A 56,666-nucleotide genomic window follows, 5' to 3' on the forward strand; every position below is an offset into this window, starting at 1 on the left:
TTCGATCGCTGTATTGCCGCTCGGATCGCGTGCGTGGTCGTGGCGCTGCCATGGAGTATCTGGCCCATAGGTCCTCCCGGAATGAAGGACCAGTTTGGCTGATTCCCCCACACTCCGGGACCAGACACCTAGGCCGTGACGCGAATTTCACGAGAGCCCGCCCGCATCTGGCGGCGCGCGAAACTGCTCTCCATCGCCAGGCCAGTTGCCGGCCGCGAGCCAAGACGTATCCACAGGCGCTGCGATGCTGGTTCCGGCTTGATCGGGTAAGCTTGCCCGCCGCCACATGACAAGGCCCCAACCCGATTCGATATGACCGTTCAATCGCCCCTCGCTGAGATCGCCGCCATGCTGGAACAGTCGCCCGACTTCCGGGTGCTGCGACGGCTGGTTCCACGCACCGAATTCACGCCGCACGGACAGCCAGAGAAGACCGCGATCCTGCTCGACGTCGAAACCACCGGCCTCGATACCGCCAAAGACGAGATCATCGAGCTCGGGATGGTCAAGTTCAGCTATCTTGCCGACGGCAGGATCGGTCGGGTCATCGACATCCTTAGCGGTTTCAACCAACCGTCGGTCGCAATTCCCGCCGAGATCACCGCGCTGACCGGCATCACCGATGAGATGGTTGCTGGTCACAGTCTCGATGAGGACCGCATCAACGCGTTCGCTTCCGAGGCGGTCATCGTCATCGCACACAATGCCGGTTTCGATCGCAAGTTCATGGAGCGTTACGCGTCTTTGTTCGCGCACAAGGCCTGGGCCTGCTCGGTCAGCGAGGTCGAATGGCGCAGCCACGGCTTTGAGGGATCGCGCCTGTCCTATCTTTTAATGAAAGCCGGGCTGTTTCATGAGGCGCACCGGGCGGTCGACGACTGCCAGGCGCTGCTCGAGATCCTGGCGATGGCCCTGCCCGAGCTTAATCGCACCGTGCTCTCGGTGCTGCTCGAGCGCGCCCGCCGCAAGACGGTCCGGGTCTGGGCCGAGCAGTCGCCCTTCGAACTCAAGGACGAGCTCAAGCGGCGCGGCTACCGCTGGAGCGATGGTGCCGATGGCCGACCGCGGTCCTGGTACATCGATGTCGATGATGGCAATCAAGCCGCCGAAATCGAATATCTCCAGGAGGCGATCTATCAACGAGACGCCGAAATCCGGATACAGATGCTGACCGCGTTCGACCGCTTCTCCGCGAGGATCTGACCCTCTACCCCGCTCAAGCGATCGCATGCCTATCGCGATGCGGCTGAGTCCAGCAACAGGGGATCCACGACGTCCCTAAGACTTTAGTCACATCGGCATTGATCTTGCCCTCTGGTTGCGCTTAGTGTCCCGATCGCTGGGGGAAATCAAGAATGAGACTTTTGAGTATCGCCGCCGCCTGCGCAGTGCTCGCTGGCTGCGCCAGCATCCAAGCAGGAAGTCATAGCAAGGCTCGGTGATCAATACATCGGCCAGAACATCGATAGACTTGTGGTGCAGTTCGGGCCGCCAACCAGCACATTCAGAATGAACAGCGGCCAATCATCCTATGTCTGGCAGCTCTCAGCCGTGACCGATATTGCAACGGATCGAGGCTGGGGCACCGCGAGCACGCGCTATTGCAAGGTAAGCGTGATCGCCTCGTCGACCGGGATTGTCGAACAACTCAACACCGAAGATTCGAATGCCGGATATGGCCTCGGTGGAGTCGTCGGCATGTATGGCAGCATTTGCGGCCAACGCCTGGGAATGAAGCCCCAGGGCTAGCAGTCCATCAGCCGGCGATTCCGAAAGCAGTTGCCCCGTCTTACCCGACAATAAGCTTCGGAGCATTACGATTCGGTCGAGTGTTGGCACCCGCTTCCGTTCGCTCGCATTTCACCCTAATTCCTCGGCACCTTAGAGAGGAAATCTCCACCTTTTGAGCCCTACCTTACCGCTACCCTTGAAGGTCACTGACATGCGGGAAGCGCCCGACTGGAGAAAGGCCACGCCGAATGGATCGCGCGCACGAAGTATGTCCGGATGTCGACGGACGAGTAGCACTACTCAACGCTTGTGATGACGCTGCCCCTCTTGGCCTTGCGCGCCTCCGGTGACGAAGTAGCAGCTGAGCCTGACCTCAGCGTCTAATGTCTATGATCCCGCGGTCCGCGCATTGGGCCGACGCCACTGTAGTCACGACGCGATGCCGTCGAGATCAACCATGTCACCGATCGGGGCCCAGTTGGCACCGTCAAAACGGGTGACTTGAAGGTTGTGGACGGCGCGATAGTCAGTCGCCGAACTGCCGACCTTGATGCCATCAAGAAACAGCGGCGGTTGCTCGTCCTTCAGCGAGGTCGCGTGCCGGAGCAAATTCTCTCGCGTGAGCTCATTGCCACATCGCCTGAGGACCTGCTCGATCATATAGGCATTGTTGTAGCCAGGCGTTGCCGTGTTGTCGTCGATGCTGACTGACGGCATGTACTTCTTCATAAACTCCACATAGGCCTTGACGCGAGGCTTGTCCTGCTGGCGTGGGTCAGTGGCTATGACTTCCCACCACGCCGAGACTAGCCCCTTCGCATTGTCGAGCCCTGCTGGCGCCAACGTTCCTCCGATCGAGCTGCAGTTCGAATTGATGATGTGCAACGGCTTCCACCCAAGCGCGGCCACCTTGCGAATGCCCTGCGCCGCAAATTTTGAGTAAGTCAACTGCACAAAGACGTCGGCACCTGCTCCCTTGCAATCGGCGACCTGGTTGTCGATGGTCGGCTCGGTGATCTCGTGACTGATTTCCTTGATGACGGCGCCGGCCTTGCTACCAAGACCTTTTTTCAAGCCGCGGAGAAAGTCCTTGCCAAGATCGTCGTTCACGTACTGGACCGCAATCTTTGCATCGGGCTTCTCGCTCACGATATGTGCGCCCAGCGCGGCTCCCTGCGCGACATAGATCGGATAGAACGGCACAATCCAGGGGTGTTCCTTGGGATCGTTGAAGCGTTCGGCCCCGGAGGTCAGGAACAAGTTCGGCACCTTCTTGGCGTTGAGATATTTCATGACGGCCGCATTTGCCGCCGTTCCCAGGAAGCCAGCGATCGCAAACACCTCCTCCGATTCCACGAGCTTTCGGGTCTGCTCGACGGCCTTCGGCGGCGAGAACGCATTGTCGAGCGAGATCAGGTTGACTTTTCTCCCGTTGATACCGCCATTGTCGTTGATCATCTGAAAATAGGCCGTCTGCGCCTGCCCGTAGACGCCGTATCCGGACGCGGGGCCGCTGTAAGGTGCAGTGGTCCCGAGCTTGATTTCGGTATCCGTAACGCCGGGTCCATAGTTTCCGCTGCGCGCCCTTGACGTACTTCCAATTGCAAGCGCGCTCGCTCCCAACCCCGCAATGGCGGATCTTCGCGAAATCAACGTCATGTTCAATCCTCCCGATTATCGTTTGTTGGTGATTTGAAGCTCTTGAAGTGGCTCTTGCTGGCCTCCTGATCCCCGGCGACTATGTGAAGGTCACGCAAACTGGGCCGAAGCCGGAGATCTTCGCTTCGTAAACTTCGCCGGCCGACACCGGTGATACCGGACCAAGCGCGCCCGTCAGCACGACATCGCCACCTCGCAGGGGCTGGCCAGCGCGTGCCATCGCCCGGGCTAGCCAGAGCCCGGCACGCAAGGGATGACCGAGGCAGGCCGCGCCGCAGCCGAGGGATGCGATCACACCGTCCCGTGTCATCGTCATGCCGCAGCCCTCGAGATCCAGGTCGGTCAATCGGCGCGGCGATGCGCCGAGCACGTACCGCGCGCTCGAGCCGTTGTCGGCAACGGTATCAAGAATACTGATTCTCCAATCCCGTACCCGGCTGTCGACCACTTCGAGCGCAGCAACGGCGTAGGCCGTCGATCGCATCAATTCGCCGAGCGTGACGTCCTCGCCGGAAAGGTCGCGCTCCAGGACGAGTGCGATCTCCGCCTCGATGCGGGGCTGGATGAGCCGCGTAGTGTCGATCGCCTCGCCGGTCGGAACTTCCATGTCGGCGAACAGAGCGCCATAATCGGGTTGATCGACGCCGAGCTGCTGCTGCACCGCCTTCGAGGTGAGGCCGATCTTTCGGCCGACCAGCCGTCTGCCGGCAGACAGGCCACGGCGGGTCACCTCGGACTGCACGGCATAGGCAATCTCGATATTGCCAGCGCCGATCTCGGCCGCGATCGGGTCGATCGCACGCCGCGCCGATTCCGCTTCCTGCAGGCGCGTTGCTAGCTTATCAACGATCGCGTTCATGGCCGATCCAGGAAGTCGGCGACCAGCGCGTTGAACTCATCGGCCTTTTCCCACTGCGCCCAGTGACCGCATTTGGGATAAACGTGGAGCTCGGCGTTCGGCATTGTCTTGAGCAGGATGAAGGCAGAGTCGAGCGGAACCACGCGATCGTCCCGTCCCCAAACGATCAGCGTCCGATGCTTCAGCCCGGCGAGATTTTCGCGCCAGATATCGAGCGGTGGACGCTTGAAAATGTCGATAACGTCCTTGCGCATCGCGGCCTTCAACCGCTCCTCTAGCAGCGCATCGGTGATCGATTTCGAATCGAACACCAGAAGCTCGATCACGCCTTTCAGCTTCTGCATTGATGGTCCATCGCCACTATGGAACATTGCCATTCGGCGCAGCCCCTCGGTCGGCATCGGCGTAAAGATCGCCTGGCTGCCTCCGGTGCCCATCAGGACAAGGCGGTTGACCCGCTCCGGAGCCTCAAGCGCGACCATCAGCGAGGTCGCGCCGCCGAGCGAATTGCCGACGAAACTTGCCTTCTGAACGCCAATCGCATCCATGAAGTTGCGGACGAACTCACCCATGGCCGCGAAGATCGGCCCGTCCTGCAGCTTGCCTTCGGTCTCGCCAAAGCCGGGGAGATCGACGACAATGACCCGGCGGCTTGCGGCCAGCGGCTCGACATTCTTACGATAATTGCTGAGACCCGACGCACCCGGTCCACCACCATGAATCAGTATCGTCGGCTCACCCTGCCCGACGTCATGATAGCGCGTGCGGGTCCCTCCGACGTCGATGAACTTGTCACTCAGATCCACGCTTCATCTCCTGTAATTGGCAATAGGTACTCAGACCGGCCGAACGCCGGTTTGAAGATAGTGGTCGCGCAGTTTCCGCTTGAAGATCTTGCCGCTCGCCTCCCGCGGCAGGGCATCGTGGAAGACAAACCGCTTGGGAACCTTGAAGCGTGCGAGGCGCTGCTCCAGGAAAGCCGTGACATCATCCGGTGCGGGCCAGCCGTCCGGCTCGGCTTCGATCGCCGCGATCAGGCTTTCGCCGAATTCAGCGTCGGGCACGCCAAACACTGCGCAGTCCCGCACTCCGGGGCAATTGACCAGCACGTTCTCGATCTCGGCCGGGTAGATGTTGACTCCGCCCGAAATCACCATGTCGCGCTTGCGATCGCAGATGTAGAGGAAGCCCTCGGCGTCGAGATAGCCGATATCCCCGCACGTCACGAGCCCTGCTCGATCGACCTGTGTGCGCTGCTCTGGGCGGCCGTGATAGGTGAAATCCGAATAGGCTTCAGTCCGCAGATAGATCTCGCCGACACCGCCCGCAGCAACCTCGCCGCCCTCCTCGTCGTAGATTCTGAGCTGGGTCCCCGTCATAGGCCGGCCGACCGTGCCTGGATGGGCGAGCCATTCAGCCGTATTGCAGCCGACCGCGGCGCCGGTCTCCGTCGCGCCATAGGTCTCGTGAATCACCGGTCCCCACCATTCGATCATCCCGCGCTTCACGTCGGGCGGACAGGCGGCACCGGTGTGCGTCACCCAGCGGATCGACGAGAGGTCGTAGGTGCTGCGAACGCCGTCGCTAAGCCGTAGAAGGCGGACGAACATGGTGGGCACCATTGTCAGATGCGTAATCCGATGTTCGGCAATGACGCGCAGCAGATCTTCGGGATCGAAGCTCTGTTGCAATACCGTGAGGTCGGCGTGCTGGAACGCCTGTCGCGCGAACGCACCGGGCGACGCGTGGTAGAGAGGACCACAGACGAAAGCCCGCATGCCGGCTTCGATGCCGTAAATCTCACGAAGCAGCGTTGCGTTTTTCTTGATCTGCTCCGGTGTCATCGGCGCCCGCCGAACACCTTTCGGATGTCCCGTCGTGCCAGACGTATAGATCATCGTGCCCCGCGGCGCGCGAGCCGGCTGCACCCAAGGCGCAGCCTCATCGCGAAATGTGTCCCAATCCTGATTGTTTGAAGCCGATAGCGCCGACGGCGCGGCGGAAGCGGCGGGATCGTCGATGACAAAGGTCGGCAATGCCGCAGGAACGACTTGCGCGACCGCCGCGATCAGATCGCGGTGTCCGATCAGGGCCCGTGGCGTGCAGTCCGCCAGGATGTAGGCTATTTCGTCGGCCTTGCTATGCCAGTTCAAGGGGACGACATAGGCGCCGAGCAGCGCGGCAGCGTGCAGGATCTCAAAATAGCAGGGATCGTTGCGGATCAGGAGCGCGATCGCATCGCCTTCGCGGACGCCGACTGCCTCAAGCGCGGTGGCGGCATGGCTGCCGCGGTCGAGCAGATCCTGGCGGGCAACATAGCGATTTCCGATCAGGATCGTCTTGTCGGCCATCGTACTCACTCCAGACACACTGTCACCTCGGCACGCGCTGGCGGTAGCAAGACGCTGTCGAGCAGGGCGAACTCATCCTCCGTGAGCTCAAGCGGAACTGAAAAAGTCAACGCATCCATGTGGCCGCTGAGAATCGTCGGATAGTGCCATTCCGCTCTCGCGATCGTCCGACCGCGACCTCGGAATTCGAACACCATCGGTTCGTATGTGCTTGCGCCACGTCCAGCTTGATAGCCGTCTCCGATGGCGTAGACTTCGCACGCGAAGCTTCCTGGTCCACGGCGCTGCACTGCGACCTCGATGTCGAGCAGGCCGAATGCCGGGTCGGCCGCCGCGCCAGTCTGATAGAAGTAGACGAAGGGGATGCGGCCGTATTTGCTTGCGCCCCGCGCCGCGTCGGATGGCACCTGGGCATCGCTACGGCCCGGAGTTCTCGGCGGAATTGGACCAAGCAGGCACATCTGCGGCAGTGAACGACAGTCAGCCATGGGCTGGCCCCGCCTCGCTCGTCCCTGGCGCTTCCGTGGCTCGGAGCACTGCCACGTCATAATACCGGCCGAGGAAACCGAAGGAATTCTCGGCAAGCACGGCATCGTTGCCGAGCGCCCGCCTGGCGAACGCGCCGGGCTGTTTCTGCCGTATCGTATAGGGATAGTCGGATCCCACGACGATCCGACTCTCGCCTACCGCATTGCCGAGAAACGACAGCGACGCCGGATCGTAGAGAAGCGTGTCATACCAGAATTGCCTGGCCAGTTCGGAAGGTGTCCGCGTCATCTTGCCTTTCGCACCCAGCAACCAGCCAAAATCCATTCGCGGCAAGATCCATGTCAGCGCGCCACCGCCATGGCTGAGCAGGATCCGGAGCCGTGGAAACCTTTCCGGAACGCCGGCGGCCAGCAGTGAGACCGACGCAAGCGCCGTCTCGAGCGGAAACACGGCTGTGGCAGCGAATTCCGGACTGCTGCCGACGCGCTCCATGCCGCTCGGGTGCAGCGGATGCACGAAAATGCCGAGATCGAGCGACTGGGCAGCCTCGTAGACCGGAAACAGGCTTTCGCTACCGAGTGCTACGCCGTTGATGTGCGTTCCGATCTCGATCCCCGCGAAGCCGAGCGCCTTGATTTTCTCCAGCTGCTGGACGGCGCGCGGCACATCCTGCATGCACACCATGCCTATGCCCGCAAAATTGCGCCGCGCCTGCGCAATCATGCCCGCGATCTGATCGTTCATCGCTGCCGCAAGATACTCGGCGTCGTCAGGCGGTAGCCAATGCGACAGCAGCTCCGGCATCGGCGAGAGCACCTGCATGTCGGTGCCATCTTCGATCATGTCAGCAAGCCGCCGCTGCACATCCCACGACCTGGCATCGATCTTTCGAAAGACTTTCCCGGCGATCATCACCGACGCCTGGTCGCCGGTAGAATGCTCGATGCTCGGCCAGCGCGGATCCCGTTTTGGGTCCGCGGCGAGCCGCGCAGGCACAACATGCGTGTGAATATCGATCACGGTGCCCAACACGCTCTCCCTGTTGCCCGCTTGCGAGCTTGTTGTCGCGATCCCTGCCCGCGCCATCCGGCGCGTGACAGAATTCACTTTACAAACAGGAATGATTGTTTTTATCTTAACTGTCAAGACGCCTTCGCGTCAAAGCGGCGGCAGCGAAAATGCCGCAAGCCGAGAAGCGGCTAAGGGAGCGAACAACGTTGGATTCGCAGCAAGCGCGCATCGTGATCGTGGGAGCCGGACAGGCCGGTGCCCGGGCCGCCGAGGCATTGCGTGCAGCCGGACATCGCGGCCCGATCAGCCTGATCGGCGAAGAAGAGCATCTTCCCTACGAGCGCCCGCAATTGTCGAAGGCCATGCTGATCGACCGCGAAGCCGTTCCGGCCCTGATCCGGCAGGCTCGGGAGTGGCGTGACCTCGACATAGCCCTGCTCACCTCGTCGCGCGTGGTGGCCGCCGATGCACAGCGGCGCGCTGTCGTCCTTGCAAACGGGCAAGAGCTTTCGTTCGACCGATTGCTGCTCACGACCGGGACGAGGGTGCGGCGACTGCCCGAACTCGACAATGGCCCCCTTCCCGTCCGCTATCTCCGTGGCATCGGCGATGCGCTCGCGCTGCGCCGGGAATTGCAGCCGGGACGGCGAGTGGCGCTTGTCGGCGGCGGGGTCGTCGGCCTCGAGGTCGCCTCCGCCGCAACTGGGCGGGGTTGCCAGGTCACTATCATCGAGAAAGCCGAGGGCCTGTTGCCTCAGATTGGCTCCCCCTCGCTCGGCCGATTTCTTCGCCACCTCCATTCGTCGAAGGGTGCGGAGATTATCTGCGGCGCCGTGGTAGTGCGAACCACGTCTTATGGACTGGAGCTCGGCGACGGCCGAACCGTTCCCGTCGATATCGCCCTGGTGGGAGTCGGCGTCGAACCGGTCACCGAGCTTGCGGCCCAATTGGGCCTCGAGTTCCAGCACGGGATTCGCGTCACGCCGACCGGCGCCACCGCCGCCGATGGAATCTTTGCCGCAGGCGACGTCGCTGAGCAGTGGAGCCGAAGCCATGAACGCTGGATGCGCGTCGAGAACTGGGCAAACGCCCAGAACCAGGCGATCGCCACCGCCAGGTGCATGGCTGGAATAGAGACCGCCTATGACGCACCGCCCTGGTTCTGGTCCGACCAATACGACGCCAACATCCAGGTTGTCGGCAATCCAGCCGGCGGACACGAGATAGTCAGGGGCGACGTTGACGCCGGGCGCTTCACGACGATCAGCGTCCGCGATGACGAGATCATCGGCGGCACCACCGTCAATGCCGCGCGAGACATGGCGGTACTGCGCCGTCTCGTCGCCGCACGAAAGCCGGTTCGAAAAAGCGAACTTGAGAATCCCGCCTTTCAGCTGAAGCGCTTACTCGCCGCCTAGGGAAGAGGACACCGCAATGAACGCAGAACACCCGCAGCCCGCGTTGCTCGTCGATCCGGTCCAGCGCATTTTCAAGGTGGCGCGACGTAACTTCGTCGATCCCGAGATCTTCAGGGCCGAGAAGGAAAAGATATTCGACCGCTCGTGGCTATACCTCGGGCACTCGTCCGAGCTTCCCAAGCCCGGCGACTTCGTTACCCGCAAGGTGGCCGGCCGGGGCATCCTGTTCACCCGGGACAGCAAGGGAGAGCTGCGTGCATTGCTCAACACCTGCCCGCATCGCGGCGCTCAGGTTTGCCGCGAGCGCAAGGGCAACGCCAAGTCATTCCAGTGCTTCTATCACGGCTGGGTGTTCGGCGCGGACGGCAAGCTCCGTAGCCAGCCGGGCGAGGCCTCCTACCCCGAGGGTTTCAAGGGCCGCGACACCTCGAACATGCAACCGGTGCCGCGGTTCGAGACCTACCGCGGCTTCAACTTCGTCTCATTCGATAGCGACATTATTCCGCTCGTCGACTACCTCGCCGGCGCGAAGGAATACCTCGACGTGATATGCGATCAGACCGACGCCGGAATGTCGATTGTCGCGGGCAGCCAAGAATATTCGATCCGGGCCAACTGGAAGCTGCTCACCGAAAACAGCATCGACGGCTATCATGCCGCGACAACCCACGCGACGTACTTCGATATCCTTATGAGCTCGACCGATAATCTTGCCACCGGAATGGGCGGCGGCGGCTATGGCTACGATCTCGGCAATGGCCACGCGGTGCTTGAATATGGTGCGCCGTGGGGACGGCCGGTCGCACAGTGGATTCCCGGCTGGGGAGAAGCCGGCAAGTCCGAGATCGATCGGATCTACGCCGATCTCGTCCAGCGTCACGGCGAGGCGCGCGCCGAGCGGATCGCGCGCAAGAACCGCAACCTTTTTATTTTCCCAAATCTCGTCGTGAATGACATCATGGCATTGACCGTGCGCACCTATTACCCAATGGCCCCCGACTACATGGTCATCAATGCATGGGCGTTAGCGCCAAACGACGAATCCGCGTGGGCGCGAAAGTATCGGCTCAATAACTTTCTCGAGTTCCTTGGCCCCGGCGGCTTTGCCACGCCCGACGACGCTGAAGCGCTCGAGCATTGCCAACGTGGCTTCGAGAATTCCAAGGAAGCTCTTTGGAACGACATCTCGAAGGGAATGGGCAAGGACAAGGCTCATCACGACGACGAGCTACAGATGCGCGCGTTCTGGACGCAGTGGAACAAGCAGATGTTCCCCGCACCGGCATCCGGCATCAAGAGTGTCGCGGCCTGAGGAGAACGAAATGCAATCCGTAAGCCGCACCGAAGTAGAAGATTTTCTGTTCAACGAAGCCGAGCTGCTCGATCAATGGCGATTGCCGGAATGGCTGACACTCTTCACCGAGGACGCCAGGTACGAAGTGCCCTGCACCGACCTGCCGGCGGATGCATCGCCGGACAGCAGTCTGTTCTACATCGCCGACGACCGCATGCGGCTTGGCGAGCGGGTCAAACGGCTGATGAAGCGTACCGCGCATGCGGAGTTTCCGCATTCGAAGACCAGCCGGATCGTCGGCAACGTCCGCATTCAGTCGCGACATGAGGATGAGCTCGACGTCAGCGCCGTGTTCCAGACGCTACGGACCAAGGACGGCGTCACCGATCTCTACTTCGGGACGAACAAATATCGCCTTGCGCTGCAAGGGGAAGGCTTTCGCATCCGGGAAAAGCGCTGCCTGCTCGGCGGCGAAGGCCTGCGGCCGAGCGGCCGCATCAGTATCGTTCTTTGACAGGTCAGATTAGATGAATTCTCGCTTCAAAGGACAGACGGTCGTGATCACCGGTGCTGCCAGCGGCATCGGCGTCGTCATCGCTCGCCATTTTGCCGATGCCGGCGCCAACCTCGTGCTCTCGGATATTGACGAGAAGCGCCTTGGGACAGTCGCCGACGACATCTCCAGGAGCGATGTCCAGCGGCCGGTCGTAAGAGCCGGCGACCTTTCGCGGGAGGACGTCGCAGCCGGCGTCATCAAGGCTGCCGTCGAGACATTTGGAACTCTCGACATACTCGTGAACAATGCCGGCGGGGGGATTATCAAGCCGTTCCTGGACCACACGCCGGCCACGTTGCGGACCACGATCGATCGTAATCTCTGGACAACGCTGTGGTGCACCTGGCACGCCGTCCCGATCATGAAGGCCAAGGGCTACGGCCGCATCGTCAACATCGGAGCGGACTCGGTCCGCAACGGGCTTTGGGATCACGCCGCCTACAATGCCGCGAAGGGTGGCGTGCACGCGATGGCGACCGGCCTCGCGCGTGAATTTGCCAAGGACGGCATCACTGTGAATGTCGTGGCCCCCTGCATCGTCGACACCCCCCAGGTGCGGCAAGTTACACTCAAGGCGCCAAAGGCACTGCAACGCTTCATCGACGTGGTGCCGATGGGGCGCGCGGCCGAGATGGACGAAGTGGCATCGATGGTATGCTATCTGGCTTCAAAGGAGGCATCGTTCGTGACTGGACAGGTTATCAGCGTCAATGGCGGAAGTACGATGCTATGACGATCACGACCAGCGGCATTCTCATCGGCAGGGTTGAGGACTTTCCTGAGGGGGAGATTCGTCCCGCGGCGATGCCGGACGGGACTAATCTGGCCATCTACAACGTCGGCGGTGCGATCTACGCCACGGCGGACCTGTGCACCCATGGCGAGGCCTCGCTATCCGACGAAGGCATCCTGACGGGAAACATCGTCGAATGTCCCTGGCATTTTGGTACATTCGATGTCACCAGCGGTGAGCCGACCGGCATGCCGTGTACGGTTCCTTTGAAGACCTTCACGGTCAAGGTGATTGAAGACGGCGTCTATGTCCAACTCTGAAGACCCCAAGCTGACCTCTCGCCGGGGCCCCCAGGCATCCCGGGCACCGGCACCCCGGCAAAAGCTGAGATCGCGCCGGGACAGCACGGCCGAGCCGAAATACTCGCCTCGGCGAACCCAGGCAGAGCGCAGCGAGACTACGCGTAAGCAACTGATGGAAGCCGCCGTCAAGCTTATTCGCCGGAACGGGCTCGGCGGCCTGCGTACTATCGAAGTTGCCGACCTCGCCGGCGTCTCGCGCGGCGCACTAATGCATCACTTTCCCAGCAAGCACGAACTCGTGGTGGCTGTGTTGGCCTATGTCAACGAGGTCACGTTCACCCAGAGCATGCGCCGTGCACAATCGGCGCGGCACGACGGCGGCGATCCGATCGACGGCATCATCAAGGACGCCCAGGACTTCTTCTTCGGCGACTATTTCTTCATCGAGCTCGCTGTCGCAATGAGCGATGACAGTACCCGGCAGCTGAGGCGCGAGACGCACCAGTTTGCCCGGCAGACGCGCTTCTCGATCGAGGCAACCTGGCTCGATACGCTGATATCGTCGGGAATTCCGGAGCAGCTCGCGAAGGATGTACTTGCCTTGACCCTGAGCGTGGTTCGCGGCTTCTCGGTCAGGATGCTGATCGAGAAGGATCCGGATCGCTTCTCGCGCCTTCTTGGTGTCTGGCGCACGATCGTCCGGCAGTACATCGAGGATGCGATGCCCACGCAGTCGAGAAAGCGGACATGACGGGACGGGTTTCGGCAGAAGGAACGCCGCACGATTCACTGATCGGGCTCTGCTACGTCAGATTGGCCGTCCGCGAGCCGCAGCCGGCGGCAGCATTCGCCGCCGACATCCTGGGGCTGCAGCCGGTGCCCGACAAACAGGCCCTGCTGTTCCGATCGGACGACCGCTATCACACGTTGTCGCTTGTGCCGGCGACGGCATCATCCTCGGTCGGCATCGAGGTTTCCGGTCAGGCTGCTCTCGATCGCGTGGAGCAAGCACTTCAGAAGAGCGGCTTCACGGCGCGCCGGGCAGACCCCGATGAGTGCAAGCAGCGCTTCGTGCGCGATGCACTCATCGTGCGGGATGCCAGCGGCAACGAGATCGACCTGGTGCTACGGCCGGCGCAAAGCGGCCGCCGCTATTTTCCCAGCCGAGACGCCGGCATTACCGGACTGCAGGGCGTCGGACTGCGCAGTCTCACGTTGAAGGACGACCAGCAATTCTGGAGCTCCATCCTTGGCGCCCGGATCAGCGATTGGGCCGGCGACGTGACCTACCTCAGGCTCGACCGGAAGCACCACCGCCTTGCCCTCTACCCGTCTGATCGAGCCGGCATTCTTTATGTCAGCTATGGCGTCGAAAGCCTGGATGCGATCATGCAGGGCCACTATTTCGTGCAGGAACGCCAGATCAAGATCCTGCACGGTCCCGGACGCGAGCCCGCATCCGGACAGATCTTTCTGAGATTTGAGGGGCCAGAGGGGTATGTGTTTTCCTACACCCACGGCCTCAAGGACGTCGATCCCGATCACCACCCACGGCAGTTCTCCGCGCACCCCTCCTCGCTTTGCGAATGGGGCAGTCCATGCCAGGGCATCCCCGAAATACAGCTGGCTAGCGATTGACGTACGCTGAGATATGGAGGCGCAACATGATTGAATTGCGGGATCTCGCTTATGTACGGCTGGGCGCTTCCAACCTCGAGGACGCGCAAAGTTTCGCAACCAGGAGCCTCGGCCTGCAGGTTGGCGAGCAGGCGAAGGCAGCGCTCTATCTGCGGTCCGACGACCGCGCCCACACGCTCTGCTATTTCGAGGGCGATCCGCAGGACCAGACGGTGGCTTTCGAAGTCACCGATGAAGACAAGCTCAACGCTGCCGGCGCGGTCCTCGATTCGTTGGGACATGCCGTCCACGCCGGTACGCCGGATGAGTGCGCGCTCCGCAAGGTCAGGGCCTTCATCGGTTTCAAGGATCCGACGGGAAATCAGATCGAGCTGGTGGTGCGCCCCGAGCGCAGCGGCAAGCGATATTTCGCCACCCGCGATGCGGGAATTACCGGGTTCAGTCATGTAGGACTATTTACGACTGATCCCGTGCGGGACGAACTGTTCTGGACCCAAGTGTGTAACGCGCGGGTCAGCGACCGCATCGGCGACATCGCGCTGATGCGGGTTAACGCGATCCATCACACTGTGGCGCTCGCCCCTGGTCGGGGGCCGGGTGTCCACCACATCAACCATCAGGTCGAAAGCAACGACGATGTGCTGAGGTCATATTATCATCTGTCTGGCCAGCGCGTTCCGATCGTCTTTGGTCCGGGCCGCCACCCGACCTCGGGCGCGCGGTTTCTGTATTTCCAGGGCCCGGACGGGATGGTATTCGAATATTCAGTCGGCGTAGATGAGATCGAGGACGAAACGACGCACCGTCCTCGACAGTTCGGTTTCGAACCCTCTAGCCTCTGTATGTGGGGCGCAAAATCGGGTCGCGCGCGCTAACAATTCCTTGCTCGCGTTGCTGCGCGTTCAGCCCGGCAGTCCCGCTATAATGCTCGCGCGAAATTGGCGAAGAACTCATTCGCGAGCTTCTTGCGGCCCCGTTGATAAGTCGTTGCTCCAACTGCGGTCGATCTTCGCGCCAACGTGGTAGCAAGAGCGAGCCTTCCTCGCGCTCGACGGGATCAACCTTGGCCGGTGAAGCTCGGCGGATATGGGACACAGCATTTCTGGCGGTTGAGACCCCGCGATACTCGATCACCTTTCGAACCATGCTCGGTGCCGAGGCGCCAATGGCCGACGGGAAACAAGCTTCGAAGCGTCGAACGGTTGGCCAGCGTGCATTCGCGGCCAACAGGATGCTGCGGCAAACGGCCGGGCAGTCCTTGCTTCGCACAAGCGCAAGATGGCTCGGAGTCATCCGCATCGGCGATCAATATTAGCTGCTGCCTGCGGCGTACGCCGATTCCGCGCAGATTCTACAGCTAGGATTTTGAGCTTAAAGTCTTCAGGACGGCCAGGCACTCGGATGTCATGCTTTTCATGATATCGCGAACGGGCCGTTCAGCCTTGATGCTGCCGACAATTTGCCCTGACATGTAACCCATGTAGTCGACCGCGTTGGCCAGTTCGAGCCGCTTGAGCGCAGGTGCAACAAGCAGCTTTTGCGCTGCAAGCGGCAGCGGCTCTGGTGCGTCAGGAGCATCCCACGCGTCTGTCCACTTGCTGCGCAAGCCGCGCAGCGGCTTCCCGGTGTCGTATTTGCGCTGGATGGCGTCTTGTGAGCGCGCTGCTACGAACCTCTTGCGCATGTCGGGAGACAACTCACTCTCGGAAGCGCCGAGCCAGATCGTCCCGCACCACACGCCCTCGGCTCCCAGCGCAAACGCGGCTGCGACATGCCGGCCGCTACCGACGCCCCCCGCGGCCAGCACCGGAATCGGCGCGACCGCTTCGACCACTTCCGGCCAAAGTACCATTGAGGAGATCGTACCGGTGTGTCCTCCTGCTTCGCTTCCCTGTGCTACGATCAGATCAACGCCAGCCCGCACATGCTTGAGCGCATGTTCGGCGCTGCCGGCCATCGCACCGACCTTGATGCCGCGGCTGTGCAGCCTATCGACGACATAGGCCGGCGGCGCGCCCATAGCGCTCAGCACGAACTTCGCCTGCGGATGCCGGACCACGATCTCCAGGACCTCGAGAACACCCTCTTCGGTGTGCCCGTGGCCCGGCGGCTTCTCGCGTAGCATCTCCGCCTCGACTTCCGGCGGCAATGGCGGGATTCCTGCGTTGTTCAACAGCTTTTCGACGAACTCGATGTGCTCCTTTGGCAGCGCCTTAAGCCGTTCCGACATTGGTGTGACCTGCCCGACCTTGTTAGCGAACAGAACATCAATGCAATAAGGGCGTCCGCCAGTCTTCTCATCCATGTCGGTGAGGATGCGTTCGAGCTCGTCCGGCTGATAGTAGCTGGCCGCCAGCGCGCCCATTCCTCCAGCATTGGTCACCTCGATCGCGACCTCAGGTTTGTGCGTAAAGCCGAAGATTGGGACCTCGATCCCGAACATTTCAGTAATACGGTTGCGCATCGGCGCTCCAGTCTACGCGTTGCAGGTTCGGTTCAAGCCTGACCGAACTTCGGCTTGCGCTTCTCTTTGAACGAAATCGTCGCCTCCTTGTGGTCGGCGGTCTCGAACGTGACCTGCTCAAGCGCCATCGACGCCTCGAGCAGCAGGTTCACCCGATCCTTGACGATCTGGTTGATCGACAGTTTGGTCCAGCGGATCGCCCAGGTCGGCCCGTTGGCAAGGTCGACGGCGATCTCGCGGGCCATGGCCAATACCTCGGTGCGCGGCGCGACATGGTTGACCAGCCCGACCCGTTCCGCTTCCCTGCCCTTCAGGAGCGTGCCACGGATCAGGAACTCCTTGGCTTTGTTGATACCGACCAGCAGCGGCCAGATCACGGTGCCACCGTCGCCGGCGACCAGGCCGACACGCGAGACGTGAGTGTCACCGATCCGCGCATCCTCCGCCATCACGGTGATGTCACAGAGCAGCGCGTGGGTCGCCGCAAGCCCGATGGCATCGCCGTTGATTGCCGCGATGATCGGCTTGTCGAGCTCGAGCTGGCGGGTAACGCCGCGCCGGCTGATCATGGGGTCATGCACTTCGCCTTCCTCAAGCACGTCGCCGCCCGGTCGCTCCGACATCGCCTTCACATCGCCGCCGACGCTGAAGAAGTCGCCGGCGCCTGTCAGTATCACGACATTGACGGCATGATCGTCGGCGACGTCGTCCCAGATCGTCCGCAGCTCGCGGATCAGCTTTTGGTTGATGGCATTGCGCGCTTGCGGCCGATTCAACGTCACGGTCGCGATCTTGTCGGCAACCTCTACCTTCAGGCATTCATATTTGGCGTACTGGTTCATCGTCGACTCCAATCAGGATGGTTGTTCTCTGATCTCTTGCGCGGCCGGTCGGGTCCCGTCGTTCTGGTTACAAAGCCCGCGCAATCAATTCCTTCATGACCTCGTTGGAGCCGCCCCAGATCTTCTGGATACGACCGTCGCACCACATCCTCGCGACAGGATATTCCAGCATGTAGCCGTAACCTCCGTGCAGCTGCACGCATTGGTCTATGATCTCGCACTGCTTCTCGGTCGCCCACCATTTCGCCATCGCCGCGGTTTCCGCGTCGAGTGTTCCGGCGATTAGCCGTTCGATGCAGGATTCGAGAAATGTACGCGTAACGGAAGCGGCGGTCTTGGCTTCGGCAAGCACCATCCGCGTGTTCTGGAATTCGATCAGACGTTTGCCGAATACCTTCCGCTCTTTGACATAGGTGACGGTTTCGGCCAGCGCGGCTTCGCTCAAGGCAAGCGCCTGCATGGCGATATTGATGCGCTCCTTGGCGAGTTGCTCCATCAGCTGATAAAATCCGCGGCCCTCAACGCCTCCAAGCAGATTGCCGACCGGCACGCGCGCATCATCGAAGAACAGCTCGGCCGTATCCTGTGCCTTGAGGCCGACCTTGTCGAGCCGGCGTCCGCGCTGGAATCCGGCCGTGTTCGCGGTTTCGATGACCAGCAGGCTGAAGCCGCGAACGCCGTTGTCGTCAGCGGCATCGGTCTTGACGGCGAGGCAGATCAGATCCGCGGTGTGGCCGTGCGTGATAAAGGTCTTCTGCCCGTTGACGACATACGCGTCGCCGTCCCGACGCGCATGGGTCCTGATGGCCCTGACGTCGGATCCGGCGCCCGGCTCACTCATCGCGAGCGCCGCCACAAGATCGCCGCTGGCCATGCGCGGCAACCAGCGGCGCTTTTGTTCCTCGGTGCCGTACTGAGTCAAATAAGGCGCCAGGATCACATTCTGCAGCGGTATGCTGAAATCGGGAAACGCGATCCACGCGAGCTCCTCGATGATGACGGCCTCGTGCCAGAAATCGCCGCCGCCACCGCCATATGCCTCCGGAGAGCTGGCGCAAAGCAGGCCGAGCGCGCCTGCCCTGCGCCACAGATCGCGGTCGATATATCCCCTCGCACGCCACGCATCCGCGTTCGGTGCGACTTCCTCTGCAAGGAAGCGACGAACAGTCTCACGGAAGAGATCAAGTTCGGCGGGATCACGCGTCGCGGTCATGCGCTGATCCGGGATCATTGACTTGCCAGCGGGCAGCCGCCCTGATCGAGCGGCCGCACCGCTTTGTCCGCGGGGATCACGCCGATCTGCTTATAATAGTCCCAGGCGACCTTGGATTCCTTCGGCGACTTCACCTCGAAGAGGTAGAGATCGCGGAGTACGCGGCCATCGGCCCGCAGCTTGGCATTGTGCGACATGAAGTCGTTGATGGGCATCTCCCGCATCTTGGCCATCACCTTATCGGGATCCTTGGAGCCGACGGCCTTGACTGCCTTCAGATAGTGATTGACGACGCTGTAGGCGCCGGCCTGCACTTGCGTCGGCATGGCATTCATCCGCTCATAGAACCGCTTGGCGAATGCGCGCGTCTCGTTGTTCTGGTCCCAGTAAAACGCTTCGGCAACGATGATGCCCTGGGAATCCTTCAGACCGACGCCGTGAATGGCGTCGATCGTGGCCATCAGCGCCGCGAGACGCTGGCCCCGTGATTTAAGGCCGAACTCCTCGCCCTGCTTGAGAACGGTGGCAAGATCGGCACCCGCCTCAACGACGCCGATCACTTTCGCTTTGGAGGCTTGCGCCTGCAGCAGGAACGACGAGAAGTCCGTCGCGCCTGTCGGCGTACGCACCGAGCCGATCACCGTGCCTCCGCCGGCCTTGACGGCCGCGGACGCATCGCCTTCAAGGCTCGCGCCGAACACGGTGTCGTTAGTCAGGAAGAACCATGAATTTTCGCCGCGACTGACGAGACCACTGGTCGGCCCATGCCCCAACGAATACGTGTCGTAAGTCCACTGCGCAACATAGGGCGAGCATTTCGTGCCGGTAAGCTCCGAACTAGCCGCCGCATTGAACAGCGCGAGCTTCTTCTTGCTCTTGGTCATGTCGGCGATAGCCAAGGCAAGGCCCGAGAACGGCACGTCGATGATCGCGTCCACATTCTCCTCGTCGTACCACTTCCTCGCGATCGCAACGCCGACATCGACCTTCAGTTGGAAATCCGCCGAGACGATCTCGACCGGCTTGCCGAGCACCGGCCCCGCATCTTCGGCTGCGAGCTTTGCCGCCTCGACGCTGCCTCGCCCCCCGGCAGCGGAATAAACCGACGACTGGTCGCCGAGAACGCCGATCTTGACAGGCGTATCTTCGCTGGCCGGCGCGGCCACCGGCCCCACGACCAGCAGCGCGATGACCCCAATCCCGGTCCATCTCCAAAGCATGCTCACCTCCCCACCGTTGTTTGATTATTGGGCTTCCATCGCCATGATGGCATAATTTGTCGGACGTTCAACAAAATTATTATTGCCTTCTTCCGCGGCCCCCTTAGGATCGTTCTGGGAGCCAGAAGAAGCGGAACAAGGCGATCGATGCGACCTGCCGCCATGGAACGCGCAAGTCGGGCGTGCCCGATCGGTAGACAAAATTGCCGCTAGTCGCGGCCTGGGACCGGCCCAAGCGGCTGGTCGAACTTGCCCGCAATGGCCTGGGAGAAGGACGACAGTGGCCGAGACGATCTTCGAAGCATTTCGCGCGAGTACAGCCGCAGCGCCGGACAACGCCTTCATCTGCGTGCCGGCCGGCACCTCCTACGCCCCCGATGGAATTGAGTGGACCTATCAAGATGTCATGCGGCGCGTGGCGGCTCTCACCGAATGCTACAGGCGCGCCGGATACGGGCTTGGACATCGCGTTGCCTTGCTCGTCGAGAACAGACCCGACTATTTCCTGCACTTGCTTGCGCTCAATGCCGTGGGAGCAAGTGTGGTGCCGGTTAACCCCGATCACCGACACGCCGAACTGCTCTACCAGATGCAGCATAGCGGCGTGGTCCTCGCGGTCGCCCTTCCCCATCACGTTGAGCGGCTGACTGCAGTTGCGGACGAATTGGCAGGCCAGTTCGCCGTCTTCACCGTGGACAGCTTGCCGGAACGGCTGCCCTCGCCGGCACGACCTGCGGCCACCGGCACGCTCGATCGAAAAACCGAGGCAGGGATTTTCTATACATCCGGCACGACTGGTCGCCCGAAAGGCTGCCTGACCACAAACGACTATTGGCTCTCCGCCGGCGAATGGTTCTTTATTCTTGCAGGAAGCGGCGGCCGCTTTTCGATCGCGCCGGGCCAAGATCGCCTATTCAACCCGATGCCGGTCTTCCACGTCCATGCTGGCGTAGTCGCCCTGATGCCGATGCTGCTGTCGCAGGGATGCGTAATCCGTCCCGAGTATTTTTCGGCGAAGCGTTGGTGGAACGAGGTATCAACCACCCGGGCGACCATCGTGCATTACATCGGAGCCGTACCACAGGCCTTGGTCGCCCTGGACAGTTCGCCGGACGAACGTGCGCATGGCGTCCGATTTGGCTTTGGCGCAGGAATGGAGCCTGCCATTCACCGCGAATTCGAGGAACGCTTTGGCATTCCTCATCTCGAGGTCTGGGGCATGACCGAGGTTGGACGCTGGACGGCCAACGATCAGGATCCGCGCCCAATCGGCGTTCGGGCGATCGGGCGTGCGGTTGGTCCACTCGAGGCAAGGGTAGTCGGCGAACACAACAGCGACGTTGCGGCAGGAGCGGAAGGCGAGCTTGTCGTCCGGCTGGCCGGCGAAAATCCCCGCAAGGGCTTCTTTGCTGGCTATCTCGATGACGAGGCCGCAACCGAGGCCGGGTGGAGCGGAGGCTGGTGGCATTCGGGCGACATTGTTCGCCAGGACGAAGACGGGATCATCTATTTCGTCGATCGGCGCAAGAACATGATCCGGCGCTCTGGCGAAAACATTGCGGCCACCGAAGTCGAGACCGTACTTTGCCGGCACCCCGCGGTTGATCAGATTGCGATTCTGGCTGTCCCTGACGAGAAGGCGGGAGAAGAGATCTTTGCCTGCGTCGTCCCTGCCCCGAACCGTATGGCCGACTATCAGCTTGCGCACGACATCGCCAACTATTGCAAGGAGCAGCTCGCCTACTACAAGGCTCCCGGATGGATTCTGTTCCTCGATCGGATGCCAGTCACCGCTACTCAGAAGATCAACAAGGCGCAAATCTTCGCACCCGACTTGGACCCCCGGACCCTCACCGGCGCAATTGACCTGCGCGGAATGAAGAAGCGCAGTTAGCTACAAGCTCCTCAGTTTGCCACTCTTCTTGGCGGAAAGAACGCGTCGAGAAGGTCGTGACAAGCCGCTTCTCCCTCCGCGGCGGATATCGTTCTTGGATCGGCAGCCCAGCCGGACCACAGACCTTCGGTAAGCTGAGTGAGCGTGATCGCAAGACGGTCGGGATTAACTTTGGCACCCCGCGCATTCGCGGCGCGCTGCATAAGGTTGGCCAAGCCACGGCGATACGGCCGGTTCAGCTTGTGATAAATCTCGGCAAGATCAGGAGACCAGCGCGACGTGCTGGCCAGAGCGACCCAGACCAGGACCCTTTCCGGCGTGAACACGGGCGCCCGAAAACTTGCGCTGACGATAGCGTGCAAGCGGTCAAGCGGATCTTGGCCGGCCGCCTCCGCCGCAGCTCTCGTCGCCAGTTCAAAATCCTTGGCCACTTCCCCTACCGCGTGAAGCAACAACGCGTCCTTCCCAGGAAAATAGTGCCCGATCAGACCGCGCGAAAAGCCGGCCGCCTCGCAAATGGTCGCCACTGTCACGTCCTTGTAGCCGCGCTCCGCGATCGCCTTCATGACTGCGATCACGAACTCATGTCGCTTTGCTTCCTGATCGGACGATCCCACCGGGCGTCCCCGCGCCCGTTTTTCCGCTTTCTGCAAGCAACGATCTCCTCTTCCCGGCTCACCGGGCACACTAAATCATCGAATTTCTTTGAATGTCCATTCAATTTCGCACCCGCGCCCATGTGAGAGCTTTTGCGCTGAAGCAAGGTGCCGGATCGCAAAAACCACGTTGGTTTTTCCCGTTAAGCTTCAGGAACGATGCAAGCCATTTTCCGGTATTTGGCCTGGATTAGGCTAGCATTGCCTGCATTCGCAGGAGAGTGGAGCCCGGCACTTCAGCTCTCTCTGCCAGGCCAGTACTTCGCCTTGGTTGCAATCCAGCGCTCCGCGTCGGCTTCCGTATCAAAATCTCCGATGTGAGAATCCGGCCCATTGCCGGTCTTGACCGCTACAAACCAGCGACCGTCTTTTGTCTTCTCCGGCTGAAAATGAGGCGTCTTGGTCGTCATGCCACTCAGTATGCGATGTTGATGTCCAACATTCCACACGCCGCGACTGCGACGGAGGCTTAGCCCATTTGGGGCATGACGATAACATATAAGGTCCATCAAGGACGCGGAGAGCGTCGCCGGAAACGAAGAGCCCGTATTCGCACGGATACAACGAGCGTGTTCTGAGGCCCATGATCGAACCCTCGGCGGATAGCGCATGGGACGTTCGCTATGCCAACACTGTCCAGGCAAGAGACGGAAGCGCTCGCATGCAAATGTGACGTTTGCGGTCGTCATATGGCCCTGTTGGCCGAACTACGCTCCGTTGGTAAGTACGAAGCGGTCCATGTGTTTCGTTGCTATGGCTGCAATTCAGTGAAGTCGGAGCAAGAGGCCCGGCGCTGATTGGGTATCTTTCGCGACGGCCTCATGCGAGGCATCTCGCAGGGAGATCTCGGCAAAAATCAATCACGGGCGCAGCAACGTTCGGTCCTGATCACTACTAGTTGGCCCGCTCTCCCGGCGCGATTCCTGGTGGTTTATCTCCCTGCGATTGGCGCAATCTCCGATCGTGCCTGAGACGCCGGTCGAATAGCGTCAGCCCGAAACTGTGGTGAGATCAAGCACCCACCGTGCGACGCAATATAATCCCTACTGCAGCCCCGCCCTCGTCGAGGCGACCAATCGCTTCGCCAGATTGCGATGATGATAACCATGCTGCCGGACGTCGTCGCGAATACCGTGGCTGACAGATCGAACGACACGCTTCTGTTTGCGCCACCTTCCGGCGATTGCCGAAGGGATAGAGCCACCCCGAATAACAACCAGAAGCTCGTTGCTCCTGTTCAAATAAACATCGTACATAACACTCCCCGCTTACTTGCCGTAAACTCCAATCAACGCCTGGTTGCGAAGCAGCAGACCCTGCCCAGCGCGTTACCCTGGACGGTCTTCCGGAATCCCCTGCAAGGCCTGTCGAGCAACGCGCCCAAGAGCCCCAAGCGTCTTTTTCCCCTGCTGGGCGGCCCGCAGCAGCTTTCGCGCGATGAACTTCCTGGTTTCGTGATCGCCACCGCCGTTCGGGAGATCGCGGCAGACTTCATCCAGAACAACATCGAGGTTAGCGGTCGTCCGCTCGTCAAACTGCTTCATGAAAAGGCTCGCAACGAAATGAAGACAAACACTCCGGGCGAAGGCCAAAACGTCCAAGCCTGGGCGATATCGCCGAAGTCCAATAGCGAGTTGGTAACATGAGGCTCACGACGTCCGACCGGCCAGTTCGGAACCGGACTTTTCCCCGTTTTCCCCGCCATTCCCGCGCGCGACGGCCTCGAGTACTGTCTCCGAATGAATTCGCCAGACCAGGCGCGGAACAGCGGCGAGGCCCGACCGCGCAAGATCATTCATATCGACATGGACGCGTTCTACGCGTCGGTGGAGCAACGGGACAATCCCGACTTGCGCGGCAAGCCATTGGCCGTCGGTGGCTCCGCAGAACGCGGCGTCGTGGCCGCAGCGAGTTACGAGGCCCGCAAGTTCGGGGTCCGCTCAGCAATGCCGTCGGTCACCGCAAAGCGTCAGTGTCCGGAGCTGGTTTTCGTGAAGCCGCGTTTCGAGGTCTACAAGGCCGTCAGCCGGCAGATCCGGGACATCTTCGCCGAGCACACGGAAATCATCGAGCCGCTGTCGCTGGACGAGGCATATCTCGACGTCACCGAGAACATTCAGAAGATCGCGCTCGCAACCGAGATCGCTACCGCTATCAGGGCCAAAATCCTCGCCGAAACCGGCCTCACGGCCTCTGCCGGAATCTCCTACAACAAGTTCCTGGCGAAGCTCGCGTCCGACCATCGTAAGCCCAACGGCCAGTTCGTCATCACACCCGGGATGGGGCCTGCCTTCGTGGAGAATCTCCCCGTTGGCCGATTCCACGGCATCGGCCCGGCGACGACAGCCAAGTTCAACGGCCTCGGCATCTTCACCGGGCTCGACATCCGCAACCAGACGCTCGAGTTCATGAACGCGAATTTCGGCAAATCCGGCGCCTACTACTACTGCATCTCGCGCGGCGTCGACGAGCGTCCGGTTCGAGCGAACCGGATACGAAAGTCCATCGGCGCAGAGAATACATTCTCGAACGATTTGACAGCGTTCGACGCCCTGGCGGTCGAGCTCCAGTCGCTCATCGACAAGGTCTGGCGGCATTGCGAAAGCACCGGCAGCCGAGGGCGCACGGTGACGCTAAAGGTCAAGTTCTTCGATTTCGAGATCATTACCCGCAGCAGATCGGTGTCTAGCCCGGTATCTAACCGCGCTGACCTCGAGCGTCTGGCTCTCGACCTGTTACGGCACGAGATGCCCTTGCCGAAATCCGTACGCTTGCTGGGCGTGTCGCTGTCAGCGCTCCATGACCAAGACCGAGCGGAACCTCAACTCGATCTCCCGATTTAGCACTCTCGATCTAATTTCAGATCGCGCCTGCTGCGCAAGCCGGCCCCGGATGACCTGACCGAGCGAAAACCGCGCTTCGGGCGAAATTTCATGGGTAGCATTCACGCAGAACTCGCCGGCCCCTTCCGCGCTCAGTCCATCGAACGACCGCCGCTTCCCATTGAATCATCTTAAGCGCTTTCCATGCATTTCTCGCTAGACAGTGGGCAGAATTGGTCCAATTCTGCTGTGACAAGGAGACGGCATCATCGGCAACTCAGATCGACTAATGGACATGAAAGCGCAAAAGCTCGCTGCCCTTTGCTTTCTGACGGTTTTCGACGCCCCAGCGGCAGCATCTGCCCTCACCTTGGAAAATATCAAGGCAAGGCTTGAAGCAGCTGGCTATTCGCAAATCCGCGAAGTGCCATCTGGCAAGATCAAGACGTTCAAGGCCACACGGGATGGGAAGGAACGGTCCATTCTCGTCGACAGCACCGGCCATATCCAGGAATTGCAATAGAGTCCTTGAGGCCCGAACCGCAATGGGGATCACCCGCGCAGCTGCAACGAGATCTCGGTGCTCGTGAACGTCCTCTCGGGTGTCAGCACCACCATGTCTACGACGGTCATCGAGCCCGGGTGGCTGTACACATATCTGACGTGCCAAAGCGGCCCGACGTCGGGTGAGATAACAAAATCTCCGGATTCGAGCGCGCGGGCGATCGTTCTGACTGCCACACTATTCTTTATCGGGAGGGAGAAAACTGCGTCGACAAGCGCCGCAAGGGTTACCCCATCAGCAAGGAAGGCGCGAGCAACGTTGTCCCCGTGGGCCTCCCGGAGGGCCGACACGATTGCGGCGACGGCTTCTGGGTTGTTCACTCTGCGCGCCTTGCTGAACCATGAGACGGTCAAAGGTAACCGGGCTTAACCGGTGACCTCATCCTCTTATAGGCCAGGAGCCCTTCCGTTGGTAACTCAAAGCGGACCGCCTTCACCCAGTCCGGAGCTCGCCCTTCGGCTCGATTCTGAAAAACAGCCCTTGCCGCCAGCAGGAGGCGTAAACATCTAACATGTCGAGCAACGCAATATCCCTAACGGTAACAAGATGGACCTGACCGAAATCCAGAACTACGCGATACAGGCGAGAATGGCGTTCATCGTTGGCGCGGGAACGTTTGACCGCGTGTTCGCCGGCATCCGCTTTGCGGAGATCGACGGGTATCTTCTGTATGTCTACGCAAGAGACGAATCGAGCGCAGCCGAAATCGAGGACAATTTCGCCCTGCCCATCGCAATCGTTGCGTCGCAGATCATCGGCCGGGAAATCGATGTCGTTGTCGTGCTACCGAAGGTCCTCCAGTGAGGGTCCCGCCAAGCGCCTGTTAGGCTTCTGCCGCCGCGGCTGCAGCTGTCGGATCGCCGCATACTGCACTTGTCCCAGCCACGTCTCGTTCGACGGCCAGAACACCGTATTGATCCGGATTTCGCGAGAGGCAGGACGGCCGTAATACAATCCCTGCCGATATTATCGTAACTTGCAGAGCATTTTTCACCTTTCGAGTTTTTACAGGCCCATTGCAGCCGGCCGGAAAGGACCGCCCCTTGGACGGTCCTTTTCGATTCCACGATCCGTTTCAGCGGTCATTGCGGGGATTCACCTTTGACGAAGGAGCAACTCGCTCGAGACGCGGCAGACATCTTCCGACTGCTACGGGCATTCCGCGCGATTAAGGATCGAGCCGCGCGGCGAAACGTTGTCGAGGCTGTCGAGGCAATGGCCGAAGGTCGCGCAGCCGACAAGGCCCTCGACGACAAAGGCGGAAAGCCTCATGCTTGAGCGATGTACTGCGGGCTGGCTTAAGCCGGAGAACCGCTCCCTGGTGCCGTTCAATGGCTTCGAGTGTGCTCCTGAGCCGAACCTGGAGACCAAGAAAAAGGACGTGCCGCTGACGGTCTTCGCCGGCATCTGGACCGCGTTCAAGGGGGTGATCGGGCACCAAGTCAAAGTCGATCCCAGGTCCTCACAACGTTTATGGCTTTCTGACGAGGCCGCAGAACGCTGTCGTTGAGTCAATCCACCTCAAGGTCATGCCCGTTGTCCTCACTACAGATGAGGAGCGCGACGTATGGATGCGAGCGCCGTGAGATGAAGCAAGAGCGCTGCAACGACCCTTGCGGGACGACAAGCTTGCGACTGTGAACCAGGGGACGGAACGAGGACCCGGCTACGTCATGAGCCTTGCTATTGGCAAGCGCTCCGGAAGCGGCGCCAGCTATTTGATCTTGCGAATTCCCGTTCGTCCAAGCGAAAGCTTTCGATGTATCCCCATCGACAGGGTATGCGGCGACTTGAAGATCTCAAAACCAAGGCGGTCTCGCGCGGCATCGCTTATTCTTACGCCATCTCTCGTATCTGGTTTGACCAAGCCTGTTTTCGGGATCAGCATGTAGTCGAGAACCGACTTGGCGTCGTTGGTCAGCCTGATGACGACGACCCACCGGCCGATCACCTTTCGAATGAATGGAATGCGGTACTGGTTTAGACACCCGGGATAGCGGTATGCGCGAGCAACGCGAAAGTCCAGCAAGACCTCCCTTCCGATAAGGACTTGGTCGCCCGATGAGTTTGCTTTTATGCCGAGCGCTTTGAGATCCGCCACGATCTCCCGGCGCAGCGCTCCTATCTCCTCTGCCCAATGCTCTTTCGCATCAATGTATGTATGGTCCCGTTCGGAAGTATAACCGATCAACCGGTAAGCTTCTCGAATAGTTCCGAAATGGCGAATAAAAGTGTGGAAGCTCGGCAATCCGACAGTGCTATTGATGATACCGGTGCTCAACCGTCCTCTTTTTTTGAGGGTCCGGCGCAATCGAACTAGCATTTCAGTTTCTGATATCTCGACACGCCGGTTAGCAAGAATTTTTTGGACGCGCTCGAAGGTGGACACGCTGATCACCGGGTCAATGCACCGTTCCACGCGAATCCACTGGTCGGGTGGATTGATGACTCTCGGCCCCTTGAGTTTGCGCGAGACTCGATTGTAAAGGAGGTTTCCGATAAAGGTTTCGTTTTTGAGAATGCGATAGATGAGCGCAGGATTCCAAGGGTGCCCCGTGGATGTCTCCACATTGCGGCGGTTCAGCTCTCTCGCTATCCATGCATCGCATTTTCCCTTGAGACATTGCGCGAAAATCCATTTGACGATGGCGACCTGATCCGGAGGCCCCGGCCGGATCTTCACGCGATCGGATTGCAAAAATTTGGCCTCGCCCTTCTCCAGAAACATCTTCGGCCGCTGCTTCTGGTCAACCAGCTCGCGTCTGAGACCGTAGGTCTTCGGAGCACCTACCGAGAACCCTTGCCGGATAACCCGCGAGTGGGAGGCATGCACCCTGGCGGATAGATCGCGACTGAAGTCGGCGGCCTGCGTTCGCTTGAGATACTTTCCCAAGGTAGAGGCCAAACTGAAGTCATTCTTGAATCCCTCGGCGCAATATTCGACCTCCACCCCGGCTTGCCGGCAGAGGAACTCGTAGTGAGCACCTTCGTCTAGATCTTGAAACCGCCCCCACCGGCTCACATCGTATACGAGAAGCTGACCATAATCGGCTGCGCCTGTTGTGACATCGCTTATCAACCGTCGAAGGCCTGCTCGGTTCTTGATCTGAAGGCCGCTTTTGCCTTCGTCCGCGTAGGTCTTGACGATCGCCAGACGGTGCGCGCTGGCGTAAGCCGCGATCACTGCCATCTGGTTTGCGATTGAGTAGACTTGCTTTTCGGTAGACATGCGAACGTACTGCGCCGCTCGCCGTTCCATGTCACCTTTTGGAAGGTGATCCTTCCTTATCGTAAGTGCATTTGCCATGGGCAACCCGACGAGGCCAGCTTACTCCATCTTTGCCATGCCCCAAAACCAACTTTGAAAATATTCTCTTTGCCGTCGGGCAAATCATCGATCCAATCACACACCCGATCAATTTGCCGGCAGGCGCGGATCTCATATCGGTTCTATTTCCCGCACCGATCGGGGGCCTCGCCGAAGCGTGACGCCGGCACGCCCAAAGGTGCATCAAAGCGATAGCCGCCCCCGAGCCGGCCACTCCATGCGCTGACATCAGGAACTGGTCCCCACCGCGGGATGGTGAAAAGCCGATCTTAAGTGAGTGGCAACGTTGAATTTGGCTGAGCGCGAAAGAGGCGGCGACAGAAACGCCGCTTAGCCAGGAATGACTTCTCAACTCCCGCGGCATCGGAGGTTGTGCCGAATGTCGCCTGCCGCCTGCCAGGCGAGCCCGCCACAGCCGCGCGGCTTACGGGCCCTGTGTTTTGATGCCGTCAGGTACCATCGGGCTGTTACCTGCCGGATATTGCCATGCTCTACGGAATCTGCTTCGACAACGATCATTGGTTGCACGAGCCGGCAGTCTGGTATGTCGACACGGAGCTTGCGGGAGGTATGAAAACGGTGCGGTCATCCTTGCGTTCCGGTGACCGGTCTGGCCCGAGGCCGGCGGGACGTCGGCCGAAAGCCCTCCCCCCGAGCCGCGGGCGCAAGACCGGGCCCGACAAAGGCCCTGCGGCCGCAACGCCCAAGTCCGAGCGGTCGCGGGACCTCATCCTGCATTCCGCGGCCCAGCTGTTCCGCCGCCAGGGGTTTTCGGCCACGACGCTGCGCCAGATCGCAACCAGGGCCAAGATAAAGGCCGGTAGCATCTACTACCATTTCGACTCCAAGGAGCAGATTCTCGACGAGGTGCTGGACCGCGGCCTGCGCCACGTGTTCGAGACGGTGAAGAACTCGGTCGAGCGCGCCGGAAAAGTATCGCACCGGCGCAAGATCGGTCTTGCGATCGAGGCCCACCTCGTCGCGCTCCTCGAGACGAGCGACTTCACTTCAGCCAACATTCGAATCTACGGGCAATTGCCGGAGCAACTGAAGAAGCCGCACCGGCCGCTGCGGCGCGCATACGCAGAATATTGGGACCAGCTCTTCATCGATGCCCGGCGCGCCGGCGAGATCCGCGCCGACATGGAGGTGGTGCCATTGCGTATGTTCGTAATCGGCGCTCTCAACTGGACAATCGAATGGTTCAGGCTGGAAAACAGGGATGCCGTGCTTGAATTGGCCCGTCGCACGGAGACGCTGATCTTCGAAGGCGTCAATAAGCCCTGATCCCAATCTATCTGCCCTGCCAGACTGGCTTGCGCTTCTCTGCGAACGCTTTCGGCCCTTCGATCGCATCGAGACTGGCATAGGCCTCCTGATGCAGGCGCTCGGCCGCGACGAGGCCCTGCGCAAGCCCCAGGTCCATCGCGGCTAGCACACTCGCTTTGGCCGCCTTGACCGACAATGGCGCGCCCTCGACGATTTTCCGCGCCAGCTCAAGCGCGCGTTCGCGCACGGCCTTTGGTGTATCCTCAAGCGAGTTCACGAAACCATGCTCCGCGAGCCGTTCGATCGCGATCGTCTCGCCCGTCAGAACCATCTCCATCAGTAGGGGTTGCGGCACCATCCAAAGCACCGGCACCGCCCACGGGGACCCGCGCCCCATCTTGACCTCGGTTATTCCCGCACGGGTGCCGCGCAGCCCGATCCTCAAGTCGCACTTCAGCGCAAGCATCATCCCGCCGGCCATCAAAGATCCCGTCATGGCAGCAATGATGGGCTTGGAGACCTTCCGCATCGCGTGCTGCATGGGATCACGCATCAGCGTCAGGATATCCACCCCGTCCCTCGCCCGGATTTCCGCGGCCTGCTTCAGATCCAGCCCTGCGCAGAATACCCCGCAATCCGCTGAGGTCAGGATGATCGCGCGGACCGAGGCGTCGGTTTCGACCCTGTCCCAGGCGTCGGTCAGGCCGTTCATCGCCTCGACCGAGAGCGCGTTCTTGCGTTCGGGACGGTCGATGGTCACCGTCGCGATGCCGTCTTCGACGGAATAGCGGACTTGCTCTTTTTCAGCCACGATATCTTCTTCCTTGAATTCTAACATTTGTTAGAATACATCGCCGCACGCCAGATGCAAGAACATGGCGCAGCTCTTGAGGCAGGAGGAAGCAAGATGGCGTATCTCTGGACGCCCCCCGCGGAACTGGTGGAGCAGAGCAACCTGAGCGCGTTTCTTCGCGCCACCGGGCAGCCGGACTACGACACGCTGGCGGCCAAGGCCGACATCGATCCAGCCTGGCTCGCGCAGGAAGTGTTCGGGTTCTGTGACGTTCGCTTCTATCGCAAGCCCGAGAAGATCCTTGATCTTGCACGGGGCGAACCGTGGGCGCGCTGGTGCGTTGGCGGGACCACGAACATCGTCCTCAATTGCATCGACAAGCACCGCGGAACTGAAGTCTGGGACAAGACATTCCTGGTCTGGGAAGGCGAAGACAGGCGCGAGCAGCGGCGACTGAGCTACGCCGAGTTCGCATCCGCTGTCGAACGGCTAGCATCGGGCCTGCGCAAGCTCGGCATCGACAAGCGCGACGTCGTCGCGATCTACATGCCCAACCTGCCCGAAACCTTTATGGCTTTCTTTGCAATCCTGAAGATCGGGGCGATCGTGATGCCCCTGTTCTCCGGCTTCGGTCCCGACCCGATCAGGGCGCGGCTCAACCATGGTGAAGCGAAGGCCGTCATCACCGCGAACGGTACCTGGCGTCGAGGCGCGCCGGCTCCGCTGAAATCGGTTCTCGACGAGGCCCTGGAGACCGCACCAACCGTCCAGCATGTGATCGTGGCAAACCGCGGCGGGCTCGGCATCGACACCCCCATCCAGGCGGGACGCGACCACTGGTGGGATGAGATCGCCAAGGAGGAGGCAAACCTTCCGACCGTCGAGATGGACGCGGAAGATCCTGCCATCCTTCTCTACACGTCGGGAACGACCGGCGAACCAAAGGGCTGCGTGTGGACGCATATCAGCTTCATTGGCTCAATGGTGACGCGGGATATGATCATCTGCGGCGACTTCAAGCCAACGGATCTGTTTTTCTTCTTCAGCGACATGGGATGGATGGTGGGCGCGATGTGCGCCTGCATTCCAAGCTTCGCAGGCGGCAGACTCCTCGTGGCCGAGGGGACGCCCGATTATCCCGATACGGGACGCTTCTGGCGCCTGATCGCCGATCACAAGGTCACCTATCTCGGTGTTTCACCGACCATCGTGCGCGGCATGATGCGCCATGGCGAGGAGGTCCAGCGGTACGACCTCTCGAGCCTGCGAATGACTGCTTCGGGCGGCGAGGCCTGGACCGAGACACCGTGGCGATGGTTCTTCGAACACGTCTGCAAGTCAAAGATCCCAATCATCAATATTTCCGGCGGAACGGAAGTCGGCGGCTGCATCTTCACCGGCATCCCCAACCATCCAATGAACCCGTGTTCGTTCTCCCGGCCGGCCCTCGGAGTCGGCGCGGATATCGTCGACATGGCGGGTAACCCTGTCCCCGACGGCGAGGTTGGCGAGCTGGTGCTGCGTCATGCATCGATCGGGCTCACCAAGAGCCTGTGGAAGGACGACCGGCGCTATCTCGAGAGCTACTGGAATACGATTCCGGGAATCTGGGTGCATGGCGACTTTGCCATGCGCGGCAAGGACGGTCTCTATTACATTCTTGGCCGCTCGGACGACACCCTCAAGATTTCGGGCAAGCGCGTCGGTCCGGCAGAGCTCGAGGGCGTGCTGACCGCAACCGGCAAGGTCGCGGAAGCTGCCGTCTTCAGCGTCCCGCATCCGGTCAAAGGCTCCGCTATCGTTTGTGCTTGCGTGCCGAGCCCTGGTGCGAAAGACCTCCGCGCGCTGTCGGAAGAGCTTGCCCAGGCCCTGGTGCACGGAATGGGCACCTCGTATCGCCCGGAAAGGGTATTGCTGGTCGATGACCTGCCGAAGACGCGCAACATGAAGATCATGCGCCGTGTGCTTCGCGCAGTCTTCGAAGACAAGGACCCCGGCGATCTGTCGGCGCTCGCCAACCCCGAGGCGATCGACCATATCCGTCAGAAGCTCAAGGGATAGCTGCTGGCCCGGATTGGCCCGGACCAGGCGACGTCGCTTGGTGTGAAGTGAGACATCAAGGCAACCACTCAGGTCGGTTGCCTTGACGGGGATCAGACGATCCTAGATCGGGCAATCCTTGGGGAAAGCTGGCTTGCGCTTCTCAAGGTGCGAGGCCAGGCCTTCGCGGGCCTCATTGCCGGCAAAGCCGAGGATTTCGAGGGCGGTTGACGTGTCGAACAGCGGCCCGTTGACGCGAAGCCAGTTGTTCAACGCATATTTGGTCCAGCGGATCGCACTCTGTGCGCCGGTGGCGAGATCCTGCGCCGTTTCCAATGCGATGCCTTGCAGCTCCGCATCGTCGACGCACAGCGAAACCAGGCCGATACGCTCGGCTTCCTCACCCGACAGCGGCTTGCACGTGAGCAGATAGTACTTTGCCTTCGCCAGTCCGCAGAGCAGCGGCCAGATGATACAGGCGACGTCGCCAGCGGCGACACCGAGCCGGGTGTGCCCGTCCACGATCCGCGCCGATTTGCCACAGATCGACACGTCGGCAAGGATCCCGACGACGAGGCCGGCGCCCACGGCGACGCCGTTGATCGCCGAGATGATTGGCTTGTTGCAGTTGATGACGTTGTAGACGAGATCCTTGGCCTCTTTCCAGGTCGCCATCCGCGCGGCCGGATTGTCGAGCAGTGACTTGATCAGCTCGAAATCGCCGCCCGCGGAGAATGCCTTGCCCGCCCCCGTGACAATCACGGCGCTGATGTCGGGATCGCTGTCGATGTCCCTCCAGATGTGAGTGAGCTGTGTATGGGTCTCGGCGTCGACGGAGTTATAGGTCTCCGGTCGGTCGAAGGTGATCCGAAGGATCCGTTCAGCCGGATAGTCGAGCTTCAACCTCGTGTAGGCCGCGTACCGATTGGACATATTGATCTTCCCGCTTTTGGCGCCTAAGAAGCGCTACCAATTATTTCTAACAGATGTTAGAATTTGTAGTCGGCCGGCGCAAGCATGTCGAAAGACAGCGCTCGAGGAAACGTTGACGGAAACCGGGCTCAGTATCCAGACAGGCGGCGGATCCGGCGTCGGAACCGTCGGTGCACTGTTCGAGGCCTGTGCGGAGCTTCATGCCAACAGGCCTGCGATCGAATACCGCGGCCGGCACGTGACCTATGGGGAGTTGCGCGACCGGGTCCGTCGGTTGACCGTCCTGCTTGCCGCGCGGGGCCTGCAACGTGGCGACCGGCTTGGCCTGCTGTCGCGCAACCGTCCCGAATATCTCGAGATCGAGTTGGCGGCCGCCAATCTCGGGATCATCACGGCTTGCCTTAACTGGCGGTTGTCGGAGCGCGAACTCTCCTATTGCATCGAATTGGTGTCGCCCAAGCTGCTGCTGGTCGAGGCCGACCTCGCAGCAAGCCTCCCGCCGGCCGCGAAGGCGACTCCAATCCTGGAGATCGGATCTCAATACGAAAGCGAGCTTACGCGAGCAGACGGGCGGGCATCCCCGTCTGTCGCCGAACCGGAAGATGGGCTCGTCATTCTCTACACCAGCGGAACGACCGGCCTGCCGAAAGGTGCCGTGATTTCGCACCGCGCGATGGTCATGCGGGCGTTGGTATTCTCCTCCGAACTCGGTATCGCTCCGCACGACACATTCGTCGCATGGGCCCCCCTGTTCCACATGGCCTCGACCGATCATGCGCTCGCCACCCTGCTGCGCGGCGGAACTGTCGTTGTGATCGACGGCTTCCAGCTGGAACCGCTGCTGATGGCCGTTTCCCAACACGACATCGGCTGGCTGGTCCTCATTCCCGGCATGGTAGAGGCGCTTATCGATGGTCTGAAAGCGCAACGCACCAAGGTGAAGGGAGTGCGGGTGTGCGGAGCCATGGCCGATCTGGTCGCCCCGCACGCCATTGCCGAGGTCACCGAAATGCTCGGCGCCCCCTATCTCAACAGCTTCGGCTCGACCGAGACCGGCCTGCCGCCGGCGACGCGGGCGCTGATTGCGCCAGGCGAAGTGCCGGCCAGCCTGTCCAAGCGGCAAAATGCGTTCTGCCAGATCAAGCTGGTGGACACCTCCGACAACGAGGTCGCGCCCGGCGAGCCCGGCGAGTTGGCCATCCGCAGCCCGACACTATTCTCCGGCTATTGGCGCGCGGACGAGACCAACACGCGCGACTTCCGCGGCGGCTGGTTTCACATGGGCGACGTATTCAGGCGCAACGCCGACGGAACGCTCGATTTCGTCGACCGCGCCAAATACCTGATCAAGTCGGGCGGCGAGAATATCTATCCCGCCGAAATCGAACGCGTCCTGCTAGGCGACGATCGGATCGCGGAAGTCGCAGTGGTCCGCGCTGCCGACCCAAGGTGGGGAGAGGCCCCCGTCGCCTTTGTCGCTTGCCGCGAAGGGGCTGCAATGACGGTAGCCGAGCTCACCGAACTGTGCCGCCGCGAGCTGGCGAGCTACAAGCGGCCGCGCGAATTCCGTTTCATTGCCTTCGGTGAATTCCCTCGCTCGACAAGTGGCAAGGTCCAGCGCCACGAACTCGAACGCCTGTTGAAAGCTTCCACATGAGCGACACCAGCCTGAGAGGAAAGGTTGCCGTCATCGGCATCGGATTGTCGGCGGTCGGCAAGGTGCCAGGCCGCAGTCCGCTCTCGCTTGCGGCAGAGGCCGCAGCAAACGCACTCGCCGACGCCGGCCTCGCCAAGAGCCAGGTGGACGGCGTGCTGTCGAGCCATGCCTTCGCCTCCCCGTTCCATCGCTTCAGCGTTGCCTTCAGCGAGTATTTTGGAATCCGTCCGACCTTCTCGAACACGTTGCAGGTGTCCGGCGCCACGGCGACGACGATGTTCAGCATTGGTGCGGCCGCCATTCACGGCGGCCTCGCCAAGGTGGTGCTGCTGGTCGCGGCCGACAGTCTTATGACGGGGCTGACGCCGGATCTGGCGCTGCGTTCGCTCACAGAAAGCCGGGATCAGCAATACGAGATGCCGTTCGGCATTCCGGTTGCCAACACCTTCGCAATGACCGCACAACGGCATATGAGGGAGTTCGGCACCACGCCCGAGCAGCTGGCGGAGGTCGCCGTCGTGCACAGGCGTCACGCGGCGCGGACCCCCGGCGCGCAGCAGACGACGCCGATCACCGCAGCGGACGTGCTGAATTCGCCTATGGTCACCACGCCCTATCACAAGCTCGACTGTTCGCTGATCTCGGACGGCGGCGCGGCATTTGTCCTCACGTCGGCCGAGCATGCGAAGGCCCTCGGGATCGAGAAGCCAATTTTCGTCCTCGGTTGCGGCGAATGCTACACCCACGAGCACATCTTCCTGATGCCGTCCCTGACCACGACCGGTGCCGTCGAATCCAGCCGGCGGGCCTACGCAATGGCCGGCTACCAGCCGCGCGATATGGATGTCGCCGGCATCTATGACTGCTTCACGGGCACCGTGGTGATGATGCTTGAGGACCTCGGCTTCTGCCGGAAAGGTGAAGGCGGCCCGTTCGTCGCCGACGGACAAATGAGCTACGACGGCCAAATACCCTCCAACACCCATGGCGGCCTGCTGTCATTCGCGCATTCCGGAATGCCTGGCGCCCTGTTCCACTTCCATGAGGTGATCGCGCAGCTGCGTGGGCAATGCGGCGAGCGGCAGGTCGACGGCGCCGCGCTCGGGCTGGTGCACAGCCTCGGAGCGGGATTCGCCACCAATGCCACGGTCATTCTGGGCACTGAGGGAACGCTGTGATGCCATCCGAGAATTCCACCCGAAAGCCCCTGCCCGCTCCGGATGCCGATACGACCGCATTCTGGCATGGCTTGCGCCACGGCAAGCTCCTGCTGCAGCACTGCCGCCGATGCCGCAACGTGCAGTACTACCAGCAAACCACATGTCGCGAGTGCGGCGGCGATAAGCTCGTGCACAGGCCCGCGACCGGCCGCGGCAAAGTGCACTCCTTCAGCGTGGTCTATCGGGCTCCCGGCCCCGCATTCAAGGTGGATGTCCCCTATGCCGTGTTGCTCGTCGAACTCGACGAAGGGCCGCGCATGATCAGCACCCTGACGGGGAGCGATCCGGCGGACGTCACCTTCGACATGGAGGTCGAGCTCGCATTCGACCAGGTCTCTGACGACATAACTCTGCCGCGCTTCCGGAAAGCCTGAGGGATCCGCATGAGTTCTGCTTGCATCCGCGCGCGATCAATTCTAACACTTGTTAGAATTTTGCAGCACCTCGATTTTGTGGCGCTCGCACCGCCGACCCACCGGTCGATTTACACCAGCGGCAGGTCACCGACGGACTTGCCGCGCAGCCGCCAGGACCACCCGCAATGGCAATCATGAAATCGGACGTCATCACCTCGACCGAGGACTACGCCCGCAACCGCAGCGCCTACGCCGAACGCGTTGCGGATCTCAGGCGGCGCCGGGCCGCGGCAGCACTGGGCGGCCCGGAACGGGCACGCAAGCTTCACAAGGAACGCGATCAGCTGCTCCCGCGCGAGCGGATCGCGGCGCTGATCGATCCCGGATCACCGTTCCTCGAATTCTGTCAGTTGGCCGGCGACGGCCTTTACGAAGGCGTGCCGCCCGGCGGCAGCATCATTACCGGCGTTGGAATGATCTCCGATCGTCCCTGCATGATCATCGCCAACGAGCCCACCGTAAAGGGCGGCACCTATTACGGTATCACCTGCAAGAAGCATGTTCGTGCGCAGCGCTTCGCCTGGCAGCACCGCCTGCCCTGCGTGACCCTGGTCCAATCCGGCGGCGCCAACCTGCCCGACCAGCCCAATATCTTCCCTGACGATGGCCAGTTTGGCTCGATCTTCTACAACCAGGTCAGGATGTCGGCTGAAGGCATCCCGCAAATTGCGGTGGTGCACGGTCCCTCTACCGCGGGCGGCGCCTACATTCCCGCGTTGAGCGATGAGACCGTCATCATCAGAAACCAGGGCGCCATGTTCCTCGGCGGGCCGCAGCTGGTCTATGCGGCGACCCGCGAAGAGGTCGGCATCGAGGCACTCGGCGGCGGCGAGATGCATAGCCGAGTGAGCGGTGTCACTGACCATCTCGCCGAGAACGACGCCCATGCAATTGCCATCACGCGCGAGATCGTCGCCAGTCTCGGCGAGATTCCCCGGCAAACCCGGACCGTCGCCCCGGTGCGCGAGCCACACTTCGACCCCAACGAAATCTACGGCCTGATCAGTTCGGATCCGCGCATTCCCACCAATAATCGCGATGTCCTTGCGCGTCTCGTCGACGGCAGTGAATTCCATGAGTTCAAGCCGCTCTATGGCGATACGCTGGTGACCGGCTTTGCGCGAATCATGGGCTTCGAGATCGGCATTCTCTGCAACAACGGCGTGCTGTTCTCCGAAAGCGCGCTGAAAGCGACGCACTTTATCGAGCTGTGCTGCAAGCGCGACATCCCGCTGCTGTTCATGGCGGATGTCACGGGATTCATGGTTGGCCGTGAAGCCGAGGAAGGCGGCATCACCAAGAACGGCGCAAAAATGATCACGGCAATGGCAAGCGCCAATGTCCCGAAATACACGCTCATCATGGGTAATGCCTACGGCGCAGGCTACCTCGCGATGTGCGGCCGGGCGTTCCGGCCAAATGCCATGATGATGTGGCCAAATGCCCGTTCCGCCATCATGGGTCCCGACCAGGCCGCGACCACGCTCGCGATGGTTCGCGACGAGGTGCACAAACGCGAGGGCACGAGTTGGACGGACGCCGAGCGCGAGGCCTACATGGCGCCGACCCGGCGAACGTTCGAGGATTTCGCCAATGCCTACAATTTCGCCCGCAACACCTGGTGCGACATGGTGATCGATCCGCTCGAAACCCGCAGCGTGATGGCGCTGTTGCTTGACCTCGCCGGGCGCGTCCCGCGTCAGCACACCGATTTCGGCGTGTTCCGGATGTAGACGAAGGGGGCCGCCATGTTCAGGAAAATTCTGATTGCCAATCGAGGCGAAATCGCCTGCCGCATCGCCCGCACCTGCCAACGGCTCGGCGTTGCGGTTTCCACCGTGCACTCCACCGCAGATGCCGACGCCTTGCACGTCAGGGTTATCGGTGAATCCATCGGGATCGGCGGCGCGCCGGCATCGGAAAGCTATCTGCGGATCGATGCCATCATCGCCGCCGCGAAAACCACCGGCGCGGAAGCGATCCATCCTGGCTTCGGCTTCCTCGCGGAAAACACTGACTTTGCCCGGGCGGTCGAAGCAGCCGGACTGGTATTCATCGGACCGACGCCGGATACCATCGAGCGGCTGGGCGACAAGGCATCCGCGAAGCGGGAAGCCGTCGCCGCCGGTGTCCCCACAGTACCCGGAAGCGAAGCTCCGAGCGAGGATCGCCTCGAAGTCGAACGCATCGTCCGCCGGCTCGCACTGCCGGTCATGCTCAAGGCCGCGGCCGGCGGCGGTGGCAAGGGAATGCGGGCGATCTCGACCTACGACGGACTTGCCGACGAAATCGAGTCCGCGATGCGTGAGGCAAGGAATGCTTTCGGCGACGCAAGGCTGATCGTCGAGAAACTGATCCTGCAAGGCAGGCACATCGAGGTGCAAATCGCGGGTGACGGCGACGGCAACGTGATCCACCTGTTCGAACGTGAATGCACGCTGCAGCGTCGCCACCAGAAGCTCATCGAGGAAGCGCCAGCTGCCAACCTGGCTCCCGCCTTACGCCAGCGTATCCTCGACGACGCTGTCCGGCTCGGACGCAGGCTCAGATATCGTGGCGTCGGCACGGTCGAATTCATCGTCACCGGCACCGACCATTATTTCCTGGAGGTCAATCCCCGGCTCCAGGTCGAGCATCCCGTAACCGAGATGGTTACCGGCATCGACATCGTCGAGGCTATGCTCCGCATCGCCGCTGGCGAAGGCCTGCCTATGAAGCAGGGCGAAGTGTTGTGCCAGGGCCACGCGATCGAGGCGCGGATCTGCGCCGAAGATCCGAATGACGGCTTCATGCCATCCACTGGAGAGCTCGCCCATGTCAGGTTCCCGTCCAGCGGCATTCGCGTCGAGACCGGCGTCGAAAGTGGGTCGATCGTTACGCCCTATTACGACTCGATGCTCGCCAAGCTGATTGCTCATGCCGCCTCCCGCGATCAGACGCTCGACCAACTCGATCGCGCGCTCGGTGAAACCTCGATCTTCGGTGTCGTCACCAACCGGGATTTTCTCCGTCGATTGATCGCCTTGCCTGCGACCCGGGCCGCGACTTTTCATACCCGTCTGATCGACGAACAGATCGATGCGCTCGCGGCCACCGCTGGCGACATTGACCCGGAAGCGCTGGCGGTTGGTGCGTTTTTCTGGATGATGCGCCAGCGCGCTGCCGCTTCCGGCAACCCCTGGCAGTCCAACAGTCTGACCGGCTGGCAGATGGCGGCAGCCGATGACGGCTTGTCACCGATCCCCATTCTCCACCTCGAGGCCGCAGGCGACAGCGCGGAGATCCGCTTTGCGCCCTTGCAGCCAGATGGCGCGATGCTGATCGGTGTCGACGATGACAGGATTCGGGTGCAACTGTCGCCGCTTGCCGATGGCATGTTCGCAGCCACAGTCAACGCGCGCTGCGAGACCGTGCGGATCGTACAGAACGACCAGGCGATCTTCGTGCACGATCCGCGCCGCGCCCATACCATGACCGCGATCCCCTACCTCAGATACATCAGCACCGACGCCGAGATCAGCGGCGAACTGCGCGCCCCGATGACCGGCGTGGTGTTGAAGATCAATGTCACGGTCGGTAGCCGCGTGAAGGCAGGCGATCCGACCGTTGTCATGGAATCCATGAAGATGGAACTGCGCATTGCCAGCGAGGTGGACGGCGTCGTGACCGCCGTCCACTTCAAACCCGGCGACACCGTCGAGCGAAACGCCGTCGTCGCCGTCGTCGAGCCTGACCCGCAATAGCCACCTCCTCACGAACCCTTCAGGAAAGCACATGTTACGATTGGGAAGTGTAAATTATGATGTTCAGGGCAACATCGCGATCCTGACGCTCGACGAACCCAAAAAGCTGAACGCACTGACCAGCGGCATTCGCATGGGCATCCGCGAAGGACTACAGCGGGCTGATCAGGACGATGCGGTACGTGTCAGCATCATCACCGGCGCCGGTGGCAAGGCATTCTGCGCTGGCGCCGATATCGGCACCTTCGATTTCGATCCGGAGAAAGCGCGCGCGTTCTTCATCGACGCCATGGAGGTCCTGAGCGCTCCCGAACGGGCCCTCAAGCCGGTGATCGCCGCGGTCAACGGAATAGCCTATGGCGGCGGATTTGAGCTCGCCATTGCGTCCGACTTCATCCTGGCGGCCGAGAGCGCTCGCTTTGCCGTACCCGAGATCAAGCTCGGGCTGCTGCCCGGCTTCGCTATCGTTCGGCTTCAGGACATCGTCGGGCGCGCAAAAGCCAAGGAAATGAGCATCCTCGGCGACCCTGTCGACGCCGCGGAAGCAAGTCGTCTTGGACTCGTATCGCGCGTCGTTCCCGACGAACGTCTTCTCGTCGACGCAATCGCGTTCGCGCAACGCATCGCCTCACAGCCTCGCCTTGCCGTGCAGATGGCCAAGTCCTTTTACAATCGCGGTCTTGGCGGCAACGAGATGCGTCATGCGATCGATGGGTTTCCGTTCCTGCTGATGCACGCCGATGCACGCGAAGGCATCAATGCATTCCGGGAAAAGCGCGAGCCGCGATTCGATAAGACGTAGCCGTAACGGCTGCGTTCGGCCCGACCACATCGTCGCGCAGACATCTGGGCGGCCGACCATTCCACTGTCCGATAAAACAATAAGGGAGAACACGTGAAGAGGAATTTCCTGGCCCTGGCCATCCTGGTTGCGACAGCGTCGACCGCCTCCGCCCAAATCTCGAATGACGTGGTCCGGATTGGCGTGCTGACTGACCTGTCAAGTTGGGGACGCGACAACAGCGGTCCCGGCTCGGTCGAGGCGGCGAAAATGGCCGTTGAGGAGTTTGGCCCGACAGTGCTCGGAAAGCCAATCGAGATCGTCAGCGCCGACCACCAGATGAAGACCGACGTCGGCCTGCAGATCGTTCGCGACTGGTTCGACAACGGCAAGGTCGACGCGGTAGCGGACATTCCGAACTCGGGAATTGCGATCGCCGTTCACAATATGGTGCGGGAGCGCAACAAGATCGCGCTGCTGTCCGGCCCGGGCGCGAGCTCCCTGACCGACGAATTGTGCAGCCCCAACACCGTACATTTTTCTTACGATACCTACGCGCTATCCAAAGTGACGGCGTCGGCTGTTATCAAGGAGGGTGGCAAGTCCTGGTTTTTTGTCACCGCCGACTACGCGTTCGGCCAGCAACTCGAGAAAGACGCGACGCGTTTCATCAAGGAGCTGGACGGCAAGGTACTCGGCAACGTGCGGCATCCGACCAACACAGCCGACTTCTCGTCTTTTGTACTGCAGGCGCAAAACTCCAAGGCGGATGTTGTGGCCTTTGCCAATGCTGGCCAGGACACCGACAATGCCATCAAGCAATCCGGTGAATTCGGCCTGGTTCAGGCCGGCCAGAAGCTTGTTGGCCTGCTGATGTTCGATACCGACGTGCACGCTGTCGGCCTGCAGGCCGCACAAGGCACTTACATGACGACGGCCTCCTACTGGAACATGGATGACAAGACCCGCGCCTGGTCAAAGAGGTTCTTCACCCGGACCAACGTCATGCCGACCATGATTCACACCGGCGTCTACGGCTCTGTGCTGCACTATCTCAAGGCGATCAAGGCCGCCGGCACAGATGATCCCGCCGCGGTCATGGCCAAGATGCGCGAACTTCCGGTCGAGGACACATTCGTACATGGCGCCAGGCTGCGCGAGGATGGGCGGGTCATCCGTGACATGTACCTGGCGCGCGTGAAGAAGCCATCAGATTCGAAGGAGCCGTGGGACTATCTCGAGATCGTCAAGACAATCCGGGGTGAAGACGCCTATCGGCCTGTCAGCGAGTCGAAGTGCGCGCTTCTCAAGAAGTGAAACGACCTGATCGGCGCAAAGAGCGAGCGAAGGCCACTGCTTGGCCGGGCGGATTTTGGGAAACAAGTAAGGCAATTCATTGCCGAACATCGGAAGGACGATCAGTTCGTGACCACAGCATCATCTCCAATCGAACTCGTCGTTGCCGACAGGATCGGGACGATTTGGCTGAACCGGCCGGAGCGAGGCAATGGGATCGAGCTCGGGCTGGCGACTGCGCTCAGGGCAGCTGCCTTCGACCTCGAACGTGACGCCAGCGTCAAGGTCGTCGTCATCCGAGGCCGCGGAGCAAATTTCTCGGTCGGCGGAGATCTTCGAGCTTTCTCCGCTGCCGGCGCCACCTTCCCGCGGCTTGCAATGGACATCATTACTGCTTTCCACGACGCGCTCGTTTCACTGAGACGCTCAGGAAAGCCGGCTATCGCCGCGGTCCACGGGGCTTGCGCCGGCGGAGCAATGTCCCTGGCGTTGGCCTGTGATTTCGTTCTAGCCGCCGACACGGCACATTTTTCAGTAGCGTACCGGCGGCTGGGCGTTCCCGCCGATGGCGGCATGAGTCACTCGCTGACGCGCCTGGCGGGGCCAAGACGAGCGCTGGAGTTGATGCTCCTCTCTGACCGCACAAGCGCAAGCGAGGCACTGTCGCGCGGATTGATCACGAGAGTATGTGCAGAGCAGGAGCTCGAGGCCGAGCTGACCCGAATGGCGCGGGCGCTAGCCGATAACTCACCCGCCGCAAGCCGTGCGGTGAAAGCCCTGGTCTGGAGCGCCGATACCGCAACGTTCGACGAACAACTGTCGGCCGAGCTAGCTTCATTCGTCGACTGCGCCTCCTCGGCGGACTTTCGCGAGGGCATGAAGGCGTTCAACGATAGGCGGCCGCCAATATTCGCAGGAGAGTGAGAAAATGGGATCCCTGGACGGTAAGGTCGTTTTCATTACAGGCGCGAGCCGCGGCATAGGCCGGGAGATCGCGCTTAAATTCGCATCGGAAGGAGCGCGAGTTGCGCTCGCGGCCAAATCGAGCGAGCCGCATCCAACTCTTCCCGGAACTATCCATACAGTGGCCGAAGACATTCGTAAGCTCGGTACCGCCGCCCTTCCCCTCCGTGTCGATGTGCGCGACGCAGACGCACTCGCAAACGCCATCGAAAGGACGGTTCAGGAATTCGGCGGGTTGGACATCCTCGTGAACAATGCCAGCGCCATCAGTCCGACCGGATTGCTCGATACGCCGGCCAGGAAGTTCGATTTGCTGAGTGCGGTGAACGGCAGGGCGACCTACATCTGTGCCTATCATGCTGTACCGCACCTGAAGCGGTCGTCAAATCCCCACGTTCTCACCTTGTCGCCGCCACTGCCAAGGTCGGCGATCTGGCTCGGCAAGTATCCCGCATACGCCACCTCGAAGTACAGCATGACGATGTACACGCTGGCGCTGGCCGAGGAATTTCGATCGTTTGGAATTGCCGCCAATGCTCTTTGGCCAAAAACCATGATTGCGACCGATGCCGTGCGTGTGCACTACGGGTCGGATTATCGCCGCAGCCGCTCGCCTTCAATCATGGCCGATGCGGCACACTTCATCGTTACGCAAGACAGTCGCGCATTCTCGGGCAGAACCTTGATCGACGAGGAGGTTTTGCGTTTGCAGGGTGTCGACGACCTGTCGGTCTATGCAATAGATCCTGCCAGCCAGCTAGCGCCAGACATCTTGATCGAATGACTGCAGCAACGATCAGGGAAAGCTTCCCGGCAGGGAAGCATCGAGGTGTACTGGGACTTACCCGGCTGCAGAGATGGTTTCCAAATGAATACCGCCAGCGCGCGCATCGCCATTGTTGTGAATCCAGCCTTGCCGCTTGGGTTGATTGCGAACACAGTTGCGGCCTTGAGCATCGGTATCGGCGCCGCGGAGCCGGACCTTGGAGGAAACCTCTTGACCGACGGCAACGGGCTCACTGTCCGGACCAGCGCGAACCGTCCGGTACCAATTCTGCAAGCCACGCCCGAAGCGCTGTCCGTACTGCTGACGCGCGCGCAGCCATTGGCGAGCGGCGCCGTTTTGGTCCCCTTTCCTCAATTCGCCAGGGGGCTCCACCGCTTTGAGGACTATCTCGCCGAATTTCCGCTGCGCGCGCTCTCGAACGAGACGATCGACGGCTTGGGCTTCTACGGGCCTGAGAAATGGGTTCGGTCGCTGACGGGCAATTTGAAGCTCTTGCGCTGAAGATATCGCCGCGTCATGGACCTGAGGACTGACCTCATCATGAGCATGGTCGTGTACCCTTACGCCCATGGCGCCATCTCCGCTCAAGCATAGCGTCAAGGTGCTCTCGCTGGGAGATCAGAACCTTTCAGCCCTCATGAGCCACGTTTCAAGCTCACCGGGAAGCTCTCGAGTGCGAGCGTCCGGCTACCTCAAGGGGAGCCGTGTGACATTAGAGCTTCTGGATTTCGGCTGGTGGCCGGCCGGCCCGCAGGCCTTCCCGAGCCGAAGCTCTCCTCATCACGGTGGCAAAGCTTTTGCGCTCGTCGGCCAGGCCTTCGGCCAACGGACGGTCGAGAGCTGACCGGGTAAGGCGCTTGGCAAAGGCCAGGCCTGCGGCACTTCGGCCCGACAGCTCAGCGCCGATCTCAAGGGAGCGCGCGAGCGGATCGGCGACAACTTCATGCACAATTCCGATTTCGTGCGCGCGCTGTCCCGTCACTGTCAGGCCACGAAGGATCATCTCGAGCGCCCTGGCCTCTCCAACGATCCGGGGCAAACGCTGTGTACCGCCACCACCCGGAAAGATGCCGATGCGCGTTTCCGGAAGTCCGATCGCCGTAACACTGCTCCCGGCGATGCGCAGGTCGCATGCCAACGAAAGCTCGAAGCCACCTCCCATGCACAGGCCATTGATTGCCGCAATGACCGGCTTGTCGACGGCTGCAATCGCATCCGTCAGCGCGTGGAAACCAGGTGGCCGAGGACCAGGCGACGACGGGGCGCGAGACGCTCCGCGCTCAATGGCATCTGCGGCCTCGGAGAGTTCCGCAACGTCGTAGTGACGGATGAAAATGCCGGGTAGGCCCCCTGTAATGACAATGACCCGGACCGATGGGGCCATTCCTGCAGCGGCGACCGCATCGAACATCTCAGCCGCCCCGGCGGCCGTCATGGTACCGAATGGGACGTTAGCATAGGTGATGACGCGGACCGCGTCGCGATCCTGGATGGAAACAAGGGGCATAGCCTACCCTCACCGCAACCGCTCGCCGGACAATCACGCGTTGGCGTTGCACCGCTCAGAATGCGCCCGGGTCCCACACCGATCAAGCCTCGGCGCGCTAAGATTGCCATTGCAGCCGAGCGGTTCATTCTTAAAATCCTGCCTCCCCGGCATGCGTTTCGGACGGGCCTGTACAGCGGAGTAGACGTTATGCCCAAGCCGGAAAGCTTCCCAATCGAGAAGATCTACGTTCCCGTGAAAAGAAGGAAGGCAATCAAGCCTCAAGTCGTCGAGGAGATCGCTGGAAGCATTCTGGAAATCGGACAACAAACCCCCATTCTCGTCAGACCCGACGAAGACCGCTTCGTTCTGGTCGAGGGACTACAGCGGCTCGAAGCTTGCAAGGCGCTTGGAGAGACGACGGTTGTGGGCATCGTGGTCTCGGCGGAGGATGCTCAGCAAAGGACGCTCTTGTCCGAGGGACCCGAAGCAGATGCAGAACGCGACAAGATGGCGCGATTGAAAAAGCTGCGTCTCGAGAAGGAAGCTGCAGAAAGTTCGATTGCTGCCTTGAACAGGACGGATAAGGAGCGAACCCGCTCGGCAAGGGGCGCGGGCGAGAACCCGGGAACATCGCCAAGCCGGACCTCAGCACCGACGTCGAAAAAGACGTTGTCGGAGTGGATCGCCCAGCAGAAGCGCGACGGTGGCCGTTATTGATTGCCCGCTTTCGGTCTTGCATCCGACGCCATCCATCCGGCGATGGATTTTTCTTGACCTCTCGCTGCTCAAGCGATCTTCCAAGTCACGGCAATACTTGAACTTTCGCCCCATCCATCCCTGCGCTTGTTTGAGCCCGCTTAAGCCAAGGAAACAACGTCGACACACCGGGTCCGGCTCGTCTGCGTCTGATATTCTTGCCAATCCACAAAACTTGTTAGCCGGTCGAGTGAGCGCCCACCCGGTCAGCGCCTTGCTTCAGCCGCCATTGCAGCAACGAAAAGGATGGGTCGGACGCCGGGTGATGTTCGAAGACCCCTCCAACCTCAGTTCCGATGATCACGGTCTGGCGCGGGTCGCCCAGCAGATTACCCACCATGCGCACGCCACCGGCGTGTGGCAGCTCGACGAGCAGCGCGAGATATGGGCCGTGCTGCTTTAGCGCCGGGTGCGACGGATGCCACACGCGTTCCCAACTGTAGATGCGGCCGGTCGGCTCGACGTCAGTCCACGTAAGGTCAAAGGAATGACAATTGTGGCAAATCCATTCGGGGCCGAATTGCCAGGAACGGCAGCCGGCGCAGCGTTGCACCAGCAGGCGGTTTTCCCGCAGGCCCATCCAATACGGTGCCGAAAGCCCATCTGGGTCACTGACCGGAATGGGCAACCCGGCGGGAAGATAGTGCGCACGTGAAGACCCACTCATAGCGTCGCCTCTGAACCCAGAATGAGGTTGCTGGCCGGCGTCACCATCGGGCCGCCGATCACGAGCGCCACATCATTTCGTCGAGACTGGCTCGCCGATGCGCCACGCACCTGACGAACCGCTTCAAGCACCAGCTCAAAGCCGTGCATGTAGCATTCGGCAAGGTTGCCGCCACTGGTGTTGAGCGGGAGCCTCCCGGATGGAGCGATCAAATTGTCGAAAGTCAGGAAGTCGTTGGCCTTCTCGGGCCTGAAGAAGCCGTGCTCCGCCAGCGCCATCACGACACCGCCGGTGAAGTTCTCGTACGCCTGGACCACACCGACATCTGACGGCCCCACCCCGGCCATGCGGTACAGATCGGGCGCGACAGTGTCGAAGTTCGCGGTGGCGTAGAGCGGCGCGTTGTGCGCCGTTGCCGCCGCACGATGCCCGGATCCGAAGGCCGCACCGAGCAGATAGGCCGGCTTGTGCCGGAAGTCGCTGGCGCGCTCTGCCGATACCAGCACCAATGCAGCTGCGCCGTCATTTTCCATGCAGCAATCGTAAAGATGGAAGGGCTCCACGATCCAGCGCGAGGCATCGTATTTATCGACATCCAGCGGCTTGCCCCGCATCACCGCGCGCGGGTTGGCCTGGGCATGATGATAGGAGGCGAGCGCAATCGCGCGCAAAGCCTCCTGTCGCACGCCATGCTCGTGCATGTAGCGCTGCACCCGCATGGCAAAGCGCTGCGGGGGAGCCAGCACCCCATAGGGCATCAGATAGGACCGTTCGCCCGAAACGGTGTGAATCCCGGCCGCCTGTCCGAAACGCCCATATTGGCCCTGCGCCAATGAGCGGAACACCACGACACAATCGGCAAGGCCCGCGACGATCGAGGCGGCCGCATTGGCAACCGCCGCGCTGCAACCGCCGCCGCCCCCGCCCCATTGCATGGTCGCGGAGCGCAGTCGATGCGTCCCCAGCGCCGCAGCCAGCCGTGACGCCTCGCTGCGATCGTCGCTGTAGGACGAGAAGCCATCGATCTCGCGGGGATCGAGCCCGGCATCCTCGCAAGCCGCCAGGATCGCCTTCAACGCGAGCTTGAATTCCGGATCGGGAGAATCGCCATGACGATAGTATTCGGTTTCACCGATCCCGATCACGGCCACACGGCCCCGCAGCGTCCGCTCGTCTCGCGCGCGCCCGGTCACGGTTTGGCATCCTGTCGCGAAGCCTCGCTGCCGAAGGCTCCGCCTCCGGCAAGGCGCGCGATCTCCCTCTTGTCGTAGCCGAGCAACTCAAGCAGCACGTTCTCGGTGTGCTCCCCAACTGCCGGTGCCGCAACGGGATCCACGATCGGTGTCCGCGAATACCGGATCGGCAGGTTCACGTTCGGCACCCACCCCACCGTCTCATGCGGGATCCGGGTGACGATCCCGCGCTCCCTCGCCTCGGGCGAACGGATCGCCTCGCCGACGGTGCGCAGCTGGCCGCAGGGCACGCCGGCCGCCCGCATCCGCGACTGCCAGTGCGACCAGGGCCGCCGGGCAAAGGCATCGCCGAGGATCGCGAACAACTCCTCGCGCCGGCGGATTCGATCGGGGCCGGTTGCATAGATTGCGGCCCCCGCGAGATCCTCGCGCTCGAGAACCTGCGCCATCAGGCGCTGGAAGATCTTGTCATTGCCGCAGTTGATATAGAAGGAGCAATCGCTGGCCTCGAACACACCTGACGGACACGTGTCCGGGCTGGTATTGCCGCTTCGCTTCGGATCGGCGCCGCTAAAGAGCGACTGCGTGGTCGCGTAGCCGGTCATCAGGACGGCGTTCTCGAACAATGACACCTCGATGGCCTGGCCGTGCCCGCTGCGCTCGCGCGCGAACAAGGCGCCAAGGATCGCATTGCTCGCCATCATGGCGGTGCTGATGTCCATCACCGGCGACAATGCCCGCACGCCTTCGCGGTCGGCATAGCCGTTCATCGACACGAAGCCGCTCTCGACCTGCGCGATCGGATCAAAGCCAAGCCGGTCCGAAAATGCCCCGTCGCGGCCATAGGCCGACACCGAGCAGTAGATGATCTCGGGTTTGATCTTGCGGCAGCTCTCGTAGTCGAGCCCCAGCCGTGCCATCACGCTCGCAGAAAAATTCTCGACAAGGACGTCTGCCGTCGCGATCAGCTCGCGCGCGACCTTCAGACCCTCGGCCGATTTGAGATCGAGGGCAATGCTGCGCTTGTTGCGGTTGGTCCACAGGAACGGCGCGCCGTGCCTGAGATCGGGATGCACCGGGGGATAACGGCGCAGATCGTCGCCGCGGCCCGGCGCTTCGATCTTGATCACCTCGGCCCCCATGTCGGCAAGGATCATGGTCGCAAACGGCCCCGCGATGAAATGCGAGAAATCGATCACCCGGATCCCCTCGAGCGCCGCCGGCGCTCCAGCGGGACGAGGCGTGTGCTCGGGGAAGTCGGCTACAAGTTGATCCAGCATCGGGATATCCGTCAAATTTGAGAAGTGTTGATCCAAGGATCGCGGCCGTCGTCGTCAATTGCCCTTCGGCGGGTCGACGAGCGAGCAACCACCCTGGTCGAGCGGTCGGAAGGCTTCCGGCCCGGACAGCACGCCGACCTTCTCGAGGAGATCCCACTTGCTCTTCGACGCATTGGGGCTCTTCACCTTCAGGATGTACATGTTGTGAATGGCGCGGCCGTCGGCGCGCACCACGACCGGCCCGAACAATGCGTCATCGATCGGCTTCTCCTTCAGCTTCTGGATCACGGCCGGCGCGTCATTGGTTCCCGCCGCCAGCGCCGCGTTCAGATAGGCCAGCACGGAGGAATAGACGCCGGCGTGGAAGGCGGTCGGCGACTGCCCATGCTGCCGCTCGCTGAATTTGGCCGACCAGGCGCGGCTGGCATCGTCGAGGTCCCAGTAGAACGGCTGCGTGATGATCAGCCCCTCCCCGACCGCAAGCCCGCTCGACTCGACATCGTTGGTGGTGGTCAATAACGCGGCGAAGGTACGCCCGCTCTGCTTCAGCCCGAATTCGGCGGATTGCTTGATCAGGCTGACGGTGTCGCCACCGGCGGTCGCGAACGCGATCACGTCAGCGCCCGAGCCTTCGGCCTGCAGGATGAACGAGGCATAGTCCGCATTGTTGATCGGCACATTGACCGATCCGAGAACGGTCCCGCCACCGGCACCGATCACCGCCGTCCCGTCGCGCACCATCGATTTGCCGAGCGCGTTGTCGGTGGCGATGAAGTACCATTTCTTGCCGCCGTGATGCACGAGATAGGCGCCGATGGTGTGAGAGGCCGCCCAGGTATCGAAGGTCCACTGAATCGTATTGGGCGAGCAGTATTTCCCGGTCAGGTCGGACGACGCCGCACTCGATGCGATCAGCGCCGCTTTGGTGCCGCGCACGACCTCGTTGACCGCCAGCCCAACGGCCGAGTTCGGCACGTCGGCGACCGCATCGACCTTCTCCTGATCGATCCAGCGGCGCGCGATGGCGGCGCCGACATCTGCCTTGTTCTGGTGGTCCGCCGAGACGATGTCGACCTTGAAATCCGGATGAAGCCGCATGAAGTCCTCGGCCGCCATTTTGGCCGCTGTCACCGAACCTTCGCCGGCATTGTCCGAGTAAGGGCCGGACGCGTCGTTGAGTACGCCGATTTTCAGGGACCGCGCGGCGACCGCCGACGCCGGCGAACCGGCACAAAAGGCCAGGAGAGCTATTCCGGCTATCTGCGAAAGATACTTCATTGTTTCCACCCGTCGTATGTTGTTGTGTTAGAGATCGAGCACTAGCGTTCGGGACTTGGCGCCCGAGCAGCAGATCATGACGCTCTTGTTCGCCGCCTGCTCATCGTTGCTCAGGAACTGGTCGCGATGATCGGGTATGCCCTCGAGCACGCGCGTCTCGCAGGTGCCGCAGACACCTTCGGTGCAGGCATAGTTCGCGGCTATCCCGGCCTCCAGCAGCGCATCGAGGATGGTCTTGCCGGCCTCGACCGCGATGGTGCGGTTGCTTCGCGCCAGCTTGACGTCGAAGCCACCTTCGGTGGCTGGCGCTTCCCGGGCCTTGAAATATTCGACATGTACGTGATCGGCCGGGCGACCGGCCGTCGCCGCCTCGAGCGCCTCGAGCATGGGCACCGGACCGCAACAGTAGAGATGCGCGCGAGGCGGAGCATTCCTGACGAGCGCCGGGAGATCGAACACCCGTCCCGATCGCTCGTCGTCGAAATCGAGATGTACCCTCGATCGATACGTGCCGAGTTCGTCGAGGAATGCGGCAGCGGCGCGCGTCCTCGCGGCATAGAACAGCTCCCAGTGACGTCCAAGCGCCTCAAGCCGTCGGATCATCGATAGCAGCGGCGTGATGCCGATGCCCCCGGCGATCAGGACAGAATGGTCGGCCTCCTCACGGAGCGCGAAGTTATTCCGCGGCTCAGAGATCCTTATGATGTTCCCGACCCTGACGGTGTCGTGGACGAAGCTGGACCCACCCCGGCTCTCGCCATCCCTGTTCACCGCGATGACATACCGGTACCGCTCGCATTGGTCGTTTACCAGCGAATAGCTGCGGATCATGCCGTTCGGCAGATGCAGGTCGATGTGGCTCCCGGCCGTGAACGGCGTCAGTTCGCCGCCCGCCGGGGCAATCAGCTCATACGAATTGATCCGCTCAGCTTCATATCCGATACGCTTGACCTGGACCTCCAGCGTACCAGCCGTATGTTTGAATGCGCTCACAGCTCGTACCCGAAATCGGCGCCAAGCTTCGCGCGCATGAACGGCGCGCCGACGTCAACCCAGGAATCCTCCGGCGGCAACCGCAGCGAGACCGCTCGCACCATGAACACGTCCGGGTCCAAGACTCCTTTGGGTTTGATCGCGTGATCACGATAGGCGCCAAGCGCTTCAAGAATGAAACGTCGCGTCATCGCGATGCCGGTATCACTTGAGCAGAGCGTCTCCTTGGTACGATCAAAGATCGGAGAGACGCCGCTTTGGCAGGCGCCGTCCTGCACCCAGAGCCCCGGCAGGCCCGAGAACCAGGTGGTCCGCTGCGCCTCATAGTCGAACTGAAAGCCGTTGTTCGGATTATATTTCGTCCAGTAGCCTGCGTACGGGACCGTCACCGGGTGCTGGACGAGCGCGTGGCGGCTGGCATGACCACTCTCGCGGCCCTTGTGCCCTTCGGCGAAGACCTGCCGGGTTTTCTCCAGCAGCGGCTCCGAGGGATGATAGGAGAACATGATGCAGAGCGTGTTCTCGTCATCGATCGGCACCCAGGCGTGCCCGCTCAAATCCGGGAACGGCGACAGCGGAGGCACCAGCGTATAGAACGGCAGCAGGAACTGGTTGACCCGCCAGTACAGCGTGTTGGCATCGTAATTGCGCCGCGCGGCGATGCTCATGCCGAAATCCTGCTTGATGCATTCGAAGGTCGGGCGCAGGTCGCGCTTCTGGATCCAGGCGCTCGTCGTGCCCTGCGCATCCAGCCGTCCATGAAGCAGCGGCGCGTGCGCCGAATCGATCTCACCCTCGACCGCCTGCAGCCAATTGCACTCCTGGACGCGAACCGAGATGTGCACCTGCTCGGCCGGCACCAGATTCCATTCGAGGTTCGGCAGCGGCGGGAGCTCGGCCTGGTCGGGGCCCATATAGGTCCAGATCATCCCGTTGCGCTCCTTGCAGGGATAGGCCTTGATCCGCACCCGCTCCTTGAGGCGGCTGCGCACTGGCTCTGCCGGCATGTCAGTCACGGCGCCGGTGACGTCGAATTTCCAGCCGTGATAGACGCAGCGCAGCCCGCAATCCTCATTTCGCGCAAAAATCAGCGGCGCTCCGCGATGCGGGCAGGCCTGGTCGACCAACCCGACGCGCCCCTCGGTATCGCGGAAAGCGACCAGGTCCTCGCCGAGCAGCCGGATACGCTTCGGCTGTCCGTCCTTGGGAAGATCCGCCGACGGCAGGAAGGGAATCCAGTACAGGCGAAAGAGCTCGCCGAGCGGCGTGCCCTTGCCGACCCTCACCAGGCGTTCATTGTCTTCGCGCGAGAGCATGGGTTTGCCTCCTTCAATTGCGTGTGGCCGGGCCCGCCGCGCCGCCGAGAAGGGTGGCGACACGGTCAGACAGTCCGAGATCGTGAGCGGTCCAAAGCGGATCGGATGCGGTGAGCGGCTTGCGTGGGATCGGAGGCTGCTTGCCCTCCTCCACCAGGCCGACGATCAATTCGATGCGCCGCCGCTCGAGCTCGCGCAGAGCCTCCTCGACGACGGCGGCTTCCGCCGTGCACCCCGGCAGCTCCGGATAGGCAAGGCGAACCCGCCACTGCCCCGGCTCGGTTTCGACCGCCTCCGCCTCAAGCAAATAGGGAATCGACAGCAGCTCACGCAGGTCCAAGTTTCAACCTCCCTGAACGACGTCTTCGCATCGCATTTGATACGTATACGTACTACATCATCGGAAGGCTGACAAGAGCCGAGGGCGACCCTGACTTCCTCAGAAGAGGCTGGTGACGTGGTTCGCCACGGGGTTGAGGACGATCAGCCAAGCTGCTAACGGCAAGGGCGCAATTCGCAGAACGCAGCTGGGATCCGACAACGGCATGGCAGCCGATAAAGGCAAGCAGACAACCTCGGCGGCAGACGTTGCACGCGACTGGCAGCTCGAGGGTGGTGTCGGATTCCTGTTGCGTCTGCTGGAGGCCCGCTACGATGGGCTCTATCAAAGCATGACGCGCCAGAGCGATATCACGCCGCGGCAGTTCGGTGTGCTGATGGCGCTGTATCAGTTAGGTCCCCTAACCCCCTCCGTACTAGCGGACCGGATCAGTTGCGACCGCAACACGCTCAGCGAAATGCTGAAGCGCATGGTTGCGCGCAGACTGGTCTCGAAGAAAGACAATCCGGACGACCGCCGCTCGCTCCAGGTGCAAATCACGGCTAAAGGCGAGGATGCGCTTCTCGCCGTCATTCCGGCCGCCGCCGAGCTGCAAAACATCATGCTGGCCCCCCTTCGCAAGGAGGACCGCGCGCATTTCCTGAAATGCCTGCTGGCGATCGCGAAGGCTCCGCCGCCGGACAGTCCGGCCGATACCTGAAATCGCCGGCGTCCAGCGGCCCTAGGCCTGCACCTTCCCGAACGTACCTGCAGCGGCAAGCGTCGCGATTGCGTCCGGCGACAGGCCCAGGATCCGCGACAGCACATCGTCCCGCTGCGCGCCGATCCCGGGAACTTGACGTCCCATCGGCGTATCGGCCCCGGACATCTGCCATGGCGCATTGACGCCGACGAAGTCACCGGCCCCGTCCGAGACGGTCCCAAACACCCCACGTTGGCGCAAATGGGCATCGGTCAGCGCCGCGCCCGGCGTCCGGTACTCGGCGCAGGGAACACCGGCGCGATCCAGCGCCGCGATGCATTCAGCAACGGTGTGGCGTTCGGTCCATTTCTCGATCACCTGCATCATGGCGGTCCAATTGGCGCCGCGCGCTGGAATGGTCGAAAAGCGCGGATCGTTAACCAGCTCTTCCTGCCCGGTCACCTCGCACAGCGCCGCGAAATTACGCGGCGTGACCGGGGCGATCAGGATATCGCCATCGCGCGTGCGGACCGGCCCATAGGTCGGGCGCGGCGCAAGGATCGGGAATTGCGCTTCCTGAAGCTCATAGACCAGCAGATTCAGCATGCAGTCCATCAAGGCTACATCGACGCGCTGTCCTTTCCCGGTGCGCGTTCGCTGGACCATCGCGGTCTGGATCGCGGAATAGCCGAAGATGCCGCCGAGGATATCGGCGACAAAGATCGCGCCCGGCGCGGGACGCTCCCGGTCACCGGCATAACGCATCAGGGAGTGATCGAATCCGCTCTCGGCATGGACGATCATCGCATAGGCCGCGCGCTCGGCCGCTGGGCCTGACTGGCCATAACCCGAGATCGAGCAATAGATGAGGCGCGGGTTGATCTCGCAGAGCGTCTCGTAGCCAAGACCGAGGCGGTCCATCACGCCAGGGCGGAAATTCTCGACGAGAATGTCCGCCTCCGCGACCATTCGATGCACGAGCCTGATGGCGTCGGCATTCTTCAGGTCCAGCGCCAGGCTACGCTTGCCGGCATTGAGCTGGCCGAAATAGGTGCTGTGGCCTTCGCGCAGCGGCGTTCGCAACCGCATGTCGTCGCCTTCCGGAGGCTCGATCTTGATGACCTCGGCGCCGACGTCCGCGAGCAGCCGCGCGCAGTACGGCCCGGCCACCATGATCGAGAAATCGAGCACGCGCACGCCGGCGAGCGGCGCCCTGTCGCCATCCTTCTGCATCCAATCTCTCCTATCTCGGCAGCCCGAGCGCGCGTTGCGCGATCAGACTGCGCTGAATCTCGTTGGTCCCGATGCTGATGACCCACATCAGCGAATGCCGCAGGTTTTGCTCGAAGCGACCGTTGTCGATCGCGCCCGGCATCTGCTCGGACAGCGCGGCACGCATGCCAAGAATGTCGAGCGCAGTCTCGCCGAAGCGCTCCATCAGCTCACTTGAGAACACCTTGCTGATCGCGCCATATTCCGGCGGCGTCACGCCGTCGGCGGCAAGTTCGGCGCAATGCATCATCAAGAGACGGCCGATCTCGATCTCTGACGCCAAGGTCGCCATCCTGTCGCGGATGATTGGATCATCAGCGAGAGACCGATCGCCTTGCTTCGCCATCACATGCGAACGCAGCTGCTCGAACGTGTGCGCGACCTTCAGGACGATCCCGCCACCAACCAGCCCGCGCTCGAAGGCCAGCGCGCCGGTCAACACTTTCCAACCGCCATT

Annotated in this window: 56 protein-coding genes and 1 pseudogene (1 of these 57 running past the window's edge); 30 read left to right on the forward strand and 27 right to left on the reverse strand. The window is 61.6% G+C overall.

The genetic code is table 11. The features are described 5' to 3' along the window. Positions 1 to 312 precede the first annotated feature (312 nt). Together I6F38_RS26915 and I6F38_RS26920 are read left to right on the forward strand one after the other, a co-directional pair. Positions 313 to 1,203, forward strand: coding sequence for a 3'-5' exonuclease (locus tag I6F38_RS26915; protein WP_225162453.1), 891 nt, complete (start codon positions 313 to 315; stop codon positions 1,201 to 1,203). A 306-nt stretch (positions 1,204 to 1,509) separates the two neighbouring features. Further along, complete coding sequence (locus I6F38_RS26920; RefSeq protein ID WP_225162454.1) at positions 1,510 to 1,749, forward strand: hypothetical protein; 240 nt, start codon at positions 1,510 to 1,512, stop codon at positions 1,747 to 1,749. Between the two features lie 411 nt (positions 1,750 to 2,160). Here I6F38_RS26920 and I6F38_RS26925 read toward each other — a convergent pair whose 3' ends face one another. The 6 genes from I6F38_RS26925 to I6F38_RS26950 form a co-directional block, all read right to left on the reverse strand. Next, positions 2,161 to 3,390, reverse strand: coding sequence for an ABC transporter substrate-binding protein (locus tag I6F38_RS26925; RefSeq protein ID WP_225162455.1), 1,230 nt, complete (start codon positions 3,388 to 3,390; stop codon positions 2,161 to 2,163). Positions 3,391 to 3,469: 79 nt separating this feature from the next. Continuing rightward, complete coding sequence (locus I6F38_RS26930) at positions 3,470 to 4,249, reverse strand: fumarylacetoacetate hydrolase family protein (RefSeq protein ID WP_038381851.1); 780 nt, start codon at positions 4,247 to 4,249, stop codon at positions 3,470 to 3,472. Beyond that, positions 4,246 to 5,055, reverse strand: coding sequence for an alpha/beta fold hydrolase (locus tag I6F38_RS26935; protein ID WP_225162456.1), 810 nt, complete (start codon positions 5,053 to 5,055; stop codon positions 4,246 to 4,248). The genes I6F38_RS26930 and I6F38_RS26935 overlap by 4 nt, the downstream gene beginning before the upstream one ends. A gap of 30 nt (positions 5,056 to 5,085) precedes the next feature. Beyond that, positions 5,086 to 6,600 (reverse strand): AMP-binding protein, encoded by a 1,515-nt coding sequence (locus I6F38_RS26940; RefSeq protein ID WP_225162457.1) that lies wholly within the window; start codon positions 6,598 to 6,600, stop codon positions 5,086 to 5,088. Positions 6,601 to 6,605: 5 nt separating this feature from the next. Continuing rightward, positions 6,606 to 7,088 carry a hypothetical protein gene (locus I6F38_RS26945; protein WP_225162458.1) on the reverse strand — a complete coding sequence of 161 codons (483 nt, stop codon included), beginning with the start codon at positions 7,086 to 7,088 and terminating at the stop codon, positions 6,606 to 6,608. Then, positions 7,081 to 8,109: an amidohydrolase family protein gene (locus tag I6F38_RS26950; RefSeq protein ID WP_225162503.1), complete on the reverse strand. Its 1,029-nt coding sequence runs from the start codon at positions 8,107 to 8,109 to the stop codon at positions 7,081 to 7,083. Before I6F38_RS26950 ends, I6F38_RS26945 begins: the two co-directional genes overlap by 8 nt. 197 nt (positions 8,110 to 8,306) lie before the next feature. Here I6F38_RS26950 and I6F38_RS26955 point away from each other — a divergent pair, with 197 nt between their 5' ends. From I6F38_RS26955 to I6F38_RS26990, 8 genes are read left to right on the forward strand one after another with little or no spacing between them, the layout of a single operon-like run. Continuing rightward, complete coding sequence (locus I6F38_RS26955; RefSeq protein WP_225162459.1) at positions 8,307 to 9,518, forward strand: FAD-dependent oxidoreductase; 1,212 nt, start codon at positions 8,307 to 8,309, stop codon at positions 9,516 to 9,518. A gap of 16 nt (positions 9,519 to 9,534) precedes the next feature. Continuing rightward, a complete protein-coding gene (locus I6F38_RS26960; protein ID WP_225162460.1) occupies positions 9,535 to 10,830 on the forward strand; it encodes an aromatic ring-hydroxylating dioxygenase subunit alpha in 1,296 nt (431 codons plus the stop codon). A gap of 10 nt (positions 10,831 to 10,840) precedes the next feature. After that, a complete protein-coding gene (locus tag I6F38_RS26965; protein WP_225162461.1) occupies positions 10,841 to 11,326 on the forward strand; it encodes an aromatic-ring-hydroxylating dioxygenase subunit beta in 486 nt (161 codons plus the stop codon). Between the two features lie 13 nt (positions 11,327 to 11,339). Continuing rightward, positions 11,340 to 12,101 (forward strand): SDR family oxidoreductase, encoded by a 762-nt coding sequence (locus I6F38_RS26970; protein WP_225162462.1) that lies wholly within the window; start codon positions 11,340 to 11,342, stop codon positions 12,099 to 12,101. Beyond that, a complete protein-coding gene (locus tag I6F38_RS26975; RefSeq protein ID WP_069277405.1) occupies positions 12,098 to 12,421 on the forward strand; it encodes a non-heme iron oxygenase ferredoxin subunit in 324 nt (107 codons plus the stop codon). The genes I6F38_RS26970 and I6F38_RS26975 overlap by 4 nt, the downstream gene beginning before the upstream one ends. Then, a complete protein-coding gene (locus I6F38_RS26980; protein WP_080583172.1) occupies positions 12,408 to 13,154 on the forward strand; it encodes a TetR/AcrR family transcriptional regulator in 747 nt (248 codons plus the stop codon). Before I6F38_RS26975 ends, I6F38_RS26980 begins: the two co-directional genes overlap by 14 nt. Further along, on the forward strand, positions 13,151 to 14,041 hold the full coding sequence (locus tag I6F38_RS26985) for an oxidoreductase (protein ID WP_225162463.1): 891 nt from the start codon (positions 13,151 to 13,153) through the stop codon (positions 14,039 to 14,041). Before I6F38_RS26980 ends, I6F38_RS26985 begins: the two co-directional genes overlap by 4 nt. 26 nt (positions 14,042 to 14,067) lie before the next feature. After that, positions 14,068 to 14,916: a VOC family protein gene (locus tag I6F38_RS26990; protein ID WP_225162464.1), complete on the forward strand. Its 849-nt coding sequence runs from the start codon at positions 14,068 to 14,070 to the stop codon at positions 14,914 to 14,916. Positions 14,917 to 15,398: 482 nt separating this feature from the next. On the opposite strand, the gene I6F38_RS26995 is transcribed toward I6F38_RS26990, so the two are convergent. From I6F38_RS26995 to I6F38_RS27010, 4 genes are all read right to left on the reverse strand, one after another. Further along, entirely contained in the window at positions 15,399 to 16,505 is a 1,107-nt protein-coding gene (locus tag I6F38_RS26995) for a nitronate monooxygenase family protein (RefSeq protein ID WP_038381856.1), read from the reverse strand. A 32-nt stretch (positions 16,506 to 16,537) separates the two neighbouring features. Continuing rightward, positions 16,538 to 17,347: an enoyl-CoA hydratase-related protein gene (locus I6F38_RS27000; RefSeq protein WP_225162465.1), complete on the reverse strand. Its 810-nt coding sequence runs from the start codon at positions 17,345 to 17,347 to the stop codon at positions 16,538 to 16,540. A 67-nt stretch (positions 17,348 to 17,414) separates the two neighbouring features. Continuing rightward, positions 17,415 to 18,560, reverse strand: a complete 1,146-nt coding sequence (locus I6F38_RS27005) for an acyl-CoA dehydrogenase family protein (protein ID WP_225162466.1) — start codon at positions 18,558 to 18,560, stop codon at positions 17,415 to 17,417. 14 nt (positions 18,561 to 18,574) lie between these two features. Further along, entirely contained in the window at positions 18,575 to 19,780 is a 1,206-nt protein-coding gene (locus tag I6F38_RS27010; protein WP_225162467.1) for an ABC transporter substrate-binding protein, read from the reverse strand. Between the two features lie 280 nt (positions 19,781 to 20,060). Between I6F38_RS27010 and I6F38_RS27015 the strand changes: the two genes are divergently transcribed. Beyond that, positions 20,061 to 21,674: an AMP-binding protein gene (locus I6F38_RS27015; protein WP_225162468.1), complete on the forward strand. Its 1,614-nt coding sequence runs from the start codon at positions 20,061 to 20,063 to the stop codon at positions 21,672 to 21,674. Between the two features lie 11 nt (positions 21,675 to 21,685). Here the strand turns inward: I6F38_RS27015 and I6F38_RS27020 are convergent, their stop codons facing one another. Beyond that, the gene (locus I6F38_RS27020) at positions 21,686 to 22,327 is read right to left on the reverse strand and encodes a TetR family transcriptional regulator C-terminal domain-containing protein (protein ID WP_225162469.1); all 642 of its coding nucleotides are present in this window, start codon (positions 22,325 to 22,327) and stop codon (positions 21,686 to 21,688) included. A 239-nt stretch (positions 22,328 to 22,566) separates the two neighbouring features. After that, on the reverse strand, positions 22,567 to 22,740 hold the full coding sequence (locus I6F38_RS27025; RefSeq protein ID WP_155258656.1) for a hypothetical protein: 174 nt from the start codon (positions 22,738 to 22,740) through the stop codon (positions 22,567 to 22,569). Positions 22,741 to 23,436: 696 nt separating this feature from the next. On the opposite strand from I6F38_RS27025, the gene I6F38_RS44265 reads away from it, so the two are divergent. The 3 genes from I6F38_RS44265 (at position 23,437) to I6F38_RS27040 (ending at position 25,675) form a co-directional block, all read left to right on the forward strand. After that, positions 23,437 to 23,976 carry a hypothetical protein gene (locus I6F38_RS44265; RefSeq protein ID WP_346657131.1) on the forward strand — a complete coding sequence of 180 codons (540 nt, stop codon included), beginning with the start codon at positions 23,437 to 23,439 and terminating at the stop codon, positions 23,974 to 23,976. A 93-nt stretch (positions 23,977 to 24,069) separates the two neighbouring features. Then, positions 24,070 to 25,173 (forward strand): DNA polymerase IV, encoded by a 1,104-nt coding sequence (gene dinB, locus I6F38_RS27035; protein WP_225162471.1) that lies wholly within the window; start codon positions 24,070 to 24,072, stop codon positions 25,171 to 25,173. Between the two features lie 268 nt (positions 25,174 to 25,441). Continuing rightward, positions 25,442 to 25,675, forward strand: coding sequence for a hypothetical protein (locus I6F38_RS27040; protein ID WP_225162472.1), 234 nt, complete (start codon positions 25,442 to 25,444; stop codon positions 25,673 to 25,675). A gap of 29 nt (positions 25,676 to 25,704) precedes the next feature. Here I6F38_RS27040 and I6F38_RS27045 read toward each other — a convergent pair whose 3' ends face one another. Then, positions 25,705 to 26,037, reverse strand: a complete 333-nt coding sequence (locus I6F38_RS27045) for a hypothetical protein (RefSeq protein ID WP_225162473.1) — start codon at positions 26,035 to 26,037, stop codon at positions 25,705 to 25,707. Between the two features lie 226 nt (positions 26,038 to 26,263). Here I6F38_RS27045 and I6F38_RS27050 point away from each other — a divergent pair, with 226 nt between their 5' ends. After that, a complete protein-coding gene (locus I6F38_RS27050) occupies positions 26,264 to 26,521 on the forward strand; it encodes a hypothetical protein (protein ID WP_225162474.1) in 258 nt (85 codons plus the stop codon). Between the two features lie 345 nt (positions 26,522 to 26,866). On the opposite strand, the gene I6F38_RS44075 is transcribed toward I6F38_RS27050, so the two are convergent. After that, positions 26,867 to 26,989, reverse strand: coding sequence for a hypothetical protein (locus I6F38_RS44075; protein ID WP_276573517.1), 123 nt, complete (start codon positions 26,987 to 26,989; stop codon positions 26,867 to 26,869). 19 nt (positions 26,990 to 27,008) lie between these two features. Between I6F38_RS44075 and I6F38_RS27055 the strand changes: the two are divergent. Beyond that, positions 27,009 to 27,375 (forward strand): annotated as a pseudogene (locus I6F38_RS27055) (SOS response-associated peptidase family protein); the annotation flags it as partial. A 56-nt stretch (positions 27,376 to 27,431) separates the two neighbouring features. Here I6F38_RS27055 and I6F38_RS27060 read toward each other — a convergent pair. Continuing rightward, on the reverse strand, positions 27,432 to 29,024 hold the full coding sequence (locus tag I6F38_RS27060; protein ID WP_346657132.1) for a recombinase family protein: 1,593 nt from the start codon (positions 29,022 to 29,024) through the stop codon (positions 27,432 to 27,434). A 507-nt stretch (positions 29,025 to 29,531) separates the two neighbouring features. Here I6F38_RS27060 and I6F38_RS27065 point away from each other — a divergent pair. After that, on the forward strand, positions 29,532 to 30,332 hold the full coding sequence (locus I6F38_RS27065) for a TetR/AcrR family transcriptional regulator (RefSeq protein WP_225162475.1): 801 nt from the start codon (positions 29,532 to 29,534) through the stop codon (positions 30,330 to 30,332). A 7-nt stretch (positions 30,333 to 30,339) separates the two neighbouring features. Here I6F38_RS27065 and I6F38_RS27070 read toward each other — a convergent pair whose 3' ends face one another. Continuing rightward, on the reverse strand, positions 30,340 to 31,152 hold the full coding sequence (locus I6F38_RS27070) for an enoyl-CoA hydratase/isomerase family protein (protein ID WP_225162476.1): 813 nt from the start codon (positions 31,150 to 31,152) through the stop codon (positions 30,340 to 30,342). A gap of 69 nt (positions 31,153 to 31,221) precedes the next feature. On the opposite strand from I6F38_RS27070, the gene I6F38_RS27075 reads away from it, so the two are divergent. After that, positions 31,222 to 33,168: an AMP-binding protein gene (locus tag I6F38_RS27075; RefSeq protein WP_225162477.1), complete on the forward strand. Its 1,947-nt coding sequence runs from the start codon at positions 31,222 to 31,224 to the stop codon at positions 33,166 to 33,168. A 102-nt stretch (positions 33,169 to 33,270) separates the two neighbouring features. Here I6F38_RS27075 and I6F38_RS27080 read toward each other — a convergent pair whose 3' ends face one another. Then, positions 33,271 to 34,080 (reverse strand): enoyl-CoA hydratase/isomerase family protein, encoded by an 810-nt coding sequence (locus tag I6F38_RS27080; RefSeq protein ID WP_225162478.1) that lies wholly within the window; start codon positions 34,078 to 34,080, stop codon positions 33,271 to 33,273. Positions 34,081 to 34,192: 112 nt separating this feature from the next. On the opposite strand from I6F38_RS27080, the gene I6F38_RS27085 reads away from it, so the two are divergent. From I6F38_RS27085 to I6F38_RS27130, 10 genes are all read left to right on the forward strand, one after another. Then, positions 34,193 to 35,737 (forward strand): AMP-binding protein, encoded by a 1,545-nt coding sequence (locus I6F38_RS27085; protein ID WP_225162479.1) that lies wholly within the window; start codon positions 34,193 to 34,195, stop codon positions 35,735 to 35,737. Then, positions 35,734 to 36,915, forward strand: a complete 1,182-nt coding sequence (locus tag I6F38_RS27090; protein ID WP_225162480.1) for a thiolase — start codon at positions 35,734 to 35,736, stop codon at positions 36,913 to 36,915. The genes I6F38_RS27085 and I6F38_RS27090 overlap by 4 nt, the downstream gene beginning before the upstream one ends. Continuing rightward, positions 36,915 to 37,331: an OB-fold domain-containing protein gene (locus I6F38_RS27095; RefSeq protein WP_225162481.1), complete on the forward strand. Its 417-nt coding sequence runs from the start codon at positions 36,915 to 36,917 to the stop codon at positions 37,329 to 37,331. The genes I6F38_RS27090 and I6F38_RS27095 overlap by 1 nt, the downstream gene beginning before the upstream one ends. 176 nt (positions 37,332 to 37,507) lie before the next feature. Next, entirely contained in the window at positions 37,508 to 39,106 is a 1,599-nt protein-coding gene (locus I6F38_RS27100) for a carboxyl transferase domain-containing protein (RefSeq protein WP_346657134.1), read from the forward strand. A 15-nt stretch (positions 39,107 to 39,121) separates the two neighbouring features. Further along, positions 39,122 to 41,116 carry a biotin carboxylase N-terminal domain-containing protein gene (locus I6F38_RS27105; RefSeq protein ID WP_225162483.1) on the forward strand — a complete coding sequence of 665 codons (1,995 nt, stop codon included), beginning with the start codon at positions 39,122 to 39,124 and terminating at the stop codon, positions 41,114 to 41,116. Between the two features lie 31 nt (positions 41,117 to 41,147). Next, entirely contained in the window at positions 41,148 to 41,918 is a 771-nt protein-coding gene (locus tag I6F38_RS27110; protein ID WP_225162484.1) for an enoyl-CoA hydratase-related protein, read from the forward strand. 93 nt (positions 41,919 to 42,011) lie between these two features. Next, positions 42,012 to 43,214 carry an ABC transporter substrate-binding protein gene (locus I6F38_RS27115; RefSeq protein ID WP_225162485.1) on the forward strand — a complete coding sequence of 401 codons (1,203 nt, stop codon included), beginning with the start codon at positions 42,012 to 42,014 and terminating at the stop codon, positions 43,212 to 43,214. A 108-nt stretch (positions 43,215 to 43,322) separates the two neighbouring features. Beyond that, on the forward strand, positions 43,323 to 44,117 hold the full coding sequence (locus I6F38_RS27120; RefSeq protein WP_225162486.1) for an enoyl-CoA hydratase-related protein: 795 nt from the start codon (positions 43,323 to 43,325) through the stop codon (positions 44,115 to 44,117). A 4-nt stretch (positions 44,118 to 44,121) separates the two neighbouring features. After that, positions 44,122 to 44,940: an NAD(P)-dependent oxidoreductase gene (locus I6F38_RS27125; protein ID WP_225162487.1), complete on the forward strand. Its 819-nt coding sequence runs from the start codon at positions 44,122 to 44,124 to the stop codon at positions 44,938 to 44,940. A gap of 84 nt (positions 44,941 to 45,024) precedes the next feature. Continuing rightward, on the forward strand, positions 45,025 to 45,444 hold the full coding sequence (locus tag I6F38_RS27130; RefSeq protein WP_209909278.1) for a DUF2000 domain-containing protein: 420 nt from the start codon (positions 45,025 to 45,027) through the stop codon (positions 45,442 to 45,444). Positions 45,445 to 45,655: 211 nt separating this feature from the next. Here the strand turns inward: I6F38_RS27130 and I6F38_RS27135 are convergent, their stop codons facing one another. Beyond that, positions 45,656 to 46,450 carry an enoyl-CoA hydratase/isomerase family protein gene (locus tag I6F38_RS27135; protein WP_225162488.1) on the reverse strand — a complete coding sequence of 265 codons (795 nt, stop codon included), beginning with the start codon at positions 46,448 to 46,450 and terminating at the stop codon, positions 45,656 to 45,658. 189 nt (positions 46,451 to 46,639) lie between these two features. Here I6F38_RS27135 and I6F38_RS27140 point away from each other — a divergent pair, with 189 nt between their 5' ends. Further along, complete coding sequence (locus I6F38_RS27140; protein ID WP_225162489.1) at positions 46,640 to 47,149, forward strand: ParB N-terminal domain-containing protein; 510 nt, start codon at positions 46,640 to 46,642, stop codon at positions 47,147 to 47,149. A 217-nt stretch (positions 47,150 to 47,366) separates the two neighbouring features. On the opposite strand, the gene I6F38_RS27145 is transcribed toward I6F38_RS27140, so the two are convergent. The 7 genes from I6F38_RS27145 to I6F38_RS27175 all read right to left on the reverse strand — a co-directional run bounded on the left by I6F38_RS27145 (position 47,367) and on the right by I6F38_RS27175 (position 54,255). Beyond that, positions 47,367 to 47,768 carry a zinc ribbon domain-containing protein gene (locus tag I6F38_RS27145; RefSeq protein WP_038381889.1) on the reverse strand — a complete coding sequence of 134 codons (402 nt, stop codon included), beginning with the start codon at positions 47,766 to 47,768 and terminating at the stop codon, positions 47,367 to 47,369. 83 nt (positions 47,769 to 47,851) lie between these two features. Further along, positions 47,852 to 49,048: an acetyl-CoA acetyltransferase gene (locus tag I6F38_RS27150; protein WP_225162491.1), complete on the reverse strand. Its 1,197-nt coding sequence runs from the start codon at positions 49,046 to 49,048 to the stop codon at positions 47,852 to 47,854. Further along, positions 49,045 to 50,328, reverse strand: a complete 1,284-nt coding sequence (locus I6F38_RS27155) for a CoA transferase (protein ID WP_225162492.1) — start codon at positions 50,326 to 50,328, stop codon at positions 49,045 to 49,047. Before I6F38_RS27155 ends, I6F38_RS27150 begins: the two co-directional genes overlap by 4 nt. A 54-nt stretch (positions 50,329 to 50,382) precedes the next feature. Continuing rightward, positions 50,383 to 51,606 (reverse strand): ABC transporter substrate-binding protein, encoded by a 1,224-nt coding sequence (locus I6F38_RS27160; protein WP_225162493.1) that lies wholly within the window; start codon positions 51,604 to 51,606, stop codon positions 50,383 to 50,385. Between the two features lie 27 nt (positions 51,607 to 51,633). Then, a complete protein-coding gene (locus tag I6F38_RS27165) occupies positions 51,634 to 52,599 on the reverse strand; it encodes a PDR/VanB family oxidoreductase (RefSeq protein ID WP_225162494.1) in 966 nt (321 codons plus the stop codon). Continuing rightward, entirely contained in the window at positions 52,596 to 53,915 is a 1,320-nt protein-coding gene (locus I6F38_RS27170; RefSeq protein WP_038381893.1) for a Rieske 2Fe-2S domain-containing protein, read from the reverse strand. Before I6F38_RS27170 ends, I6F38_RS27165 begins: the two co-directional genes overlap by 4 nt. Positions 53,916 to 53,928: 13 nt before the next feature. Continuing rightward, positions 53,929 to 54,255, reverse strand: a complete 327-nt coding sequence (locus I6F38_RS27175; protein ID WP_028342818.1) for a hypothetical protein — start codon at positions 54,253 to 54,255, stop codon at positions 53,929 to 53,931. Between the two features lie 112 nt (positions 54,256 to 54,367). On the opposite strand from I6F38_RS27175, the gene I6F38_RS27180 reads away from it, so the two are divergent. Continuing rightward, complete coding sequence (locus I6F38_RS27180; protein WP_225162495.1) at positions 54,368 to 54,955, forward strand: MarR family winged helix-turn-helix transcriptional regulator; 588 nt, start codon at positions 54,368 to 54,370, stop codon at positions 54,953 to 54,955. 21 nt (positions 54,956 to 54,976) lie between these two features. On the opposite strand, the gene I6F38_RS27185 is transcribed toward I6F38_RS27180, so the two are convergent. Further along, on the reverse strand, positions 54,977 to 56,170 hold the full coding sequence (locus I6F38_RS27185) for a CaiB/BaiF CoA-transferase family protein (RefSeq protein ID WP_225162496.1): 1,194 nt from the start codon (positions 56,168 to 56,170) through the stop codon (positions 54,977 to 54,979). A 10-nt stretch (positions 56,171 to 56,180) separates the two neighbouring features. Next, positions 56,181 to 56,666, reverse strand: partial view of an acyl-CoA dehydrogenase family protein gene (locus I6F38_RS27190; protein ID WP_225162497.1) — the 3' end only. The gene runs 1,752 nt beyond the window's last position; only the last 486 of its 2,238 coding nucleotides appear in the window; its start codon lies beyond the right edge, outside the window; it ends in the stop codon at positions 56,181 to 56,183.

Origin of the sequence: Bradyrhizobium sp. BRP56 (assembly GCF_020194035.1) — a bacterium.
Lineage (GTDB): Bacteria > Pseudomonadota > Alphaproteobacteria > Rhizobiales > Xanthobacteraceae > Bradyrhizobium > Bradyrhizobium australafricanum.

Bases quoted from the DNA above. Each gene is read 5' to 3' on its own strand.
- I6F38_RS26960 (WP_225162460.1), top strand. From the start codon at position 9,535: ATGAACGCAGAACACCCGCAGCCCGCGTTGCTCGTCGATCCGGTCCAG.
- I6F38_RS27075 (WP_225162477.1), top strand. From the start codon at position 31,222: ATGGCGTATCTCTGGACGCCCCCCGCGGAACTGGTGGAGCAGAGCAAC.
- I6F38_RS26995 (WP_038381856.1), bottom strand. From the start codon at position 16,505: ATGCGCAACCGTATTACTGAAATGTTCGGGATCGAGGTCCCAATCTTC.
- I6F38_RS26915 (WP_225162453.1), top strand. From the start codon at position 313: ATGACCGTTCAATCGCCCCTCGCTGAGATCGCCGCCATGCTGGAACAG.
- I6F38_RS27090 (WP_225162480.1), top strand. From the start codon at position 35,734: ATGAGCGACACCAGCCTGAGAGGAAAGGTTGCCGTCATCGGCATCGGA.
- I6F38_RS27080 (WP_225162478.1), bottom strand. From the start codon at position 34,080: ATGTCCAATCGGTACGCGGCCTACACGAGGTTGAAGCTCGACTATCCG.
- I6F38_RS27065 (WP_225162475.1), top strand. From the start codon at position 29,532: ATGCTCTACGGAATCTGCTTCGACAACGATCATTGGTTGCACGAGCCG.
- I6F38_RS27140 (WP_225162489.1), top strand. From the start codon at position 46,640: ATGCCCAAGCCGGAAAGCTTCCCAATCGAGAAGATCTACGTTCCCGTG.
- I6F38_RS27130 (WP_209909278.1), top strand. From the start codon at position 45,025: ATGAATACCGCCAGCGCGCGCATCGCCATTGTTGTGAATCCAGCCTTG.
- I6F38_RS27010 (WP_225162467.1), bottom strand. From the start codon at position 19,780: ATGCTTTGGAGATGGACCGGGATTGGGGTCATCGCGCTGCTGGTCGTG.
- I6F38_RS26930 (WP_038381851.1), bottom strand. From the start codon at position 4,249: ATGAACGCGATCGTTGATAAGCTAGCAACGCGCCTGCAGGAAGCGGAA.
- I6F38_RS27145 (WP_038381889.1), bottom strand. From the start codon at position 47,768: ATGGGCCTGCGGGAAAACCGCCTGCTGGTGCAACGCTGCGCCGGCTGC.
- I6F38_RS27170 (WP_038381893.1), bottom strand. From the start codon at position 53,915: ATGCTCTCGCGCGAAGACAATGAACGCCTGGTGAGGGTCGGCAAGGGC.
- I6F38_RS27185 (WP_225162496.1), bottom strand. From the start codon at position 56,170: ATGCAGAAGGATGGCGACAGGGCGCCGCTCGCCGGCGTGCGCGTGCTC.
- I6F38_RS27000 (WP_225162465.1), bottom strand. From the start codon at position 17,347: ATGAACCAGTACGCCAAATATGAATGCCTGAAGGTAGAGGTTGCCGAC.
- I6F38_RS26965 (WP_225162461.1), top strand. From the start codon at position 10,841: ATGCAATCCGTAAGCCGCACCGAAGTAGAAGATTTTCTGTTCAACGAA.
- I6F38_RS26925 (WP_225162455.1), bottom strand. From the start codon at position 3,390: ATGACGTTGATTTCGCGAAGATCCGCCATTGCGGGGTTGGGAGCGAGC.
- dinB (WP_225162471.1), top strand. From the start codon at position 24,070: ATGAATTCGCCAGACCAGGCGCGGAACAGCGGCGAGGCCCGACCGCGC.
- I6F38_RS26920 (WP_225162454.1), top strand. From the start codon at position 1,510: ATGAACAGCGGCCAATCATCCTATGTCTGGCAGCTCTCAGCCGTGACC.
- I6F38_RS27060 (WP_346657132.1), bottom strand. From the start codon at position 29,024: ATGGCAAATGCACTTACGATAAGGAAGGATCACCTTCCAAAAGGTGAC.
- I6F38_RS27050 (WP_225162474.1), top strand. From the start codon at position 26,264: ATGGACCTGACCGAAATCCAGAACTACGCGATACAGGCGAGAATGGCG.
- I6F38_RS27110 (WP_225162484.1), top strand. From the start codon at position 41,148: ATGTTACGATTGGGAAGTGTAAATTATGATGTTCAGGGCAACATCGCG.
- I6F38_RS27095 (WP_225162481.1), top strand. From the start codon at position 36,915: ATGCCATCCGAGAATTCCACCCGAAAGCCCCTGCCCGCTCCGGATGCC.
- I6F38_RS26980 (WP_080583172.1), top strand. From the start codon at position 12,408: ATGTCCAACTCTGAAGACCCCAAGCTGACCTCTCGCCGGGGCCCCCAG.
- I6F38_RS27040 (WP_225162472.1), top strand. From the start codon at position 25,442: ATGGACATGAAAGCGCAAAAGCTCGCTGCCCTTTGCTTTCTGACGGTT.
- I6F38_RS27100 (WP_346657134.1), top strand. From the start codon at position 37,508: ATGAAATCGGACGTCATCACCTCGACCGAGGACTACGCCCGCAACCGC.
- I6F38_RS27135 (WP_225162488.1), bottom strand. From the start codon at position 46,450: ATGCCCCTTGTTTCCATCCAGGATCGCGACGCGGTCCGCGTCATCACC.
- I6F38_RS44265 (WP_346657131.1), top strand. From the start codon at position 23,437: ATGCTGCCGGACGTCGTCGCGAATACCGTGGCTGACAGATCGAACGAC.
- I6F38_RS26985 (WP_225162463.1), top strand. From the start codon at position 13,151: ATGACGGGACGGGTTTCGGCAGAAGGAACGCCGCACGATTCACTGATC.
- I6F38_RS26945 (WP_225162458.1), bottom strand. From the start codon at position 7,088: ATGGCTGACTGTCGTTCACTGCCGCAGATGTGCCTGCTTGGTCCAATT.
- I6F38_RS27025 (WP_155258656.1), bottom strand. From the start codon at position 22,740: ATGACGACCAAGACGCCTCATTTTCAGCCGGAGAAGACAAAAGACGGT.
- I6F38_RS27005 (WP_225162466.1), bottom strand. From the start codon at position 18,560: ATGACCGCGACGCGTGATCCCGCCGAACTTGATCTCTTCCGTGAGACT.
- I6F38_RS44075 (WP_276573517.1), bottom strand. From the start codon at position 26,989: ATGAGGCTTTCCGCCTTTGTCGTCGAGGGCCTTGTCGGCTGCGCGACC.
- I6F38_RS27155 (WP_225162492.1), bottom strand. From the start codon at position 50,328: ATGCTGGATCAACTTGTAGCCGACTTCCCCGAGCACACGCCTCGTCCC.
- I6F38_RS26990 (WP_225162464.1), top strand. From the start codon at position 14,068: ATGATTGAATTGCGGGATCTCGCTTATGTACGGCTGGGCGCTTCCAAC.
- I6F38_RS26975 (WP_069277405.1), top strand. From the start codon at position 12,098: ATGACGATCACGACCAGCGGCATTCTCATCGGCAGGGTTGAGGACTTT.
- I6F38_RS26970 (WP_225162462.1), top strand. From the start codon at position 11,340: ATGAATTCTCGCTTCAAAGGACAGACGGTCGTGATCACCGGTGCTGCC.
- I6F38_RS27160 (WP_225162493.1), bottom strand. From the start codon at position 51,606: ATGAAGTATCTTTCGCAGATAGCCGGAATAGCTCTCCTGGCCTTTTGT.
- I6F38_RS27125 (WP_225162487.1), top strand. From the start codon at position 44,122: ATGGGATCCCTGGACGGTAAGGTCGTTTTCATTACAGGCGCGAGCCGC.
- I6F38_RS27105 (WP_225162483.1), top strand. From the start codon at position 39,122: ATGTTCAGGAAAATTCTGATTGCCAATCGAGGCGAAATCGCCTGCCGC.
- I6F38_RS27070 (WP_225162476.1), bottom strand. From the start codon at position 31,152: ATGTTAGAATTCAAGGAAGAAGATATCGTGGCTGAAAAAGAGCAAGTC.
- I6F38_RS26940 (WP_225162457.1), bottom strand. From the start codon at position 6,600: ATGGCCGACAAGACGATCCTGATCGGAAATCGCTATGTTGCCCGCCAG.